At 64.4% G+C, this 56,309-nt stretch carries 51 protein-coding genes (1 of these 51 running past the window's edge); 21 read left to right on the plus strand and 30 right to left on the minus strand.

Annotated features, from left to right (window positions below; genetic code table 11):
• Positions 1-213 precede the first annotated feature (213 nt).
• Positions 214-1,770 carry an alpha-L-fucosidase gene (locus ACEQXE_RS09120; RefSeq protein WP_370178628.1) on the plus strand — a complete coding sequence of 519 codons (1,557 nt, stop codon included), beginning with the start codon at positions 214-216 and terminating at the stop codon, positions 1,768-1,770.
• 18 nt (positions 1,771-1,788) lie between these two features.
• On the opposite strand, the gene ACEQXE_RS09125 is transcribed toward ACEQXE_RS09120, so the two are convergent.
• Positions 1,789-2,481, minus strand: a complete 693-nt coding sequence (locus ACEQXE_RS09125; protein ID WP_370178629.1) for a CPBP family intramembrane glutamic endopeptidase — start codon at positions 2,479-2,481, stop codon at positions 1,789-1,791.
• A 252-nt stretch (positions 2,482-2,733) separates the two neighbouring features.
• Here ACEQXE_RS09125 and ACEQXE_RS09130 point away from each other — a divergent pair, with 252 nt between their 5' ends.
• From ACEQXE_RS09130 to ACEQXE_RS09145, 4 genes are all read left to right on the plus strand, one after another.
• Positions 2,734-3,063: a hypothetical protein gene (locus ACEQXE_RS09130; protein ID WP_370178631.1), complete on the plus strand. Its 330-nt coding sequence runs from the start codon at positions 2,734-2,736 to the stop codon at positions 3,061-3,063.
• 280 nt (positions 3,064-3,343) lie between these two features.
• A complete protein-coding gene (gene rplK / locus ACEQXE_RS09135) occupies positions 3,344-3,775 on the plus strand; it encodes a 50S ribosomal protein L11 (protein ID WP_370178633.1) in 432 nt (143 codons plus the stop codon).
• A 3-nt stretch (positions 3,776-3,778) separates the two neighbouring features.
• On the plus strand, positions 3,779-4,474 hold the full coding sequence (gene rplA / locus ACEQXE_RS09140; protein WP_370178634.1) for a 50S ribosomal protein L1: 696 nt from the start codon (positions 3,779-3,781) through the stop codon (positions 4,472-4,474).
• Positions 4,475-4,676: 202 nt separating this feature from the next.
• On the plus strand, positions 4,677-4,847 hold the full coding sequence (locus ACEQXE_RS09145; RefSeq protein WP_372520164.1) for a hypothetical protein: 171 nt from the start codon (positions 4,677-4,679) through the stop codon (positions 4,845-4,847).
• 72 nt (positions 4,848-4,919) lie between these two features.
• On the opposite strand, the gene ACEQXE_RS09150 is transcribed toward ACEQXE_RS09145, so the two are convergent.
• Genes ACEQXE_RS09150 through ACEQXE_RS09170 form a run of 5 tightly spaced genes read right to left on the minus strand, consistent with a single transcriptional unit; the run spans position 4,920 to position 11,796 of the window.
• Positions 4,920-7,511 carry a DUF2339 domain-containing protein gene (locus ACEQXE_RS09150; protein WP_370178636.1) on the minus strand — a complete coding sequence of 864 codons (2,592 nt, stop codon included), beginning with the start codon at positions 7,509-7,511 and terminating at the stop codon, positions 4,920-4,922.
• A gap of 56 nt (positions 7,512-7,567) precedes the next feature.
• The gene (locus ACEQXE_RS09155) at positions 7,568-8,482 is read right to left on the minus strand and encodes a GNAT family N-acetyltransferase (RefSeq protein ID WP_370178638.1); all 915 of its coding nucleotides are present in this window, start codon (positions 8,480-8,482) and stop codon (positions 7,568-7,570) included.
• Positions 8,482-9,459 carry a hypothetical protein gene (locus tag ACEQXE_RS09160; RefSeq protein ID WP_370178640.1) on the minus strand — a complete coding sequence of 326 codons (978 nt, stop codon included), beginning with the start codon at positions 9,457-9,459 and terminating at the stop codon, positions 8,482-8,484. The genes ACEQXE_RS09155 and ACEQXE_RS09160 overlap by 1 nt, the downstream gene beginning before the upstream one ends.
• Positions 9,460-9,509: 50 nt before the next feature.
• Positions 9,510-10,268, minus strand: coding sequence for a competence/damage-inducible protein A (locus ACEQXE_RS09165; RefSeq protein ID WP_370178642.1), 759 nt, complete (start codon positions 10,266-10,268; stop codon positions 9,510-9,512).
• A gap of 4 nt (positions 10,269-10,272) precedes the next feature.
• On the minus strand, positions 10,273-11,796 hold the full coding sequence (locus tag ACEQXE_RS09170; protein WP_370178725.1) for a flavin-containing monooxygenase: 1,524 nt from the start codon (positions 11,794-11,796) through the stop codon (positions 10,273-10,275).
• A 101-nt stretch (positions 11,797-11,897) separates the two neighbouring features.
• Between ACEQXE_RS09170 and ACEQXE_RS09175 the strand changes: the two genes are divergently transcribed.
• Entirely contained in the window at positions 11,898-13,928 is a 2,031-nt protein-coding gene (locus ACEQXE_RS09175; RefSeq protein WP_370178644.1) for a TonB-dependent receptor, read from the plus strand.
• Here the strand turns inward: ACEQXE_RS09175 and ACEQXE_RS09180 are convergent.
• The 12 genes from ACEQXE_RS09180 to tsaD all read right to left on the minus strand — a co-directional run bounded on the left by ACEQXE_RS09180 (position 13,916) and on the right by tsaD (position 25,092).
• Positions 13,916-14,440 carry a DUF421 domain-containing protein gene (locus ACEQXE_RS09180; RefSeq protein ID WP_370178646.1) on the minus strand — a complete coding sequence of 175 codons (525 nt, stop codon included), beginning with the start codon at positions 14,438-14,440 and terminating at the stop codon, positions 13,916-13,918. The genes ACEQXE_RS09175 and ACEQXE_RS09180 overlap by 13 nt on opposite strands.
• Positions 14,440-15,450, minus strand: coding sequence for a fumarylacetoacetate hydrolase family protein (locus ACEQXE_RS09185; protein ID WP_370178649.1), 1,011 nt, complete (start codon positions 15,448-15,450; stop codon positions 14,440-14,442). The genes ACEQXE_RS09180 and ACEQXE_RS09185 overlap by 1 nt, the downstream gene beginning before the upstream one ends.
• Positions 15,447-16,097: a maleylacetoacetate isomerase gene (gene maiA, locus ACEQXE_RS09190; protein WP_370178650.1), complete on the minus strand. Its 651-nt coding sequence runs from the start codon at positions 16,095-16,097 to the stop codon at positions 15,447-15,449. Before maiA ends, ACEQXE_RS09185 begins: the two co-directional genes overlap by 4 nt.
• 180 nt (positions 16,098-16,277) lie before the next feature.
• Positions 16,278-17,453, minus strand: coding sequence for an acyl-CoA dehydrogenase (locus ACEQXE_RS09195; protein ID WP_370178651.1), 1,176 nt, complete (start codon positions 17,451-17,453; stop codon positions 16,278-16,280).
• A gap of 106 nt (positions 17,454-17,559) precedes the next feature.
• Complete coding sequence (locus ACEQXE_RS09200; RefSeq protein ID WP_370178653.1) at positions 17,560-17,970, minus strand: response regulator; 411 nt, start codon at positions 17,968-17,970, stop codon at positions 17,560-17,562.
• Between the two features lie 100 nt (positions 17,971-18,070).
• The gene (locus ACEQXE_RS09205; RefSeq protein ID WP_370178654.1) at positions 18,071-18,688 is read right to left on the minus strand and encodes a hypothetical protein; all 618 of its coding nucleotides are present in this window, start codon (positions 18,686-18,688) and stop codon (positions 18,071-18,073) included.
• Between the two features lie 15 nt (positions 18,689-18,703).
• Complete coding sequence (locus ACEQXE_RS09210; RefSeq protein WP_370178656.1) at positions 18,704-18,841, minus strand: hypothetical protein; 138 nt, start codon at positions 18,839-18,841, stop codon at positions 18,704-18,706.
• A gap of 18 nt (positions 18,842-18,859) precedes the next feature.
• Positions 18,860-19,597, minus strand: a complete 738-nt coding sequence (locus tag ACEQXE_RS09215; RefSeq protein ID WP_370178657.1) for an OmpA family protein — start codon at positions 19,595-19,597, stop codon at positions 18,860-18,862.
• Positions 19,598-19,635: 38 nt separating this feature from the next.
• Positions 19,636-21,357 (minus strand): von Willebrand factor type A domain-containing protein, encoded by a 1,722-nt coding sequence (locus ACEQXE_RS09220; RefSeq protein ID WP_370178726.1) that lies wholly within the window; start codon positions 21,355-21,357, stop codon positions 19,636-19,638.
• Positions 21,358-21,458: 101 nt separating this feature from the next.
• Positions 21,459-22,919 (minus strand): lipopolysaccharide biosynthesis protein, encoded by a 1,461-nt coding sequence (locus ACEQXE_RS09225; protein WP_370178728.1) that lies wholly within the window; start codon positions 22,917-22,919, stop codon positions 21,459-21,461.
• A gap of 59 nt (positions 22,920-22,978) precedes the next feature.
• Positions 22,979-23,968: an NAD(P)H-dependent glycerol-3-phosphate dehydrogenase gene (locus ACEQXE_RS09230; protein ID WP_370178658.1), complete on the minus strand. Its 990-nt coding sequence runs from the start codon at positions 23,966-23,968 to the stop codon at positions 22,979-22,981.
• Entirely contained in the window at positions 23,968-25,092 is a 1,125-nt protein-coding gene (tsaD, locus tag ACEQXE_RS09235; protein ID WP_370178660.1) for a tRNA (adenosine(37)-N6)-threonylcarbamoyltransferase complex transferase subunit TsaD, read from the minus strand. The genes ACEQXE_RS09230 and tsaD overlap by 1 nt, the downstream gene beginning before the upstream one ends.
• 44 nt (positions 25,093-25,136) lie before the next feature.
• On the opposite strand from tsaD, the gene hemC reads away from it, so the two are divergent.
• The 3 genes from hemC to ACEQXE_RS09250 are packed head-to-tail and all read left to right on the plus strand — an operon-like array spanning position 25,137 to position 27,763.
• Positions 25,137-26,066, plus strand: a complete 930-nt coding sequence (gene hemC, locus ACEQXE_RS09240) for a hydroxymethylbilane synthase (protein ID WP_370178662.1) — start codon at positions 25,137-25,139, stop codon at positions 26,064-26,066.
• Positions 26,063-26,743 (plus strand): uroporphyrinogen-III synthase, encoded by a 681-nt coding sequence (locus ACEQXE_RS09245; RefSeq protein ID WP_370178664.1) that lies wholly within the window; start codon positions 26,063-26,065, stop codon positions 26,741-26,743. The genes hemC and ACEQXE_RS09245 overlap by 4 nt, the downstream gene beginning before the upstream one ends.
• A gap of 57 nt (positions 26,744-26,800) precedes the next feature.
• Positions 26,801-27,763 carry a hypothetical protein gene (locus tag ACEQXE_RS09250; protein ID WP_370178666.1) on the plus strand — a complete coding sequence of 321 codons (963 nt, stop codon included), beginning with the start codon at positions 26,801-26,803 and terminating at the stop codon, positions 27,761-27,763.
• A gap of 255 nt (positions 27,764-28,018) precedes the next feature.
• On the opposite strand, the gene ACEQXE_RS09255 is transcribed toward ACEQXE_RS09250, so the two are convergent.
• Complete coding sequence (locus tag ACEQXE_RS09255; protein ID WP_370178668.1) at positions 28,019-29,263, minus strand: FAD-dependent monooxygenase; 1,245 nt, start codon at positions 29,261-29,263, stop codon at positions 28,019-28,021.
• Between the two features lie 54 nt (positions 29,264-29,317).
• Here ACEQXE_RS09255 and ACEQXE_RS09260 point away from each other — a divergent pair, with 54 nt between their 5' ends.
• Positions 29,318-31,411: a protein-disulfide reductase DsbD family protein gene (locus tag ACEQXE_RS09260; protein ID WP_370178670.1), complete on the plus strand. Its 2,094-nt coding sequence runs from the start codon at positions 29,318-29,320 to the stop codon at positions 31,409-31,411.
• Here the strand turns inward: ACEQXE_RS09260 and ACEQXE_RS09265 are convergent.
• The 3 genes from ACEQXE_RS09265 to uvrB form a co-directional block, all read right to left on the minus strand.
• Positions 31,332-31,916 (minus strand): hypothetical protein, encoded by a 585-nt coding sequence (locus ACEQXE_RS09265; RefSeq protein ID WP_370178671.1) that lies wholly within the window; start codon positions 31,914-31,916, stop codon positions 31,332-31,334. The two genes, ACEQXE_RS09260 and ACEQXE_RS09265, sit on opposite strands and share 80 nt — an antisense overlap.
• Positions 31,917-31,978: 62 nt before the next feature.
• Positions 31,979-33,484 (minus strand): S10 family peptidase, encoded by a 1,506-nt coding sequence (locus tag ACEQXE_RS09270; RefSeq protein WP_370178673.1) that lies wholly within the window; start codon positions 33,482-33,484, stop codon positions 31,979-31,981.
• A gap of 50 nt (positions 33,485-33,534) precedes the next feature.
• Complete coding sequence (uvrB, locus tag ACEQXE_RS09275) at positions 33,535-35,709, minus strand: excinuclease ABC subunit UvrB (protein WP_370178675.1); 2,175 nt, start codon at positions 35,707-35,709, stop codon at positions 33,535-33,537.
• Between the two features lie 118 nt (positions 35,710-35,827).
• Between uvrB and ACEQXE_RS09280 the strand changes: the two genes are divergently transcribed.
• From ACEQXE_RS09280 to ACEQXE_RS09290, 3 genes are all read left to right on the plus strand, one after another.
• Positions 35,828-36,370, plus strand: a complete 543-nt coding sequence (locus ACEQXE_RS09280) for a DUF3617 domain-containing protein (RefSeq protein ID WP_370178677.1) — start codon at positions 35,828-35,830, stop codon at positions 36,368-36,370.
• A gap of 58 nt (positions 36,371-36,428) precedes the next feature.
• Positions 36,429-36,929 carry a DUF3617 domain-containing protein gene (locus tag ACEQXE_RS09285; protein WP_370178678.1) on the plus strand — a complete coding sequence of 167 codons (501 nt, stop codon included), beginning with the start codon at positions 36,429-36,431 and terminating at the stop codon, positions 36,927-36,929.
• Positions 36,930-37,055: 126 nt separating this feature from the next.
• A complete protein-coding gene (locus ACEQXE_RS09290; RefSeq protein WP_370178729.1) occupies positions 37,056-37,814 on the plus strand; it encodes an esterase/lipase family protein in 759 nt (252 codons plus the stop codon).
• Positions 37,815-37,827: 13 nt separating this feature from the next.
• On the opposite strand, the gene ACEQXE_RS09295 is transcribed toward ACEQXE_RS09290, so the two are convergent.
• Positions 37,828-38,523: an extensin family protein gene (locus ACEQXE_RS09295; RefSeq protein ID WP_370178679.1), complete on the minus strand. Its 696-nt coding sequence runs from the start codon at positions 38,521-38,523 to the stop codon at positions 37,828-37,830.
• Positions 38,524-38,638: 115 nt separating this feature from the next.
• Between ACEQXE_RS09295 and ACEQXE_RS09300 the strand changes: the two genes are divergently transcribed.
• Positions 38,639-39,424, plus strand: a complete 786-nt coding sequence (locus ACEQXE_RS09300; protein ID WP_370178681.1) for an SDR family NAD(P)-dependent oxidoreductase — start codon at positions 38,639-38,641, stop codon at positions 39,422-39,424.
• Positions 39,425-39,427: 3 nt separating this feature from the next.
• On the opposite strand, the gene ACEQXE_RS09305 is transcribed toward ACEQXE_RS09300, so the two are convergent.
• Together ACEQXE_RS09305 and ACEQXE_RS09310 are read right to left on the minus strand one after the other, a co-directional pair.
• Entirely contained in the window at positions 39,428-40,447 is a 1,020-nt protein-coding gene (locus tag ACEQXE_RS09305) for a DUF4424 family protein (RefSeq protein WP_372520166.1), read from the minus strand.
• Positions 40,448-40,526: 79 nt separating this feature from the next.
• The gene (locus ACEQXE_RS09310) at positions 40,527-40,922 is read right to left on the minus strand and encodes a VOC family protein (protein WP_370178685.1); all 396 of its coding nucleotides are present in this window, start codon (positions 40,920-40,922) and stop codon (positions 40,527-40,529) included.
• Positions 40,923-41,005: 83 nt separating this feature from the next.
• Here ACEQXE_RS09310 and ACEQXE_RS09315 point away from each other — a divergent pair, with 83 nt between their 5' ends.
• Complete coding sequence (locus ACEQXE_RS09315) at positions 41,006-41,323, plus strand: metalloregulator ArsR/SmtB family transcription factor (protein WP_370178686.1); 318 nt, start codon at positions 41,006-41,008, stop codon at positions 41,321-41,323.
• Positions 41,320-41,988 carry an SdpI family protein gene (locus ACEQXE_RS09320; RefSeq protein ID WP_370178687.1) on the plus strand — a complete coding sequence of 223 codons (669 nt, stop codon included), beginning with the start codon at positions 41,320-41,322 and terminating at the stop codon, positions 41,986-41,988. The genes ACEQXE_RS09315 and ACEQXE_RS09320 overlap by 4 nt, the downstream gene beginning before the upstream one ends.
• Before the next feature lie 160 nt (positions 41,989-42,148).
• Here ACEQXE_RS09320 and ACEQXE_RS09325 read toward each other — a convergent pair whose 3' ends face one another.
• The 3 genes from ACEQXE_RS09325 to ACEQXE_RS09335 all read right to left on the minus strand — a co-directional run bounded on the left by ACEQXE_RS09325 (position 42,149) and on the right by ACEQXE_RS09335 (position 45,477).
• Complete coding sequence (locus ACEQXE_RS09325; RefSeq protein ID WP_370178689.1) at positions 42,149-42,757, minus strand: phage tail protein; 609 nt, start codon at positions 42,755-42,757, stop codon at positions 42,149-42,151.
• Positions 42,758-42,989: 232 nt separating this feature from the next.
• Positions 42,990-44,468 carry a sodium/proline symporter PutP gene (gene putP, locus ACEQXE_RS09330; RefSeq protein WP_370178690.1) on the minus strand — a complete coding sequence of 493 codons (1,479 nt, stop codon included), beginning with the start codon at positions 44,466-44,468 and terminating at the stop codon, positions 42,990-42,992.
• Positions 44,469-44,544: 76 nt separating this feature from the next.
• Positions 44,545-45,477 (minus strand): hypothetical protein, encoded by a 933-nt coding sequence (locus tag ACEQXE_RS09335; RefSeq protein WP_370178692.1) that lies wholly within the window; start codon positions 45,475-45,477, stop codon positions 44,545-44,547.
• A 421-nt stretch (positions 45,478-45,898) separates the two neighbouring features.
• Here ACEQXE_RS09335 and ACEQXE_RS09340 point away from each other — a divergent pair, with 421 nt between their 5' ends.
• Positions 45,899-49,126 (plus strand): type ISP restriction/modification enzyme, encoded by a 3,228-nt coding sequence (locus ACEQXE_RS09340; protein WP_370178694.1) that lies wholly within the window; start codon positions 45,899-45,901, stop codon positions 49,124-49,126.
• 51 nt (positions 49,127-49,177) lie between these two features.
• Here ACEQXE_RS09340 and typA read toward each other — a convergent pair whose 3' ends face one another.
• Positions 49,178-50,992 carry a translational GTPase TypA gene (typA, locus tag ACEQXE_RS09345; protein WP_370178696.1) on the minus strand — a complete coding sequence of 605 codons (1,815 nt, stop codon included), beginning with the start codon at positions 50,990-50,992 and terminating at the stop codon, positions 49,178-49,180.
• A 289-nt stretch (positions 50,993-51,281) separates the two neighbouring features.
• Between typA and ACEQXE_RS09350 the strand changes: the two genes are divergently transcribed.
• Together ACEQXE_RS09350 and ACEQXE_RS09355 are read left to right on the plus strand one after the other, a co-directional pair.
• A complete protein-coding gene (locus tag ACEQXE_RS09350) occupies positions 51,282-53,855 on the plus strand; it encodes a TonB-dependent receptor (RefSeq protein WP_370178698.1) in 2,574 nt (857 codons plus the stop codon).
• A gap of 168 nt (positions 53,856-54,023) precedes the next feature.
• Positions 54,024-54,428, plus strand: coding sequence for a DUF805 domain-containing protein (locus ACEQXE_RS09355; protein ID WP_370178700.1), 405 nt, complete (start codon positions 54,024-54,026; stop codon positions 54,426-54,428).
• A gap of 43 nt (positions 54,429-54,471) precedes the next feature.
• Here ACEQXE_RS09355 and recF read toward each other — a convergent pair whose 3' ends face one another.
• Complete coding sequence (gene recF / locus ACEQXE_RS09360; RefSeq protein WP_370178702.1) at positions 54,472-55,557, minus strand: DNA replication/repair protein RecF; 1,086 nt, start codon at positions 55,555-55,557, stop codon at positions 54,472-54,474.
• 242 nt (positions 55,558-55,799) lie between these two features.
• Between recF and ACEQXE_RS09365 the strand changes: the two genes are divergently transcribed.
• Complete coding sequence (locus ACEQXE_RS09365; RefSeq protein ID WP_370178705.1) at positions 55,800-55,919, plus strand: enoyl-CoA hydratase; 120 nt, start codon at positions 55,800-55,802, stop codon at positions 55,917-55,919.
• Positions 55,920-56,097: 178 nt separating this feature from the next.
• On the plus strand, positions 56,098-56,309 hold the 5' portion of the coding sequence (locus tag ACEQXE_RS09370; protein ID WP_370178707.1) for a PspC domain-containing protein. It continues 4 nt past the right edge of the window; the window shows 212 of its 216 coding nt (coding positions 1-212); the start codon lies at positions 56,098-56,100; the stop codon falls past the right edge of the window.

The following is a 56,309-nucleotide window of genomic DNA, read 5'->3' on the forward strand; positions in this document are numbered from 1 at the left end:
CATCGACCAGCAAGGCAGGGTGCTCGCCTCCGCTTTCGAACCGCGGCAGCGGCGTGTGCGCGCCCGCCTGCATCGGCATGGCGATGCCGAGCCGCAGCACGGCCCCGAACCTCAGCAGCTGCGCCAAACGCAACCTTTCCCTCCCCGATGGTTGCGCTACCATGCCTCACGACGCGGCAAATGCAACGCCGCGCGTGCAAGGTGGAGAGGGAAATGCGGCGAAGGGACGTGCTCGGACTGGCGGCAGTGCTGGGCCTGCCCGCGCCTTTGCGTGCGAATCTGGTGGGTCCGGTTGCCGCCACGCCGGAGGGGCTGCGCGAGGCATACGAGGTGCCCGACTGGTACCGGGATGCCAAGCTGGGCCTGTGGGCGCACTGGGGCCCGCAATGCGCGCCCGAGGCGGGGGACTGGTACGGGCGGCTCCTCTATCTGCAGGACGAGAGGCAGGCGGCTATCCACCGCGATCAATACGGGCATCCCGCCGATCACGGCTTCATCGACGTGATTTCCGACTGGCGCGCGCAGGCTTGGGACCCGGACGAGATCTTCGCCGCCTACAAGGATGCGGGCGCGGGCTTCCTCGTCGCAATGGCCTGCCACCACGACAATCTCGATCTCTTTCCCACTCCTCATCACGCGTGGCATTCGGCGCGGATCGGGCCGCAGCGCGATGTGGTCGGCGGCTGGGCGGCGGCGGCGCGGCGTCTCGGCCTTCCGTTCGGGGTGAGCAACCATGCCAGCCATGCTTGGCACTGGTGGCAGACCGCCTACGGCTACGACACTACCGGTCCGCGCAAGGGCGAGCGTTACGACGCCTTTCGCCTGCGTACAGAAGATGGCGCGGGGACTGCGTGGGAAGGGCTCGACCCGCAGGTGCTCTACACCGGCCCGCGACAGGTTCCGCCCGATGGGCTCGACAGTCCTGCGGCCATGCGCGCGTGGCACGATGCGAATTCTGGCCAGTGGGTCGAGACGATACCGCCACAAGGGGTCGCCTTCGCCAGCAACTGGCTGGCGCGGCAGATGGCGCTGGTCGAGCGCTACGAGCCCGATTTCCTCTACCAGGATGGCTACAGCCTGCCCTTCGGCGACATCGGCGTTATGGCTGCTGCGCATTTCTACAATCGCGCCATCGCGCGCAGCGGCACTTTCAGCGGCGTGATGAGCGCGGGCTTTACCCGCGATCAGGGCACGATCCCCAATCTCGAACGCAAGGTGGCCGAACAGATCGAGCCCGAGCCGTGGCAAGCGGCGACCTGCATCGGCGACTGGCATTACAACCGCGCACGGTTTCTGGAAAAAAGCTACGTCCCGGCGCGCGATGTGATTTGGCAGCTGGCCGATGTGGTCTCGAAGAACGGCACGCTCCTGCTGTCGATACCGGTGCGCGGAGAGGGCACGCTCGATAGCGAGGAACGCGCGATCCTTGGCGCGCTTGGCACATGGATGGCGCGCGAGGGCGAGGCCGCGATCAGGGGCTCGCGACCGTGGCGCAGCTTCGGTGGCGAGGCTGGCGGCGGGGTCCGCTATACGCGTAAGGGGGCCACTGTGTTCGCTCTGCTACGCGCGCCGGAATCGGGTCCGCTCGTCCTGCCCGAGCTGGGCACTGGCCCGCTCGGCGGTGCCCGGGTGGAGAGCGTGGAGCGCATGGGTGGCGGCCCGGTCCCCTTCGTGCAGGGCACCGATAGCCTGCGTCTCGACCCCACAGGCTTCGATGCGGATTCAATGGTGCCGGTGCTCAGGATCGAAGGACGCGGGCTGGCGGGGTAACGCCGAGGCCTCCCGGGCTCAGCGCAGCCAGCCCAGGCTCTGGCTGTAGGCGAGGCTCAGCATGATCGTGTCGACCGCGCCGTGGGCGAGGATGCACGCCCACAGGTTGCCCCTGTTCGCGAAGCGCAACCACGCGAGAAACAGTCCGATGGAGGCTGTTACCAGCACGCCGCCCCAGCCCTGATAGAGGTGCGGTAGGCCGAACAGCGCCGCCTGGATAATTGCGGCGGGCCATTTGCGGCCGCGCATCCCGCGCAATCGCATCAGCCGGTCCAGCAGGAATCCGCGATAGAGCAGCTCCTCGCCAAGGCCTGCGGCAAACCATGCGACCAAGACAACCCACAGCATGAAGCTGATCGGGCCCTGCGTCACATATGCCAGGACCATGCTGACATCGATCGGAGGCAGGCCCAGCGCGTCGATGACCGCGGCGCCTACCGCGAAGAGCGCAATGATGACACCGGTTCCCAGCGCTGCGAGGGCTAGCGTGCGCGAGATATTCTCGGGTGGGCGCAGGCTCCATGCATGCTTGAGGCACCCGTCGCGCGACAGCCAGAACCGTGCAACCACGAGCGCTGCGACCATGCTCAGCACCACCGAGCCCAGCATGCCTGCGTTGGTTTTACCGAAGAGGAGGATCGGCGGAATGCTCGCCACGAAATACGCGAGAGCCACGGTCGCCAACTGCAGCAGGAAGCGCAGCCAGCTCAATCGACGAAGGCGGTTTCTGGCTAGGGCGCGCTGCATCATCTTGGATGTCAGCCTGAAGAAGTGGCTGCTTCAATGCAACCCGCTCGTGATGCGCCATGTCCGGGATGGGACGGAGCGAGCCCACCTAAACCGCGCCTGTGCAATCCATTCTCCAGCAGCCTAGCAATTCTACCAGTACCCTCACGAACTCCATATTCCCCTGTATTGGCCAGTGATAATGCTCGCCCGTCATTCTTGACGAGGGGGAAGCTCATGCGAGTCGATATTTTCAAGCCTTTGATAATTCTCGGTGCATTCACAATGGTCGGTTGTGGCGAGAAAGCCGTCGACACGGCCGAGGAAGAGTATCCGGCGGTCGATGACCTGGGTGTCGACGATGGATCGTCGCAGGACCTGCCGGAGCTCGAAGCGGCGAAAACGGCCAAGACCAAGGCGTCACCCAAGCGCCCCAAGGTGACCGACGAGCCCACCGATAGCGGCGGGTCGCAGGACGACTACGATGCAGCAGGCGAGTACATCACCGACGAGCCGACGGACGATGGCGGCTCGCAGGACGATTACGGCGCGGCGGGCGAGCCCTGACCGTTACCCTTGGCGGATCGGCCGGTCGGAAAGCCGATCCCCAGACGGATGGGCGTGCGTCGGTCTCCGGCGTGCGCCCATCTTGGTGATACGGAAGGGGCGCGGCGCTACCCATTGCGCGAGGCAATGCTTGCAATTGCCGCGGTTTTCGCTAAGTGCGCGCTTTCCCATTCGACAGTTCGGGAAATCCATGCGGGAGGGGCGCGTTACGCTCCCCGTCTGACCGCTTACCATGAGGCGCCGTGAAAGCGGTGCCGATAGTGAGAAAAAGGAGGCCATCATGGCCAAGAAGATCGAAGGTTACATCAACCTTCAGGTGCCCGCCGGCACCGCCAATCCCTCGCCGCCGATCGGCCCTGCGCTGGGTCAGCGCGGTGTCAACATCATGGAATTCTGCAAGGCGTTCAACGCCGCCACGCAGGACATGGAAAAGGGTGCGCCGATCCCGACCAAGATCACGGTCTATGCGGATCGCAGCTTCACCTTCGTCACGAAGTCGCCGCCCGCGAGCTTCCTCATCAAGAAGGCGATGAAGATCAAGTCGGGTTCCAAGGAGCCGGGCAAGAACATCATCGGTTCGATCAAGAAGTCGCAGCTGGCCGAAATCGCCGAAGCGAAGATGAAGGATCTGAACGCGAACGACGTCGACCAGGCGGTCAAGATCATCGCCGGTTCCGCCCGTTCGATGGGCATCGAAGTGGTGGAGGGCTAACCGATGGCTACTTTGACCAAGAAGCAGAAGACGCTGGCCGAGAAGCTGGACGCAGAAAAGCTGTACACCTTCGACGAGGCGCTCTCCACTCTGCGCGAGCATAAGGCGAAGTTCGACGAGACGGTCGAAATCGCGATGAACCTCGGCGTCGATCCGCGCCACGCAGACCAGATGGTCCGCGGCATGGTCGCGCTGCCTTCGGGCACGGGCAAGGACGTGAAGGTCGCCGTGTTCGCCAAGGGCGACAATGCCGACAAGGCGCTGGCCGCAGGTGCCGACAAGGTCGGCGCCGAAGACCTGATGGAAGACATGCAGGCCGGCAATCTCGACTATGATCGCGTGATCGCGACGCCCGACATGATGGGTGTGGTCGGTCGTCTCGGTAAGGTGCTGGGCCCCAAGGGCCTGATGCCGAACCCGAAGCTGGGCACCGTCACCCCGAACGTGGAGCAGGCCGTGAAGGACGCCAAGGGCGGACAGGTCGAATTCCGGGTCGAGAAGATGGGCATCATCCACTCGGGCATCGGCAAGCTCTCCTTCAAGGACGAAGACCTGAAGACCAACTTCAAGGCCTTCACCGACGCGATCCTGAAAGCCAAGCCGTCGGGCGCGAAGGGCAAGTTCGTCAAGAAGGTCACGCTGACCTCCTCGATGGGCCCGGGCCTGAAGATCGACCTCACGGAAGTCGAAGGCGCGTAATTTTCGCCCTGGTGTGAGTTCCTGCGGAAGCGGGAACCCCATGCCGACCGGCGATGCCAGTCTTCAAGATACCCCTGTTCTCGCAGGGGATTACGAAACGTCCAGAAGGGCCGGGGGATCGCTCCCCCGGCCCTTTTTTTCGTATTCTGGGAGAAAGGGCCTCTCCGAAACATTGGATGAGTGAAGAAAGAGGAGCCATCCAATGGGAACAGCCTATATTATCGCGGCGATCATTTTGCCTGCGCTCTTGCTCGCGACCATCATCTACGTGTGGTGGAAGAACCGGCAGGCTAGCCCCGGGGCTGTGCGCAGGGCCGATGAAGGGGCCCGAAAACTGCAAGAAGAAGATCCTGAAACCGCCCCACGCGAGTGACAGGATTAGCATCGTGCCACGGAGAACCAGTCCGGTCGGTCTCATCGACCTTTGAGATCGGGAAGTGCGCTTTTAACCGGATCGCAGCAGCCGACTGTAAATCCAGCCAATACCGATCAGGCTGAAACCCAGCGCGAGGAAGCTTGCGACGCGCAGCAACCCGTCGAGCCCGGCGGCATCGATGAGGAACACCTTCGCCACCGCCAGCAGCATCAGGACGAGCGACCCGACCCGCCAGCGTTTCTGCTTGCGCCACCAGCCCCAGCCGAGGAAGGCGAGCGCGACGACAATGCCGAGCAGCGATCGCAGCAGGTCCTCGGTCGCACCCATCGGTGCGGTAACGAGCACCGATCCGGCAAAGGCCTGACGCAAGCTGCTGAGCGCGAAAAGCAGCGCCAGTGTCATCAGCACAATGTCGCCTGCACCGCGCCCCCATCCCGGCCTCGTCCGCTCGATCTCGCGGCCTACAAGCCAGGCGGCAATCGCACCGATCACGTAAGAGGGGAGCAGCAGGTTCGCGACCGGCACGCTGCCCACCGCCTGCGCATCCCACAGCGGGTTGTGCAGCAGGAGGCCGAACCAGGCGAAATGGGCGAGGGAAACCGCGACCAGCGCTCCTCCGGCCCAGCGCGCCCATGCCAGCGAACGCCGGTTGGCAAGGGTGAGCAGGCCGTATCCTGCCCCCAGCAAAAGGCCCTGCCAGAGCGTCCGCTCGATCAGGCCGTGCGCCGCGAAATCGTCCGGCTGCAGGAGCGGGAAGAGCTGGCGGAACAGCACATGCGCGATGACGACCGCCAGTACGAGCGCGATGGCGCCGCAGACGATGCGTAGCTCGCGTCGGTCCGCCGACAGCCGCCAGCTAGCCAGCGCCGCGAGCAGGGCGACGGGCACCAGTCGATTGCCGACCGAGGCAAGCGAGGGAAGCTCAGTCGCGGGTGCGGGAATGCCTGCCAGCGACGGTGTCAATGCGGAGGACCAGATAGCGATGGTCGGCACGGCCCAGCCCGCTGCGATGAGGAGCAATGCCAGCGCGCTGTGATACCATTTCTGCAGGGTGAAAAGTGTCACAGCCGCCACCAGCGCGAGCGACCAGCCGATGGCACTATGGGGAAGCAGCGCCATGAGCGCGAGATAGACCGTCAGCGCGATGGCACCGGCGTGACCCCAGGAAAAGCGCTCTACCGATGCGGCTCTCTCGAATATCGCGGCCGCGCCGACGGCGAACCCGCCAAGCGTGACGATCCCGAGCGCGAACAGGGGCTGCAGCCCTTCGCCGGCATGAAACTGCCAGATCGCGATTGCCGCGAGCGCGGGTGGTACGAGGATGGCCTGCCAGCGGTCCTCTTCCCGAGGATCGCCGAAGCGGGCGAGCGCAATCGGCACCGCCACCGTCAACACTGCCAGCCCCGCGGCTACCAGCGTAAAGTCGCGCGACGATGCGTCGGCAATGGCCAGCAGCAGCACACCGACCGCCGCAGCAAAGCCTCCCCCACGACGGATCGCAGGCTCGCGCCAGCCCAGCACCGCCAGCACCAGCAACAGCAGCAGGAAGATGCCCCAGACCAGCAGACTGAACTGGTCGACCATCAGGAGCACGGCCAGTTGGATGCTCGCCATCGCCGCTGCGGCGGTATAGCTCCAGGAGGCCGATTGCGATCCGCGCAAAGCAATGGCGGGGATCGCGGTGCCGAGGACGACGAGGTACATGCCCGAGGCCAGGAAATCGCCGGTGTCGGCGGGGAGGGCGGAGAGCACGAATGCGCCCCATCCGAACCCGCCGAGGAGTGCCGCCAGCCCCAACCATGCGGCGCCCATTCGCTGGCCGGTATAGGCGATCCCTGCCGCCAGCAGCGCAAGGTAAAAGGTGAGCAGTGGCAGGTTGGGATTGTCGCTGGAGACCATCGCGGGTGTCGCGAAACCGCCCACGAGGCCCAGCAGCGCGGTCGGCAGGCCGAACCGGAACGCGAGGGCCAGTGCGATGGCCGTCACCAGCGCCAGCCCGCCGAACGCCACACCCGGACCGATCAGTTCGTATACCGACCCGGCGAGGTAGAACGCGGCATAAAGCGTCGCCAGCCCCGCGCCTGCCAGTGCCTGCCGCACGCGCGGATCGGCCAGCTGCGCTTCGAAGCGATGGGCAAGCTCCGCCGCGACCAGTAACAGGATGCCGAACACGAAGCTCGTCGCGACACGCACGGGCGGCGTCATCAATCCGCTCTCGATTGCCAGCCGGACAAGGAAGATGCCACCGATCGCGAGCGTGATCCCACCCGCCCAGATCGGCAGGTGACGTCCGAACAGTTCTTCGAAATCGAAGCCCTTGGCGGCAGGCTCTTCGACCTGCTCCTGCGTGGTGGCGGGCGGTGTCTGCCCGGCTATGTCCTTGGCTATCGTATCGGATAAGGTATCCTCGGATGGCGCGGGGCTATCGGTAGGCGGCGCGTCAGAAAATTCCGGCCAAGGCACATCCTGCCCTGCATCGTTTGCCTCGGGTGGCCGGGTGGTAGCTGGCGGTGTCGCCGATGCATCCGAGGGTTGGCCAATGCGCGATTCCAGCGCAGCCAGCCGGTCTTCGAGCATGGCATGAGAGGCGCCAAGCTTCCTGAACTGGGTCCACAGGGCGGCGATGACCGCGATCAGAATCAGGATCAGCAGAAAGTCCAACCGTGCGCCCCCTCCAGCAAGAGGGTGCTAGCCGGTTCGACGATGGGCGCAAAGCCTTAAGAGCGCAGCAATTTCCGGGCCGAGGCCAGCGATCCGCCGTTCCGGGTCATAGCCTTGACCTGCGCGACACCCGCATCGAAGGCGTTACGCGCGCCGAGCAGGATGCGATTCGCGAACGTCTTGCGCAGCAGCAGGAATGAACAGCACGCGATGCTGTGCGTACCGAACAGTGCCTTGTGAGTGCCTTCACCCTCGGTGAAATCGAAATAGCGAAAGCGATCTTCGGCAAACAGCAGCCGCAGCGCCTCCATCTGGAGGACGGTTCCGGGCGATAGGGAAGCATGCGCCGGGTCGTAACCCAGATGCGCATAGACCAGCGTGTCGCCACGCACCGGGAGGGCGAGATAGGCGACCGGCTCGCCCGCAAGGAACAGCACGAAGCACCGCATGTTGCCCGCCGCCGCATCCGCCAGCATCGCGGCGCGAGCCTCCTCGCTATCGGGCAGGCCCGCGTCGAGCAGCCGCGCCTGGTAGGTCCGTTGGGACAATGGCTGTGCGAGGTCGAGGAACTGCGCCACTTCGGCGCGGCTCCGGTATGCGCGCACGTCCAGCGTTCCGCCGTCTGCGCTCGCGAACTTCTTCGCCTTGCGCCTCAATGTGCTGCGCGTCTTGCCCGAAAATTGCGCGAGGTAATCCTCGAAACTGCCATCCATCGCGATGTAATGCCGGCGAAACTCTTCCTGGGCACCGGCGATATGGTTTGGAAATCGCGTCCGGATTGCCGAAGCCATCGCCAATGGTGCGGACAATACGCGCATCCCGTCGATCTCGCGGGCGAGCGGTGGAAGGGTAGGCAGCGATCCTGCCAGTGCCTCTTCGAGCGAAAACACCACTGGCTCAAGCTCGCGGTTCACGCAGAAGACCCTTCGTGCACCGACGGTAAACGCGATCGGCGTGCTCTGGCCGGGCATTAGAGCGCCCCGTAAAGCGTGTTCGAAACCGCCTGCTCTGCGTAGCGCAGGCCGACTGCGACCGGGTTCGCCGGGGACACTACCGGCATCTCTGCCCGCTGAAAGGTCCGGACCGGCGGGCTGTTGGCGAAGTCGGCGGAATGCACGCCCCGGATATCGCGCAGCGACTTGCACAGACCTTCGAACCGGCGTCGCACAACCCGGTTGATGGCCATGCTGCGTCGGTTGATCAGCTCGAAACTGTGCGAAACGAGGGTGAACGTAGGCGTCTGGTGATCGCGGGCATGGCGCAGCGCTGCGCGCATTTCCCGCAGCGACAGCGCGGTGACCTGCGCATGCCTCAGCCGCCCGCGCAGGTCACCCACGCAAGACACGGGCACTTCAACGATGCCTTCGTGGATGAGCGGTTGCGTGTCGGTCCGACGCAGGTCGAGGTCGCTGTCTCCTCCGGTGATGCCCGGCGTATGGCTGCTGTCGAAATGCAGGCCAATTTCCTTGAGCGCGCGCAGGGTATCGCGATTGGCACCGTAGTTGCCCGCGCGGAACGCGACCGGGTTCGGAGCACCGGCCGACACCAGCGTGTCGCGTGCCCATTCGAGGATGCGACATTGCTCCTCGAACGCGAAATCCTTGATGTTGCGCCCTTCCAGCCCGGCCAGCGGGCCGCCCGGAGGGGCCAGTTTGAGCCATTCGGTATGGCAATGCAACTGCACGTCCTGACCCGCCCGCAGGATCGGCGCGACGACATCCTCGATCGCGGCGACACCCCAGATGAGGGCGGGCATGGGATCGACGAAGAATACCGCGCGCTGTCCGTACCAGGCCAGCAAATCCAGCTTGTGCGTAATGCCCGCCGGGCCGCGCGGTGTGATGCACGCGATCGAACGCGCGAAGTTTTCCGCGCGATCGACCGGACACGGCCCGTTCGCCAGTGCGGAGGAGTACTCCGTATCGATAGTCAGATAGACGCTCGTCATGACGATGCGTCGCTAGCACCAGCCTGGTTAAGATGGGGTTCGACTGCCCCTTATATCCCGCCCGCGGTGGTTTCGTGACCTGCCCGGGACAGCGCCTCGCGCAAATCTCTTGCGCACGCCGCCAGCGCATCGGCGTCGGTCGATCGGATCACGAAATTCGCGCCCACCTTGCCTTCGCGAAAGAACGGATAGCTGCCGATCTGGCACTGCTCGTGCGCGCGCTCTACCTCTCGCAGGATCGAGGCGACCTCGCTTTCGGCAGCCCAGCACCCCATCGTTTCGCTCAGCAGGGGTGCGCCGCCTTCCAGCGTGCCCGTCAGCGCATCGAGCATGCCCGCCGTGATATGCGGCACGCCCGCCATCAGCATGACGTTACCGATTTTGATACCGGGTGCGCCCGACATGCGATTGGGGATCAGGTCCGCGCCTTCGGGCACGCGCGCCATGCGCAGCCGATCCTGGGTCAACCCACCGGGCTTGTCCGCATAATAGCGTTCGAGGATTGCGCGCGCCTCGGGATGTACGACCACGGGCACGCCCAGAGCGGCGGCGACAGCGTCCACCGTGATGTCGTCATGCGTCGGGCCGATCCCGCCAGTGGTGAACAGGTAATCGTTGCGTGCGCGCAGGGCATCCACCGCCTCGACGATCCTCTCCTGCACATCGGCAACCACCCGCACCTCGTCCAGACGGATGCCCTGCACCTGCAACCACGCAGCAACCTGCGCGATATTCTTGTCGTGCGTGCGACCGGACAGGATTTCGTCGCCGATGACGATGAGCCCGGCAGTCCAGATACGTTCGCTCATGCGATCAGGTTGCACTGCGTGTTGCGGTCGGCCGCGCAGGCGCAGCATCGTCGGCGGGCGCATGCGGCAGCGCCTTGAAGTGCAAAATGCCGTCGTCGATCGGATCGCTCTTCATCTGCTTGCGATCGACCCGGTAATCCTGGTTGAGGCGCCACGGGAAATTGACCGCGTTCTTCGGCATGATTGCCTTTGAACGCTGGATATAGCCGGACGAGAAATCGAAGATATCGTCCTCTTCCAGCTCGGCCTCTTCGGGTTGGGAGAGCAGCGGCACGGCTATGTCCGCGCCCTTGGCATCCATCGTGTTGAGGACATCGCAAATATAGGCCGCGTTGAGGTCCGCCCGCAGCGTCCAGCTCGCGTTGAGATAGCCGAACACCACCGCAAGGTTCGGCAGGTTCGAGAACATGCAGCCCTTGTAGTAATAGCGTTGCGCGAAATCGACCGGATCGCCATCGACCGAAATCGCGATCTTGCCGGCGATGGCCAGCTTCAGCCCGGTCGCGGTGACAATAATGTCTGCCGGGATCTCGCGATCATCCTCCAGCACGACGGCGTTCTTCGTAAAACGCGCGATGCGCCCGGTGACGACCTGTGCCTTGCCATCCTTGATCGCGTCGAACAGGTCGGCATCGGGCACCAGGCACAGGCGCTGGTCCCACGGGTCGTAGGGCGGGGTGAAGGCGGTTGCATCGTATTTGTCGCCCAGATGCCCTTGCATCTTCTTGGTCAGGAATTCCTTCACCTTCTCGGGCTTGGTCTGCGCGCGTTTGAAGCCGATATCCTGCATCACCACGTTCTTCCAGCGGGTGATCTTGTAGGCGGTACTCTCCGGCAAAACCTTGCGCAGGAAGTTGGCAAGGCCATCGCGCGCCGGTCGGCTGAACATCCAGGTCGGCGTGCGCTGGAGCATGGTGACCGAGGCCGCGCGCTGCGCCATGGCGGGCACGATGGTGACTGCCGTCGCGCCCGACCCGATCACGACCACGTTCTTCCCGTCATAGGCCAGGTCCTGGGGCCAGAACTGCGGGTGGACCACCTCGCCCGCGAATTCGCCCAGTTCGAAGCCGGGATCGTAGGGTTCGTCGTAATCGTAATAGCCCGATCCGAGGTAGAGCCAGTTCGCGGTCAGCCGCTTGCGTTCGCCCTGTGCGGTCGCGACCGTCACGATCCAGCGCGCGCTCGCACTGTCGAAATCGGCCGTCTCGACCCGCATGCCGAAACGCATGTTCTCGCGAATCCCGCGTTCGTCGACGATGCGGTTGAGGTATTCGAGGATGGAGGGGCCGTCGGCGATGCTCTTTTCGTGCCGCCAGGGTTCGAAGATGAAACCCAGCGTGTGCATGTCGCTGTCGGACCGGACGCCGGGATAGCGAAACAGATCCCACGTCCCGCCCAGGTTTTCACGCCGCTCGACAATAGCATAGCGCTTGCCCGGGCAGTGCTCTTCCAGATGGGCAGCCATCCCGATGCCGGAGATACCGGCACCCACGATCAGCACGTCGAAATCGCTGTCGTTCAAATCCATCACGTCTGCTTACTCCGTATTCATCGGCAACCTATCGCATGCCATCTCCGATGGCGAGAGGGTGGCTGACGGGGCGAACGAAGATGGTTAGGGCATAGCACGTGATTTGTACCATCCGCTTTGTGCTTTCCGTTTCGCTCCTTGCCGTACCTGTCGCAGCACAGGACACGGACCCTGTACGCGATAATGCCAAGGAGGAAGGGCCGATCCTGATCGTAACCGGGCGCGGACTGCCCGATACTCCGGCGAGCCCTGCCTACGGCACCGTGATCGTGGATCGCGAGGAGGTGCTGGCGGTTCCGTCGGGCCGGATCGAGGAGGCGCTGGGGAGTGTCGCGGGTTTCCAGGAATTCCGCCGGTCGGACAGCCGTTCCTCCAATCCCACCGCGCAGGGCGTGAGCCTGCGCGCTCTGGGTGGCAACGCAACCAGCCGGGCGCTCGTCACGCTGGACGGGGTGCCCGTTGCCGACCCCTTCTTCGGCCACATCCCCTTCACTGCGCTGCTGCCCGAGCAGGTGGGCCGAATCGCAGTGACGCGTGGTGGCGGCTCTGGCCCGTTCGGAGCGGGCGCTCTCGCGGGGACCATCGCGGTAGAGAGCCTCTCGCCCGAATTGCAGGCGCCGCTGGGCGCGAGCGTGCTGGTGAACGATCGCGGCGGGACCGAGGCGGTGGGCAGCTTCGCCGCATCGCTCGGCAGTGGATATGCGACAGGCGCTGTGCGCTGGGATCGCGGGCCGGGTTTCCATACCGCGCCCGAGAGCCAGCGCGTGCCCGCCAGCGTGCCCGCCCGGTTCGACAGCCTGTCGGGCCAGCTGCGGGTGGTCGCGCCGCTTGCCGACGATCTCGAACTGCAGGCGCGGATGCTCGCCTTCGACGATGCGCGCACGCTGCGCTTCGACGGCGCCGACTCCTCGGCCAGCGGACAGGACTACTCGGTGCGCTTGGTCGGGCGAGGGCGCTGGCAGGTGGATGCGCTCGCCTATGTGCAGGCACGCAATTTCTCCAATCTTGTCATCAGCTCCAGCCGCTTCGTCCCCGTACTGGACCAGCGCAATACGCCGTCGACCGGGCTGGGCGGCAAGATCGAGGTGCGCCCCCCGGTTGGAAAAGCGCACACGCTGCGCCTCGGTGTCGATTATCGCCGCGCGATCGGCGAATTGCAGGAAACGCCGATCAGCGCCTTCACCGGCCAGATTACCGCGCGGCGCCGCGCTGGCGGTGCCACCGGCGATCTCGGCCTGTTCGTAGAGGACGACTGGCAGGTAGGACAGCTGATCCTCACCGGCGGGTTGCGCGCCGATCGGACGGTGATTGCCGACGGCTTCTACTTCGAGCGCGATGCGAGCGGGGCGGTGGTGACCGATGATCGCTTCGCCAACCGTAGCGAATGGACGCTGACGTACCGTGCAGGGGCCCTGTTCAGGGCCACGCCGACGCTCGACCTGCGTGCTGCGGCCTATAGCGGGTTGCGGCTGCCGACCTTGAACGAACTCTACCGCCCGTTCGTGGTCTTCCCGGTGGTGACGCAGGCCAATGCGGACCTCACCAACGAGGAGCTACGCGGGGTCGAGGCCGGCATCGACTGGCGCCCGGCGGAAGGCGTGGCCCTCTCGCTCACCGCGTTCGACAATCGGCTGAAGAACGCCATCGCCAATGTCACACTCGGCGCGAACCTGCGCCAGCGGCAGAACCTGCCTGCCATTGAGACGCAGGGAATCGAGGCAGGGCTGCGCGTGGAGCGCGGCCCGATCCGGTTCGACGCCAATCTCTCCTTCTCCGATCCGCGGATCGTGGGCGAGGGGGCATCGCAGGCGCTCGATGGCAATGCCCCGCCGCAAAGCCCGCGCTGGATGGCAGCGGCGAGCATCGCCTACGCGCCGACAGACCGCACCCGGTTCGCGCTGTCGCTGCGCCATGTCGGCGACCAGTTCGAGGATGACCTGGAAACCGATGTGCTCCCCGCCTTCACCACGCTGGGCGCATATGCGCAGGTCCCGCTTGCAGGACAGCTCAATCTCGTGCTGCGGGCGGAGAACCTGTTCGATGAGCCCATCGTGACCCGCAGCGACGGCGGCGATCTGGACCTCGGCGCGCCGCGCACATTCTGGGCGGGCCTGCGCTACGGTTTCTGAGCGCCGCGCACGCCTTCCAGCACGGCATCGTCCAGTCGCTCGCCATGCAGGACCGAGATATCGCCGGTGGTCTCCAGCACCACCGCGCGAGCCTCGTCGAACGACAGCACGTTTGCCTCGCGCAGCTTGGCGACAATATCGGACCGGGCGACACGGGTGCGCTCCATCGCCTCTTCGCAGAAAACGCCGTCCTGCATCAGCAGGACCGGCTCGTTCTCAATCACATGCTCGGCCGTCTCGGAAGCCTTGCGCAGGCGCGCGATGATCCACTGCGCCATAAACAGGCCTGCGAGTGCAATCATCGCCTGCGCGAAGCCGGACCATTGCGTGGCCTGAGCGGCACCTGCCAGCAGGCTGCCCGTGGCGACCGTCATCACGAAATCGAACGCGGTCATCTTGGAGAAGCTGCGCAGGCCGACAACGCGGACCAGCAGCAGGATCCACAGCAGCGCCGCGACGGTCAGGATGCCGCCGCGGATCAGGATGTCGAGCCAGGTTTCGTCGACGAACATCAGGCCTGGACAACCTTCTGCTCGATCGCGCCAAAGATCGAGTGATGGTGTTCATCTTCCATCCAGATCTTCACCGTGTCGCCCGGATGCATGAAGCGGGTCTTCGCTTCGCCCGATGCGATGGTCTCGATCATGCGGATCTCGGCAATGCACGAATAGCCCGCGCCGCCTTCGCTCACCGGCTTGCCAGGATCGCCTTCCGGCCCCTGGTTAGAGATCGTGCCCGAACCGATGATGCAGCCCGCGCCCAGGTTGCGCGTCTTGGCCGCATGGGCGACCAGATCGGCAAGGCTGAAGGTTGCATCCTTGCCCACGTCTGCGCGACCAAAGGGTTCGCCGTTGTAGTCGACCATCAGCGGACGCTGGATCACGCTGTCCTTCCACGCATCGCCCAGCTCGTCGGGCGTGACGCACACGGGGCTGAAGGCGGTGGCAGGCTTGGACTGGAAGAAGCCGAAGCCCTTGGCGAGCTCGCCCGGGATCAGCCCGCGCAGCGACACGTCGTTGACCAGCATCAGCAGCTTGATGTGATCGGCAGCCTCTTCCGAGGATACGCCCATTGGCACGTCGTCAGTGATGCAGGCGATCTCGCCTTCCATGTCGCAGCCCCAGCTCGTGTCCTTGAGTGGGATATCGGCGCGCGGAGGGAGGAAGTCGTCGCTGCCCCCCTGATACATCAGCGGATCGTGATAGAAGCTCTCTGGCACCTCGGCGCCGCGTGCCTTCCTCACCAGTTCGACGTGGTTGATGTAGGCCGACCCGTCGGCCCACTGGTATGCGCGCGGCAGCGGCGAATGCGCCTCCCGCTCGTGGAACCGCTCGCACGGCACGGCCTCATGCTCGACATCGGTGTAAAGCGCCTGCAGCTTGGGCGCGATGTTGGCCCAGTCGTCGAGCGCGGCCTGCAGGGTCGGCGCGATATTGTCCGCCGCGCAGTAGCGGGTGATGTCTTTCGAGACGACGACCAGCTTCCCGTCGCGCGTTCCATCGTTGAGCGTGGCGAGTTTCATTGGGTTTTCTCTCCTTCGGGGGTGTCGTTCTGATTATCGGGGTGCGCCCGTTGCACTTCATCCAATGCGAGGCAGGCGGCTTCGATCCGGGTTGTGTGCGGGGCATCGGAGAAGTCGTAGCCGAAGCGGCGGGCGTTGTAGATCTGCGGCATCAGCACGACTTCGAAGAAACCGGGCGCATCGAACAGGAAGTCGCCGGTGTTCAACTGCGCGAGGCGCTGCTCGACCGGCACGAGCGTGCGCGCGAGCCAGTGGCGGTACCATGTTTCCACGCCAACCTGGTCCTGCCCGTATTCGCTCTTCAGGTACTTGAGCACGGGCAGGTTCAATGGCGCGTGCAACTCGGTTGCAATGGCATAGGCGAGTTCGCGCGCGAGATACCGCTGGTCGAGGTCCTGCGGCAGCAGAGGATTGTCGGGGTAGGCCTCGTCCAGCCACTCGATGATCGCCATCGACTGCACGCGGTCTTTTCCGTCCGCCTCCAGCATCGGCACTGTGGCGAAGGGATTGCGGCTGGTAAACGCCTCGCCCTTCTGCTGGCTCTCGAGCAGGTTGACCGGGCAATTCTCGTATTCAAGGCCCTTCAACTCCAGCGCGAGGCGCAGGCGATAGCTCGTCGAACTGCGGTAATAGCCGTAGAGTTTCATGCGATCCTCCCCTCGATAGCGGCGCGGCCTGACACACGTGACACAGTGTCTAAAGGCGAAAAACCGGGCCCGTGTTCCGCGCTTTCAAGAGTGGAGGTCCGGGCGGGCGAGGCGGGGTGCATTCCCCGCCTCTCGCACTGTTTGCCCATGTAGGACAGCGCTACCTTCAAGGCGCGCCCGTCAAAACGCCGCAATGCCCGTAATCGCCCGGCCCAGTATCAGCGCGTGGACATCATGCGTGCCCTCGTAAGTGTTGACCGTCTCCAGGTTCACCATGTGGCGGATCACCTGATATTCCTCGCTGATCCCGTTGCCGCCGTGCATGTCGCGCGCGACGCGGGCGATGTTCAAGGCCTTGCCGACATTATTGCGCTTGACCACGCTGACCATGTCGGGCGCCCAGTTGCCCTCGTCCATCAGGCGGCCGACGCGTAAGCTTGCCTGCAGGCCCAGCGCGATCTCGGTCAGCATGTCGGCCAGCTTCAGCTGGTAGAGCTGCTTGGAAGCGAGCGGGACGCCGAACTGCTGCCGGTCGAGCCCGTATTGCCGCGCGGCGGCCATGCAGAATTCCGCCGCGCCCATCGCGCCCCACGAAATGCCGTAGCGCGCACGGTTGAGGCAGGAAAACGGACCCTTGAGGCCCTGCACTTCGGGGAACATGGCCGAAGCGGGCACGCGCACCTCGTCCATCACGATCATGCCCGTGGTGCTGGCGCGCAGCGAAAGCTTGCCCTCGATCTTGGGGGCCGAAAGCCCTGCCATGCCCTTTTCCAGCACGAAGCCGCGAATGCCGCCGCCATGCTCTTCGCTCTTGGCCCAGACGACGAAGACGTCGGCGAAGGGTGAATTGGAGATCCAAGTCTTGCTGCCCGAGATGACGTAATCGTCACCGTCTTTCTTCGCGACCGTCTTCATGCCTGCTGGGTCCGATCCCGCATCGGGTTCGGTCAGGCCGAAGCAGACGATCAGCTCTCCGCTGGCAAGGCCCGGGAGGTACTTCTGCCGTTGCTCTTCGGTACCGAAGGCATGGATAGGGTACATGACGAGGCTGGACTGAACGCTCGCCATCGAACGATAGCCGCTATCGACCCGCTCGATCTCGCGCGCGATCAGGCCATAGGCGACGTAGCCCGCGCCCGCGCCGCCATATTCCTCGGGGATAGTCGCGCCCAGCAGGCCTGCCTGCCCCATCAGGGGGAAGAGCTCGGGTGCGCTCGCTTCTTCACGGAATGCATCGATCACGCGTGGCTGCAATTCGGACTGCGCGAATGCGTGCGCGGTGTCGCGGATCATCCGCTCGTCCTCGGTCAACTGGTCGTCGAGGCGGAACGGATCGGTATGGTCGAAGGGGATCATGGGGGGGTGGGGCTCGCTTGTCTGTTCTGCGAGAAGGCCCATGGCAAATGCAGGCCCGCCACGGCAAGCCCTGCCGTGCCTCAGGCGGTCCGTCGGTAAACGCGAATCAGGCGGGTTCGATATCGCGCTCTGCAGGGGCCTGCGCGAGAATCTCGGCATCTTCGGGATGCAGCGTCAGGTGCACCTGCGTGATGATGTCCCCCGGCGGGCACGGTTTGGAAAGCGCCAGCGTGTTCGGGAAACGGTCCGACACTTCGTCCAGCGGCAGGTGGCCCGAATGGAAGATGACGGGCACATCCTCTGCGATCAGCTTTTCGGCGAAGGGATACACGACCGTGTCGTGCAGCCGGATGTCGAGGATAGCGAGATCGGGCTTGCGCTTCTGGAAGGCGAGCATTGCGGAATTGAGATCGCCGTGTGGCCCTTCGATCAGGTACCCGGCCTCCCGCATGGTGTCGCACAGGTCTAGGCCGACGATAGGCTCGTCTTCCGCGATGAGAATGATCGGCTGTTCCATGCGTTCTCCCACTGCGACCGCGAATTGAACCGAACGACCAAATGTCATGATCGTTCCAAAACTGTCACATTGGCAAGAACTTTCTTGCGCCGTTCGTTCCCTAGAGCTTGCCGAAACGTGCTTCGTATGCGGCGGTATCGCCGCCGCTGAGCAGTTTCGCCTGCTCGACCCAGTCGTCACGCCGGATGCGGCCCTTGAACCGGCCAAGCTGCGCATCGATGCGGTCGATATCGGCATCGCTCCATCCCGCAATCTGCGCGAAGGACGTGATGCCCATTTCGTGCAGTTGCGCGACAAGCTTGGGGCCGACGCCCTTGAGGCGGGTCAGGTCGTCGCCATCGCCGGTCGCGGGCGCTTTGGCCTTTGCGGGCTTTTTCGTCTCAGCAACTGCGGCACTCGTAGCTACACCCGTCGCCGCGCCAGCGCCTGCCATGCCGGTGCTGACAGGCGGCACCGCCGGGGCGACCTTGGCTGCAGCGGGCTTGGCGACTTCCGGTGCAGGTTCGGGGTCGGCAGGAGGCGCCGCCGCATCCTTCGCGGCGGCTGGCGGCGCATCGATCAGCGCCTGGTTGCGTTTGGCGCCAGCATCGCCCTCGTCGACTTTGTCGCGCGTGACCTTGGTCTTGCGCGAGCCTGACATCAGGAACCAGGCAACCACAAAGCCGACCAGCACGGCCAGCAGGATCAGCAGCCAGTTGGCTTCGATCAGTTCAATCATCCAGGTTACGCCTCTCTATCGTTTTCTTTCTCCCGCATTAACGCGAAAGTCCGGGCCACGCAAAGTCCAAACCACGTGCGCCAGCGCGCCCAGCCCGAGGCCGAGCGCATATCCGGCGAGCGCCAGCACAATCAGTTCGATGGAATAGGCCATTGGTCCTCGCGCTCCGCCTTACCGTGCCGCCGGCGTATCGATGGGAGTGGGGCGGGTCTTTTCAGTGGCGACTACGCGGAACTCGATGCGGCGATTGGCCGGGTCCGCCGGGTCCAGCCCGCGCACCGGGCGCGACGAGCCATAGCCGGTTGCGCGCAGGTTCTGCGCCGGGATGCCCCGGTCGACCAGTTCGCGCCGCACCATCTGCGCGCGGTCCTGCGAAAGTGCGAGATTGACCTGCGGAGAACCCGAGGTGTCCGTGTGCCCGGAAATCGCGACGATCGCCCCCACGCATGGGCGCATGGCCGCGGCGAGTTCGTCGAGCACTTCCTCGCTGCCGGGAATAAAGTCTGCCGACGATTCCTCGAACCGGATCGTGCGCCCCGCCATCACGGTCAGCAGGTCGTTCTCGCACCTGAGCAGTTCGATATTGGTGTCGGAACCCGCGAGCATCGTCCCATCGGTCCAGTGGACACCGCCCATACCGGGAATATCGGCGATGGCCTGCGCGATGCGCACACGCTCAAGCTCGCTCAGGTCGCGCCGAGGGGTCAGCATCGGGTGGCGGGTGGGCCAGCCGCGCGCATTGACGAACCGCACGTCCACAGCGGGGTCGCTGCCCTGTTCGGGAAGTGCCCTCACCTGCGCGGCGAGGCGGTTAGTGAATCCGGTTGCGGTCTGGCTCGCGACGAACAGCGCCATCGCACATACCAGCAGTGCGCCTGCAAAAACTGAAAGGGCGGGGCGATTGCTCACCCCGCCCCGATAACCAGAGCCAAGCGGTTAGAAAACCCTCAGGGCTGGTCCAGTCCCTCGGCAACGCCCACCAGCTTGATGAATTCCTGCCGGTAGAAGTCGCTCTGCTGCCCTGCGAGGCTGCGGACCGCCGTGTATGGGAAATCGTCGAGCAGGGTGTCTCCACGCAGTTTCTGCGCGAACGCCGCCACTGCCGTAGCGAAGGCGAAGTCCCCCTGCGGCACGGGCGCATTGGCGAGACGGCTGGCGGGCAGGACCTGTTCGATCAGGGTCGAGGTGTCGCTATCGGGCTGCTTGTAGCGCAGTTTGACATAGGCCGCTTCGCTCGCCTGCCCGGAAGCCGCCTGCGGGATGCGATCCTGATAGCGGCGGCCGGGGATCCACCCATCCTGACCTGCGGGCACGACCTCGTAGATCGCGGTCACCTGGTGGCCCGATCCGATATCGCCCGCATCGACCGCGTCGTTGTTGAAGTCCTCTTCACGCAGGATGCGGTTCTCGTACCCGATCAGGCGGTACTGGCTGACCACCGCCGGGTTGAACTCGACCTGCACTTTTACGTCCTTGGCGATGGTGAACAAGGTCGCGCCCAGCTGTTCGCCCAGCACCTTGCGCGCCTCGATCGCGCTGTCGATATAGCCGTAATTGCCGTTACCGCGGTCCGCGATCTGCTCCATCAGCGCTTCGTTGATATTGCCGCGCCCGAAGCCGAGCACGGTCATGCTGATGCCGTTCTTGCGCTTGTTCTCGACATATTCGAGCAGCGCGTCGTTGTCCGACAGGCCGACGTTGAAATCGCCATCGGTCGCCAGGATCACGCGGTTGATGCCATCGACCTTGCTGGCTTCCGCCACGCGATAGGCCAGTTCGAGGCCCGCACCACCGGCGGTCGACCCGCCAGCCTGCAGATCGTCGAGCGCGGCCATGATCTCACGCGAATCGCTGGTCGGTTCGAGCACGAGGCCCGCCGCACCCGCATAGACCACGATGGACACGCGATCCTTCGGCGTCAGCCGGTTGACCAGCGTCTTCATCGCAGTCTGCACCAGCGGCAGCTTGTCGCGCGAACTCATCGAGCCCGATACGTCGAGCAGGAAGACGAGGTTGGCCGCGGGCCGTTCTTCCTTGGGCGCGTCGTATCCGGCAAGTCCGATCCGCACGAGTCGCGTCTGCGCATTCCACGGGGTCTGCGCGACATCCATGTTGACTGTGAAGGGCGCGGCATCGGCGCTGGTCGGGCGCGCATAGTCGTAGCGGAAGTAGTTGACGAATTCCTCGGTCCGCACGGCGGACTCACGCGGCAGCTCCCCGTCGGTAAGCATGCGGCGCGCATTGGAATAGGAGCCTGTGTCGACATCGACCGAGAAGGTGGAGACAGGCTTTTCGAGCGTCACCGCAACTTCGGACACCTCCTTGCCGTCATACCGCTCCCGGTCGGGCTGTGTCGGCACAACGATCGAAGGCACATAGCGCAGGTCGGGCGAGGTGGACTGCTGTGGTTCGCCTTCCGGCACGGACTCCGCCAATCCTTGGACGTTGAGCGCTACCCCCGTCTGCGAGCTCGAAAAATCGTATACTCTAGCTGACGGCGATGGTGGCGGAGGCGGAGGAGGAGGCGGTGGCGGCGGTGGCGGTGGCGGAGGGGTGTTGCGATCCTGGCTAACCTTGCCGCCAGTCAGAACAATCTCGTCGCTCTGGTCGGTCGTCGCACATCCGGCGAGCCCGACGCTGACAATCGCTACGACTGCAATATTCTTCATCCCCATCGCACCAGTACTCCCCTTGGTTTATCTTTGGGTGACGGGCTCAAGGCTCTCGCCCGGCCCGTGAACGACCTCTGAATGCTCCGGTCGCCAGCCGGTCATGTCTCTTCCTGCGTGATGTTGCGGCGGAACAGCACGCGGTCTTCCGGGCCGAAGCCGAAGAACCAGATGATCGTTCCGTAAGTCGCCAGGATTGCCGGGATCCCGACAATCAGTTCCAGCCATTCGGGCAGCTGCGTGGCGCCCCAGCCCACTGCCGCTGCAGGGATCGCCGCCAGCACCAGTGCCCAGCGGAAATTGTTGACCGTTTCGCCAAGGATGCGGCCCAGCATGATGCTCTTGGTGATGCTTGCGCCTGCCAGCGCCAACGCCAGCGCGACTGCAGCGGCGGGCATGCGCCAGAATTCGGGGAGATCATAGGCGTCGATGGCGACCATGAGGCCGATGGTCAGCACCGCCTGGAACAGGATCGTGATCAGCGACACGATCAGGTTGCGCATGCGCGCAATGTAGATGAGCGCGCTTTCCGAGACGACCGCCAGCGCGGCGACCACTTCGGCCACCAGCAGGATCGAGAGCGCGCCGGTGCCGCTGACGAAGTCCGGCCCCAGCAGGCCCATCACCGCCTCGCCGGGAAGCGCGAGGGCGAGCGCGACGCCTGCCTGCATCGCGACGATCCAGAAGCCGACCTGGCACACCTGCTTGGCGATGGCCGAGCGGTCGCCCACTTTCAGCGCGGCGGTGATGACCGGGCCCAGGATCGGGTCGAAACTGGTCTTCAGCTTCTGCGGCAGCGTGGCGACCTGTTGCACCGCGTAATAGACGCCGACCTGCGCGGGCGTGGCGAATTGCGCGAGGATGGCAAGGTCGAGCTTGCGCGTGCCCCACTCGATGGCGTCGGCTCCGGCCAGCGGCAGGTTGCGCATGGCCAGCCGGAAAACGCGCACCGGGTGCGGGGTCCATTCGTGGGGCATGCCGTAGTGCCGTATCGCGGGCATGATGGCGGCGAAAGAAGCGGCGACGATCGATATCACGTAGGCAATCTCGAGCCCGCTGTCGGGCACCACGAAGAACAGCGCGCCCGTGGCAATCGAGAGTACCCACGGTTCCACCACTGCGCGGCTGCGCACGGTCGCGCCGATATCGTAGCGATAGGCGCAGGCGGCCAGCGCGACCTCGGTCAGCGCGTAAGGCAGGATGGTCAGCACCAGCAGCCACGACAGGTCGCCATTGGCGCCGTTGGGGAACATCGGCTGCGGAAAGGCCACGAACAACGCCGTGAAGGCGAGCGAGGTTATGATGCTGAGCACTATGGCATCGGCCACGATGTGCGAGGGCGGGCGCTCGTCATCCTCGCTCAATTGCTGCGCGAGCCCGCGTTTCTGGCCCAGCACCGCGACCTGGCTGGCCAGTTCGACCACCACCAGCGCAGCAGCGAAGCGGCCCAGCATGTCGTCCCCGTAAAGCCGCCCGGCAATGAACAGGAACGGGATGCGCGCGGCCAGCCGGATCAGGAAGCCGAAGAAATTGGTCCGCCCGCCGCGGGCAAGCGCAGCCATGTCTGCGCTCGGGCCTGTGCCGCTCGTGGCGCGGCCCGCTTGCTCGGGAGCGGGATCGCTCAAGCAGGGCGGCTTTCGGCAGTGAGCGGGCGTGTCAGCAGGTCGGTCACCACACCTTGCGCCTCCGCTCCGTCGAGAAGCGCGACGACTGCGTCGACGATCGGCATGTCGATACCTTTTTTACGCGCGAGGCGGGCCAGCACGGGCGCGGTGTGCGCGCCTTCGGCCACGGTGTGGCGGTTGGCCATCAGGTCACTCGCGCTCTGCCCTTCACCAATGGCCTTGCCGAGCGAGAAATTGCGGCTGGAAGTGGACGAGCAGGTGAGCACGAGGTCGCCCAGCCCGCACAGGCCGGTCAGCGTCTCGCGCTGGGCCCCTAGCGACTCTCCGAAGCGGACCATCTCGGCAAAGCCGCGCGCGATCAGGGCGTTGCGCGCGTTCTGGCCCAGTGCCAGCCCGTCGACCACGCCGCAGGCAATTGCGAGCACGTTCTTCACCGCGCCGCCGATCTCCGCCCCGATCAGGTCGTCGCTGTAATAGGGACGGAAGGTCGGGCGCGCGATGACGGGAGAGAGCCGTTCCCACTGCGCCTTGCCGCCTTCGCAGGCGAGCGTGACCGCTGCGGGCAGCCCGGCGGCGACTTCGTGTGCAAAGGTCGGGCCGGACAGCGCGGCGAGTGTCGCCTTGGGGCAAGCGTCATGCGCAACGTCGCTCATGATGGCTCCGGTCGATTGCTCGATCCCCTTGGCGCAAATCACGAGGTCCCCGGAAAAGCCCGGCAGTTCCGCCAGAACGGCGCGCAGGTGCTGGGCCGGTGCCACCGCGAGGATCACGTCCACATCCGCTACATCGGCGAGGTTGCCGGTCGCGCGGATCGAGGGGGAGAGCGGCGAATCGGGCAGGAAAGACGTGTTGCGGTGGTTGGTGTTGATGTCCTCCACCACTTCGGGCTCGCGCGCCCACAGCAGCACGTCTCGGTCATCCGAAGCGAGCATCTGCGCCAGCGCGGTGCCCCATGCGCCGCCGCCGAGGACTGCTACTTCTGCCATCAAGCCTTCACTCCTGCCCCGCGTGCGGGCTCGGCATCCGGGTCCAGCGGCCAGCGGGGGCGCGCCTTGAAGTCGAGTGGATCGTTCTGGCCCAGCCTTTCGCAGCCCGCCCATGCGATCATCGCCGCATTGTCCGTGCACAATCCGGGGGGCGGCGCGACGAAGCGCATATCGTGCTGCTCTGCCAGTGCCTCCAGCGCGGCGCGCACGCTTGCATTTGCGGCGACCCCGCCCGCGACGACCAGCGCGGGGGCATGGCCACCGCTGTCGATGGCGCGCTCCAGCCGGTCGACCAGGCAATCCACCGCCGCCTGCTGGAAGCTCGCGGCGATGTCTGCGTCGGAATAGGCGCGCGAACCCTCACGGTCCGTTCGTCCTGAGCTTGTCGAAGGGCGGGCGTCGCGCTGCGTTCGCGGTTCGACAGGCTCACCACGAACGGATTTTTCTTGCGCTTCCTTCGCGCGAAGGACCGCGCTCTTGAGCCCCGCGAAGCTGAAATGCGGTTCCTTCCCGCCGACCAGCGGGCGCGGCAGCGGAACGGCCTTGGGGTCGCCTTCGCGCGCCAGCTTCTCCACCGCAGGCCCGCCGGGGAAGCCGAGGCCGAGGATCTTGGCGGTCTTGTAGAAGGCTTCGCCCACCGCATCGTCGATCGTGGTGGCGAGCCGCCGGTACTGCCCCACATCTTCGCACCGCAGGATCTGGCAGTGCCCGCCCGAGACGAGCAGCAGCAGGTAGGGAAATTCGAGCGCTTCATCGACCAGCCGGGGGCTGAGCGCATGGCCTTCCAGATGGTTCACCGCGATCAGCGGAACGTCGCTGGCCATGGCGAGCGCCTTGGCGCTAACCAGCCCGACCATCACGCCGCCGATCAGCCCCGGCCCGGCGGTCGCGGCGATGGCGGAAAGATCGGCCAGCTCCATCTCCGCCTCCTCCATCACCTCCGCGATCATCGGCGCGATCCGCTCCGCATGGGCGCGCGCGGCGATCTCTGGCACGACGCCGCCATAGGGGCGATGCGCCTCGTCCTGCGAAGCGATACGTTGCGCGATGATCCTGCGGTCGGTGCCCACCATGGCCACCGCCGTTTCGTCGCAACTGGATTCGATCCCGAGTACCACCGGCATGGTCCTTTCCCTTAAAGCAGCGCGGGGCTAGGGCAAGCCAAGCAATGCCGAACACCCCCCTTATCAGACTGGGCACCCGCCGCTCCCAGCTCGCCATGGCGCAGGCGCACGAGGCGCGCGCGCGGCTGTGCGCGGCGCACGGGTGGGACGAGAGCGCGGTCGAGCTGGTGCCGGTGGTGGCCGATGGCGACAAGGTGCAGGACCGCGCATTGGCGGAGCTTGGCGGCAAGGCACTGTGGACACGCGGGCTCGACCAGTGGCTGGCCGAGGGGAAGATCGACGCGGCGGTCCATTCGCTGAAAGATGTCGAGACGATCCGGCCGGAGGGAATCGCGCTTGCTGCGATTCTCCCTCGGGCCGACCGGCGCGACGTGCTGCTGGGCGCGTCTTCCATCGCGTCGATCCCGCGTGGCGCAAGGCTGGGCACCAGCGCCCCGCGCCGCGCCGCGCAGATGAAGAACCTGCGCCCCGATATCGAGACCGTGCTGTTTCGCGGCAATGTCGCCACCCGCATGGCCAAGCTGCAGGCGGGCGAGGCGGATGTGACGCTGCTCGCCGCCGCCGGGCTGGAGCGGCTGGGCGAGGAAGGTGTCGGTACGCCGCTGGAACTCGACGACTTCCTGCCCGCCCCATCTCAGGGAGCCATCGGGATCGAATGCCGCGCCGATGATACGTCCACTCGCGATCGGATCGCCGCAATCGATCACGCACCGACCCGTGCCGAGGTGAGCGTGGAGCGCGGCGTGCTCGAGGCGCTGGGCGGATCGTGCCACAGCCCGGTGGGGATGCTGGCGCAGGCGGAGGGGGACGGGATCGCTCTGACAGTTGCGCTGTTCAGTGCCGATGGTGCCGAACGCGTGGACGGGTCATGCGCGCTTGCCGCCGAGGATGGACACGCGATCCGCGCCTTCGCCAAAGACCTGCTGGCGCGCGCTACCCCGGGGATCGCGGTGTTGTTTGCAGGCGAGCAGTGACCGCGCCGGTCTTCGTCATCCGCCCCGAACCGGGCCTTTCGGCCACGATCAAGCGCGGACAGGCGATGGGGCTGGATTTGGTCGCGATGCCGCTGAGCGAGGCCGAACAGGTCGAGTGGCAGATGCCGCCGGCCACCTTTGACGGCATCCTGCTCGGCAGTGCAAACGGATTACGCCATGCCGGGGCGAAGCGCGCGAAACTCGCGGGGCTGCCCGTCTACGCCGTGGGCGAGGCAACGGCCGCCGCAGCGCGCGACATGGGCTTCGACATTGCCTTGACCGGCGCCGGAGCCTTGCAGGCCGTCCTGGACTCGCTTCCGGCAAGCCGCCCGATCTCGCTCCTGCGTCTTGCGGGAGAAGAGCGCGTGCCCATCAATGCACCGGCCCATGTCACTATCGAAACAGTGACGACCTACCGCATGGCGCACCATGCGCTGACTGCCTCACAGATCGCGCAACTGGGATCGGGCGGTATCGTCCTGCTGCATTCGGCGGCCTCCGCTGCGCATTTCGATAAAGAGGTCTTGCGCACCGGGATCGACCGGAACGTGCTGGCGCTCGCGGCGCTCAGCCCACGCATTGCGGGAAGTGTTTCAGATGGCTGGAAAAGCGTGGGCGTGGCGGCTACGCCCGACGACCCGGCCCTGCTTTCCCTGGCCCTGGATATGTGGCATTAACCATTCACCGCTAAGCTCCGGCGCGGGATCACGGAGCGACACGGAACTGGATTTGTAATGGAATTTGACGAAGCCCGGCAGGATCGCATGCGCACGTCGCGTGCCTGGCTGGGCATTGCCTTGGTCATCGTATTGCTGGTTGCCGCGGGGGCGCTGTTCCTCGCCTGGCGGCCGGGTATCTACGAGAGCACCCTGGCCGCTCTGACCGAAGGCGATACCGAAAACAGCGAGCCTATGGCCCGCGCCGGCGCAACGCCGAAGCCGACCGAAAAGAACGCCGCGGCAGGCCAGAACCCTGCCCGCGCTGCGCAGGCAACGACTCCGCAGGCAACCACATCCGAAACCGAAGCGAACACTGCAAGGGTCGAGGCTGTGGCGCAGCAGCAGGGCGGCCTCGAGCAGCGCCTTGCCGCCGCCGAACAGCGGCTCGCCCGGCTGGATTTGCAGGCAGAGGCCGCCGCGGGGAATGCCGCGCGTGCGGAGGGCCTGCTGATTTCCTTCGCCACGCGCCGTTCGATCGAGCGCGGGGCTGAGCTTGGCTATCTGGCGGACCAGCTGCGCCTGCGGTTCGGCGATGCACTGCCCAATGCGGTACGCACGCTGGTGCAGATGTCGCGCGATCCGGTCACCATCGACCAGCTGCTCGCGCGGCTGGAAGGGCTGGAGCCCGCCCTGCGCGCTTCGCCCGAGGAACCGAGCCTCCAACGCCTGCGGCGCGAGCTTTCCAACCTGTTCGTGGTCCGTCGTCAGACGGCCCCGTCCCCGCAACCGCAACGGCGGATCGAACGGGCGCGCATGTTCCTCGAAACGGGGCGCTATGAGGCCGCGATCGAGGAAGTGCAGAACATGCCGGGTGCCGATGCTGCCGACCAGTGGGTGGCCGACGTGCGCCGCTACGCTGCGGCACAGCGCGCGCTCGACCTGATCGAAACCGCTGCCGTCCTCGAGCCGCGCCGCCTGCGCGATGGTTCGGGCGAACGGATCGACCAGCCGAGCCCGGTGACGAGGCCTGCGGAGTAAGCGTTCCCTTCGCTAGTTCTGTGCATGTATCACGCGTGAGACGGTGTTTCACGCAAAGACGCGAAGAGGGTTCGCGAAGTAGCGAAGCTGCGAATCTTCTTTGCCTGACGTGCTACTTGCGAAGTGTGAAGTGTGAAGTGGAGAATGCGGCTGGCGCCGCAGGCACACCCTCTTGGCGTCTTCGCGTGAGAATATTTCCGGTTACCGCTGGCGGTGATGGCGTAACAGGATGGCGAGAGAAATCTGCGCCGGTACCTAGCCCCGCATCAGTTCGGGCACATCGCCGCTGACGCCGCGTGCCTCGTCCATGAACCAGCGCTTCAAAGGCTCGAGGCGCTGCACGCCCGCCATCCCGAACCGGCGAATGGCGGAGGCGCCGGGCCCGGATATGCCGAACAGCCGCGTGAGCCCGTCGGTCGCGAGCGAGACCATGAAGGCATCGAGCCCGCGCCAGCTTTCATAGCGCCCCAGCATTTCCGCATCGCCCGGATCGAGGCCGAGGCGTTTCGCTTCCGCGATCACTTCGACCAGTGCGCCCGCATCGCGCAGGCCCAGGTTCAGCCCCTGGCCCGCGATCGGGTGGATGCCGTGGGCTGCGTCACCCACCAGCGCGAGCCGGTGGTCGACCACCTTCGCGGTATGGTGGAACCCGAGCGGGTAGGATGAACGCGGACCGTTGGCTTGCAGGTCGCCGAACATGCGGCCCATCCGCTTTTCGACTTCGTGAATGAAGGCGCGGTCGCCCATCGCCAGCACGCCTTCGGCATCGCTTTCGTCCACCGTCCATACCAGCGCGCTGCGGTGGCGACCCTGTTCGTCGTCGAGCATGGGGAGCAGCGCGAAAGGCCCTTCGGGATAGAAGATTTCCCACGCGACATTGTCGTGCGGCTTGGAATGCACCAGCCCGGCGATGATCGCGCGGTGGTTGTACTGCCAGTTGGCGATCTTGAGGCCCGCCTCCTCGCGCGTGGGAGAGCGGCGCCCTTCGGCGGCGACCATCAGCCGGGCTTCCAGCACCGTCCCATCGGCGAGCGTGGCGGAAACCTTGTGGTTGCCGCGCGTGCGCTGGGTCACTTCGACACCGGCGTGCCACGCGATCAGCGGCTCTGCCCTGGCGGCTTCGAACAGGGTCAGGCGCAACTGCCGGTTGGCGAACATCCGGCCGAGCGAGCCATCGCCCTCGTCCGGCTGGAAGTCGATCCGCCCGGGCTTGAGCTGGTCGGTGACCGCGATCTTGGCAATCGGGCAGCCGTGCGGTTCGAGCGTGTCGGCCAGCCCGATATTGGTGAACAGGTTCCAGCTGGCTGTCGAGATGGCAGACGCGCGCCCGTCGAACCCTTCGGCAGTCAGGCTTGCCGGATCGGCGCGGTCCACCACATGGCTGGTGATGCCTTTCCTTGCCACCGCCAGCGCCAGCGTCATGCCGACCAGCCCGCCACCCAGGATCAGCAGGTCGCGCGGTTCGGCGATGGCAGGCTTGCTGGCTGGCTTTCTGGGCATCGCGGACATTTCCATAGCTTGTTTCGACCGGGCCACAGCCCTAGGCCGCTCGCGATGACCCGCGCAAGCCCGCCCTTGATCCGCCAGCTGCTTGCCGTGCTGCTTGCACTGCTGCTGGCGCCGTTCGCGGTGCATGCGCAAGAGACCAGTATCGACGCGAAACTGGTGGTGGAGGGCCCGGTGCAGCCGGGCACAGAGACGCGCATTGCGATCCGCTTCACGCCCGTGTCCGACGAATGGCACGGCTACTGGTCCAACCCGGGCGATGCGGGCAAGGGCATGGAGATCGAATGGGACCTGCCCGAGGGAGTCTCTGTCGGCACGTTCCGCTATCCTCCGCCCGAAACGCTTGTGCAGCAGGCGGGCCGGCGCAGCCTGATGAACCACATCTTCGAAGGCGAATATGCGGTGGTCGCGCCGCTGCGCGTGGCCCCGGATGCGCAGATCGATGGCCCCTTCATCCTGCGCGGCACCGCGAGGTATCTCGCGTGTACGGACAGGATCTGCGTGCCGCAGACCGCGCAGCTGAGCGCGGTGGACGCCATTGGCCCGGAAGAGGCAAATGCCCGCTTCGCACAATACCAGAGCGCGCTTGCCGCACCGCTCGACCGGCCTGCCCGCTTCGCATTGGCGGGGGACACACTCCGCCTCGCGATCCCGCTGCCCGCCACGCTGAACCTCGGTGCGCCGCATGTGTTTATCGAGAATCGCGAGCTGGTCGATTACGCCGCGACCCAGACCTTCGCGCGTGATGGAGACATGCTGCTCGTGCAGATTCCCTTGTCCGGGGTGGAGCAGCCACCAAAGACGGTCTCGGGCATCCTGCGGCTGGGCGACGGCACGGGGCTGGCGTTCGACGCACGCGAAGGGAATGTCGCGACCGGTGGTGAGCCGATCCGTACGGGAGGCAACCTGCCGCCCTGGTGGGTGCTGATCGGCGCCGCACTGCTGGGCGGGCTGATGCTCAACATCATGCCCTGCGTGTTCCCGATCCTGTCGCTGAAAGCGCTCTCGCTGGCGAAGGCAGGCGGCGACGAGGATGCCGCGCGCAAGGATGCGCTGGCCTATACTGCGGGCGTGGTGCTGGCCTGCGTGGCACTCGGCGCGGCGCTACTGGCCCTGCGTGCGAGCGGCGAGGCGGTCGGCTGGGCATTCCAGTTGCAGAACCCGGCCATAGTAGTGGCGCTGTTCCTGCTCGCGTCGGCGCTGACCGCGAACTTCCTCGGGGCGTTCGAGATTCCGGGTTTCGCGATAGCGGGCGGCGGCGGAAGCCAGCGCGGCAGCTTCGCGACCGGACTGCTCGCCGCCTTCGTCGCGACCCCTTGCACCGGGCCATTCATGGCGGCGGCGCTGGGAGCGGCGCTGGTGCTGCCGGTGGTGCAGGCACTGGCGCTGTTCGCAGCGCTAGGGCTGGGGCTGGCGTTGCCGTTCCTGCTGCTGGGTTTCGTGCCCGCGCTACGCAAACGCCTGCCCAGGCCGGGCAAGTGGATGGAGGCCTTCCGCCGCTGGATGGCGCTGCCGATGGGGCTCACCGCGCTCGCGCTCGCGTGGTTGCTCTGGCGGATGGGTGGCACAATGTTCCTGTTGTCGTGCATGCTCATGGCCGGAAGCGCGACCCTCGTGCTGATCTGCGCCTGGAGCCAGCGCTTGCGCAACCACCCCTATCGAACCGTCCTGATGATCGGGCAGGGGCTGGCGATCGTCTCAATGCTTCTGGTTGCACCCCAAATTCTGGAGCGGAGCGAACATGGGATCGAGGCATCAATACTCGATACCCGCCCCTTCAGCGAGAGCGCCTTGGCCGAGGCACGCGCCACCGACCGCCCCGTGTTTGTCTATTTCACCGCCGACTGGTGCGTCACCTGCAAGGTTAACGAAAGCGTCGCCATCGAAACGCAGGCGACCGCCGATGCTTTCGATGAAGCCGATGTGGTCGTCCTACGCGGCGACTGGACGCGGCCCGACCCGGCGATCACTGCCTTCCTGACGCAGCAGGGGGTGGCGGGCGTCCCGCTCTACCTGTGGTATGCGCCCGGTGCCCGGGCACCGCAGCAATTGCCGCAGGTTCTCAGCCCCCGTTCGCTGGCTGACCTTGCGGATCGCGATCCTTCGAATGTGATCGTATTGCCGCCCGGCAGCTCTCGATAAGGTCGCGCGGGCGCTCGCTCGCATTCAACGCCAGCGTACCCGCACCGGGGATCGTCAGCTCGACCCCGCGCTGGCCGGTCAGCACGTCGAGCTTCTCGGAGGAAAGCGGCGCGGTCCCCTCCCACAGGAACGCGCGCCCGTTATTCGTCGCTTCGACAGGGAAGCGTTCGCGGTGGCCGTTGCCGATGATCGCCATCAGCGCCTGTGCGCCCTCGTCCGCACGCGCGAACCGCGTGATCCTGAGGCGCGGCGCCTCGCCATCCATCTCGCATGCAATCGCGGCGAGCGGGTGCTGGCCGGGCTGGCCATAGATCAGCCGCAGCGGCGTCTTGCTGGGCGCCCATACCGCGCCTTCCGCATCGGGCGAGGCAATCGGCTCGCTGGCGAAGCGCGCGGTGTCGGGCACTTCGGCCCGCGCATCGTAGCGGTCGGCGGCGGGGGGCTGGCAGGCGCAAACCAGGGCCCCGAATGTCAGGGGAGCGGCCACGGGCAGGAGACGGTGCATCGCGCGTTTCCTATGCATCCCGCACCTGCCCCGCAAGCCATCGCACCATCGGCGTCACCCGTTCACCGATTGCGGATAAAGGCGCGAATATCGGCGGAAAGCTTCGCCCGGTCCTCGTCGCGAATATACATCATGTGGCCCGCGTCGTAATAATGGAACTCGAGGCGATCCTGCGGGATGCCCACGCGATTGAGCGAATATTCCGCGCCGAAGAACGGGGTTGCGAAATCGTACCACCCCTGCGCGTTGAACACGCGCAGCTGCGAGTTCTGCCGCATGGCCTGCCCGATATATTGCGCGACATTCAGGTAGGCGCCGCGCCCGCGGCCCGAAAGGCCCCAGTTCCAGTGCGCACCCGGTTCGCCGCCGATGGACTGGTACTCGCGATCCGTTTCGTAGCCCAGGCTCTCGCGCGTCCAGCTGTTGATCGCGGCGGTATAGCCCGCATCGATGCCGTAGAAGCTCGGGTCGTTATCCGGGTACTCGCCCGCGTTATCGTAGTCCTTGCCAGTGTAACGGCTGTCGAGCCGGCCGACCGTCAGGCCGCGATCGCGCAGCAATTCCTTGTAGAACCGCTGGTCGGTCACGCGCAGCTCGGCTTCGTCGAGGTAGCTTTCGGACAGGCCGGTGAGGCGCGAAAGCTCTGCCCGCACCGCAGCGCGTTCGGCAGCAGGCAGGTCCTGCCCTTTCAGCAGCGCGGTCGCATAGGGCCCGATGGCGAAGCGGCGGGCCTCCTCGGCAATCGCCTCCACCGAAGGCGCCTGCGCCTTGCCGTGGTAATAGGCGGCGGTCGCCATGTTGGGCAGCGCCATCACGTAAGCCATCTCGTTGCCCGGCGTCGGCTCGCGCGCGGCGAAATCGAGGATGGTCGACACAAGGATCAGGCCATTGAGCGCGACATCGTTGTAGGTGCCGCCTTCCAGCTCGCGCACCACCATCGCCGTGCGCGTGGTGCCGTAGCTTTCCCCGCCCAGGTATTTGGGGCTGTTCCAGCGGCCATTATCGTTGATCCAGCGCCGTATGACCTTGGCCACCGCGCTCGCATCCTCGCGCAACCCGTAATATTTCTTCGGGTCGGTGTCTTTGGTCAGGTAGCTGAAGCCCGTGCCCGGCGGGTCGATGAAGACGAGGTCGGCGACGTCCAGCAGGCTGTCGGGATTGTCGAGGATGGGGTAAGGCGGTGCCCCGTCGTCGCGCGCGTCGGAAGGGATTGCCACTCGCTTGGGCCCCCATGCGCCCATCTGCAGCCAGACCGACCCCGAACCCGGCCCGCCGTTATAAATGAAAAAGACCGGGCGCGATGTGTCGCGCGGCGATTTGACGTAGCTGGTGGTGACGATGACCGCTTCGGGCTTGCCGTCATCGTCTTCCAGGATCGTCTCCGCAATGGTCGCGGTGTAATTGACCCGCTGCCCGCCGAAGGTACCGGAAAGGTCACGGGTGCGGACCTGCGGGGTGATGCTGGCGGCACTCGCTTCGCTGGCAGCAGGCTTGCCCTGCGCGAGGGCTGGCGTGGCGAGGGGCAGGCTCGCAAGCGCGATAGCTGCGGCGTAGAGGAATTTGCTCATGCGTGCGCTATGGCAAAGCTGAGCAAGCGCGGCAATCGGGTGAGGATTGCCTAGCGCATCTTCTTCTGCGTCCTCCCATATCGCAATTTCCGCGTACCCGGCTTGCCCTCATTGCTCCGGCCAACCCTGGGCGCCTTGTGCTCGCCCTCCGGCAAACCAAGCTCGTCGTTTTCCAGCGAACGGATTTCGTCGCGCAGGCGGCCTGCCTCTTCGAACTCCAGGTTCGCGGCGGCTTCGCGCATCTTCTTTTCGAGATCCTCGATATAGGCGCGCAGGTTGTGGCCGACCAACGGCGCAGCTTCGTCCTCGGGTGCGCCATCTTCGCCCTTGGTGGTGTGGGCGGTGATGTCCGCAATGGCGCGGCGGATCGTGGTGGGGGTGATCCCGTGTTGCTCGTTGTACTCGCGCTGCTTCTCGCGCCGCCGTTCGGTTTCGGCCATCGCGCGTTCCATCGATCCGGTGATGCGGTCGGCGTAGAGGATCACCCGGCCATCGACGTTGCGCGCCGCGCGGCCGATGGTCTGGATGAGCGAGGTTTCGGAGCGCAGGAAGCCCTCCTTGTCCGCGTCGAGAATGCACACCAGCCCGCATTCGGGAATGTCGAGCCCTTCGCGCAGCAGGTTGATCCCCACCAGCACGTCGTACACGCCCAGCCGCAGGTCGCGGATCAGCTCGATACGTTCGAGCGTCTCGACATCGGAGTGCATGTAGCGGACCTTCACGCCCGCCTCGTGCATGAACTCGGTCAGGTCTTCGGCCATCCGCTTGGTCAGCGTGGTGACGAGCGTGCGGTAGCCCTTGGCGGCGGTCGCCTTGCACTCCTCGATACAGTCCTGAACCTGATCCTCGACCGGGCGGATTTCGACCGGCGGGTCGATCAGCCCGGTAGGGCGGATCACCTGTTCGGCGAAGACGCCGCCGGTCTGTTCCAGTTCCCATCCGCCGGGCGTGGCGGAGACGGCGAAGGTCTGCGGGCGCATCGCGTCCCATTCGTTGAAGCGTAGCGGGCGGTTGTCGATACAGCTGGGCAGGCGGAAACCGTATTCGGCGAGCGTGATCTTGCGGCGGTGGTCCCCGCGCGCCATCGCGCCGATCTGCGGCACGGTCTGGTGGGATTCGTCGACGAAGAGTAACGCGTTTTCGGGGAGGTACTCGAACAGGGTCGGCGGTGGTTCGCCGGGGAGGCGCCCGGTGAGGAAGCGCGAATAGTTCTCAATCCCGTTGCAGCTGCCGGTCGCGGCGATCATCTCGAGGTCGAAATTGGTGCGTTGCTCTAGCCGCTGGTGTTCGAGCAGCTTGCCTTCCGCCTCCAGCTCCTTGAGCCTTTCGGCCAGCTCGAACTTGATGGCCTCGGTCGCCTGTTTCATCGTCGGGCCGGGCGTGACGTAGTGCGAGTTGGCGTAGACCCGCACCTTGTCGAGCTTCGTGCCCGGCTTGCCGGTCAACGGGTCGAACTCGACGATCTCCTCGATCTCGTCCCCGAAGAACGAAATCCGCCAGGCGGTGTCTTCGAGGTGGCTGGGGAAGAGTTCGAGGTTGTCGCCGCGCACGCGGAAATTGCCGCGCGCGAAAGCATGGTCGTTGCGCTTGTATTGCAGCGCGACCAGCTTGCGGATCAGCTCGCGCTGGTCGACGCTTTCGCCGGTCTTGATGTCGAAGATCATCGCCGAATAGGTCTCGACCGAGCCGATCCCGTATAGGCACGATACGCTCGCGACGATGATGACATCGTCGCGTTCGAGCAGCGCGCGCGTGGCCGAGTGGCGCATCCGGTCGATCGCCTCGTTCACCGAGCTTTCCTTCTCGATGTAGGTGTCGCTGCGCGGCACGTAGGCCTCGGGCTGGTAATAGTCGTAGTAGCTGACGAAATACTCGACCGCGTTGTTGGGAAAGAAGCTCTTGAACTCGCCATAAAGCTGCGCGGCGAGGATCTTGTTGGGCGCAAGGATCAGCGCGGGCCGCTGCAGTTCCTCGATCACCTTGGCCATGGTGAAGGTCTTGCCGGAGCCGGTGACGCCCAGCAGCACCTGTGTCTTCTCGCCACCCTCCGCCTCGCGCACCAGTTCCTCGATCGCGGTCGGCTGGTCGCCTGCGGGTTCGTAGTCGCTGACCAGTTCGAACCGCTTGCCGGGCATCGATTTTTCGGGGCGGGCGGGCTTGTGCGGGGTGAACTCCCCGGTGGTGTCGGGCTCTTCCAGCCCGCGACGGATGATCAATTCGGCCATGTCGTCCATATTGGCGCACACGCGGTTCGCCGCAATGGCGGTTGTGAGGATACGGGATGCCCGGTAGGCTCGCTCGCAACGGGGGTCGCGCTCGATAGTTCGATTTGGGAGAGAATACATGCGCACGATCATTGCAGCTTCAGCCTGCCTCGCACTGCTTGCCGCCTGTTCGGATGGCGGCGCCGATACCGATGGCGACGGCGAGATCACGCAGGAAGAAATGGTCGCGGAAGCCGCCTCGGGCGGGGACGTGAAGTTGCGCCCGGGCCAGTGGGAGCACACGGTCGAGTTCACCGAACTCGATATGCCCGGCGTGCCCGCGAACATGCAGGACATGGTCAAACAGCAGATGGGCAGCGGCATCACCACCACGACCTGCATGACCGAGGAAGAGGCCAATCGCCCCAATGCCGATTTCTTCGGCGGCGAAGGGAACGACGATTGCACCTACGAGGAATTCGACCGCAGCGGGAACAAGATGACGCTGCGGATGACCTGCGATGCGGGCCAGGGCGGCACGGCGAAAGTCGCGATGGATGGCGAATTCGCTGCGGATAGCTTCACCCTCACAATGGACAACAAGGTCACGGGCACGCAGGCGGGCGATGTGACCATGAAGGGCACGGTAACCGGCAAGCGGATTGGCGACTGCCCGGCCTAGGGCCTCCGATCTGCGGGGCCTGCCGTGCCAATCGCAATACAAGGGTGAATCTGGAATAATGCGAATTGCACTGGTGGGCAGCCTCGCCCTGTCCCTGTCTCTCGGCCTGGGGGGCTGCAGCCCTCCTGGCGGCGAGATGGGGAACGATCCCGATGGCGCGATAGAGGGCGATATCCGGCAGCAGCCGGGCCTCTATCGCGACCAGATCACGCTTGGCGGCATGGAAGGCGATCAGGCCGGCGGCCAATATGCCGACGATGTCAAATGCCTGAGCGAAGAAGACGTGCGCGATGGCCATCGTGCGATGTTGTTGGAAATCCAGGGTGGCGACGCGTGCCGGTTCGAGAAATACGAGCTGGACGGGTCGTCGCTGGATGCCGTGATGGCGTGCCGGGCGAATTCGTCCCAGCCCCAAACAACGGCAACCATCACCGGCACGGTTACCTCCACAGGCAGCGACCTGCGCATGACGGTTGCAGGTTTTGGCGATGGCTCCGAAGGGGTGGACATGCGGGTGAAGAGCGAGCGTATCGGCGAGTGCGAAGAGGGCGACGAATAGTCCCGGAGTCCTTCAGGCCGAGACCCTGAACGGGTTTTTCAGGAAACACTAAGACGATTCCGGCATTATGGAAGTGTGCTAGGCATCGTCAAAACACCGCAGGCCGCGACGCCAGAAGGGACCGGCATCTACGGATTCACCGCACTCGCAGACAGCGAGTGGGCGCGGCGTATCGAGCTGGCGAGCGAACCCGATCCCGATGGCGCTCGCGGGCCGGGCCTCTGGTACCTATTTGCCGAACTGGGATACATGCTGGAGCCTGTGCGGCGGCTCTACCGCTCACTTTTCAAACCCTTCACCATGACCACGGCGGCACACCCGCGGATGGTCATGATGCTGCCCGGCTTCGGCACCAACCCCATCCGCATGCGCTATTTTGCGCGGCGGCTGGAAGATGCCGGCCACACCGTGAAGCGCTGGGGCTGCGGCTATAACTGGGGATTTTCGGAAGACCTGTTCGAACAGCTGGAACAGCGGCTGCTCGATCTCAACGCACGTGCGGGAGAGCCGGTGGTGCTGGTCGGCTGGAGCCTTGGCGGGCTGTACGCCCGCGAGCTGGCCAAGCGCCAGCCCGATGCCGTGGCCAAGGTCATATCGATGGGATCGCCCTTTTCGGGCTCGCTTCGCGCCAACAATGTCTGGCGCGTGTACCAGGCCATCGCCGGTCACCGGATCGCGGACATAGAGCTCGCGGGGCAACTTTCACGCAAGCCTCCGGTCGAGACGGTGGCCCTGTGGAGCCCGTGCGACGGGGCGATCAGCCCGCGTTGTGCAGCCGGGTATCCGGGCGAGCGCGATCGGGCGGTTGCGCTGCGGTGCAGCCATATGGGCTTTTCCTATTCTCCCGAGGCGATCCGCGCGGTTGCGCGCGAGCTCGACGAATAGGGCAGCGGCGCGCCTAGCGGCAGAACGATCCTCCGCCGATCTCCAGATGCAGGTGGTTGGCGTGCGCTGCGTTATATTCGGGGCCCAGCACCGTCCCGAAACGCTTGCAGGCGCTGCGGCTGACCACGCGCAGGAACTCGCGCTCCGCCCCCGTTCCGTTGTTCCAGTCGTCGAGTACGGAAACGCGCCGCCCGTCCTCCAGCACGAAGGCCGCGATATCGATGGCCTCCGCGCGCGCATGGGCGGATCGCCGGGAGCTGCCTGCGACGTTGCGGCAGGCGTAGCTGCCCATGGTCTCGACCCGGGCGAGCGGGCTGCCGAGGTACTGCCGCGCGGCACGGTCCACACCGAACCGCACCCAGCCGGCAAAGGTGTTGGCAGTCTCGCAGGTGACAGGGCCGAGATTGGCAATGCCAAAACGGCCTGCATCTCCCTGCAGCCCGGTCAGCGAGACGGAATTGATCTGCGTGCAGCCGGGCCCATCCACGCGATTGGGCAGCGGGGAATAGCTTGCCCCTGCCGCGCTGAGTTTTGCCAGGCACTGCTGGTCCGCAAGGGTCGGCATCACCGCACCACCGCGATCAATGGTCGGCGGGGTGGGGCGCACCGGGCCGACGCGACTGCCCCCGTCGCTACCGGGCAGGAACTGGCAGCCCGATAGCGCAAGGGCGAAAAATGTGGCCGCGAAAAGGTTCGATCCGCGCATCATGGCCAATCCTATCGCGGATGGCTGCTGAATGCTTCCCTAAGCACATGCGATTTCCCACGCGGAAACATTGTGCGCTGCCGCATGTTGGTCCTGCGACACCAGCGAAAGGGCACATATGCAACGCTTCACCGACCGTACCATCATCGTCACCGGCTCCTCCAGCGGGATCGGCGAAGGGATAGCCCGCCGCTTTGCGCGCGAAGGTGCCAACGTCGTCCTCAACAGCCGGAGCCGCGACGATCTGGCCAGGGTGGCTGGCGACCTGGACGAAGACCGTACGCTGGTGGTCGACGGTGACGTTTCGAGTGCGGCCTTCGCGAAGGAGATCGTGACCAAAGCCGTCGAGCGGTTCGGCGGGCTCGACGTGCTGTGCAACAATGCCGGTGTCGGCGCCTTCGGGATGCTTGCGGACGCGAGCGACGAGGATATCGACAGCGTGATCGACATCAACGTGAAGGGCGTCCTCTACCTGTGTCGCGAAGCCATCCCGCACCTTGCAAACAGCAAGGCCCCGGGCGGTGGCAGCATCGTCAACACCTCCAGCGTATCGGGTACCGGGGGCGACTGGCTGCTGCCGATCTACGACGCCAGCAAGGGCGCGGTGACCAACCTGACGCGCGCGCTGGCATTACAGCTTGGCGGGCAGGGAATCCGCGTGAATGCGGTCTGCCCCTCGCTCACCCGGTCCGACATGACCGACGGCATCATGGACAACGAGGCGTTGATGGAGGCCTTCATGCGCCGCATCCCGCTCGGCCGCCCGGGCGAGCCGGAGGATATCGCTGGCGTGGTTGCCTTCCTCGCCAGCGAGGATGCACGCTTCGTTACCGGAGCCAATATCCCGGTCGATGGCGGGGTCAGCGCGTCGAACGGCCAGCCCAACTTCATGGCCTATCAATAGGCGTCAGTCGGGATAGGTCTCGAACTTCACGATCAGGATATCGAGGTCGCGGGTCGGTTCGAAATTCGTTTTGACGACTTCGAAACGTGTCGGACCGATCTTCTTTACGCCGTTCATGCAAAAGCTGACGAGATTGTCGGTCGATCCCTTGTCGACCACCAACCGGAACCGCTCGATCGGACCGTTCCAGTTGGCGCCCGACGACAGCACGTAACCGAGCCAGGTCTCCATCATGTAGACTTGCGTGTTCTCGTCACCGGATGCGTTCGCGAGACGACGGTCGACCCCGGCGAGGAAGTAGTCGTCCACGCAGTAGCGCTCCTGATAATCGCTCAAACTGCTATCGGGCCCAATGTTGCGGTATTGCGGATAGAGCGCGCCACCGACGCTGCCCCCCAGCATCGGCGTGTATTCGTGGCTTACGCGGATCTTAGAACGGGGCGGGAAGACCTGTTCGCGCACGAAGTAGGTCACACCCTCCCATGTCGGGACCACGCTGCCTTCGAACTGCGGGTCGCTGCTCGTGGCGAGTCCATTGCCGATCGCGTCGTCGAGCCGCGCCTGCGAAATGTTTGCGAAGGGATTGCCCTGTTCCGAAGCGGTCCAGTAGACCGGGAAGCCATTGGCAATCACTTCTTCGGTCACGTCCCGGTCGCCGATCATGGCGCGATCATATTGCAACAGGCGTACGGGTTGCCCGTCTACCCGCGTCGCGAAACCGAAGCCCGACCAGTCCTGGCTTTCCTCGTAATAGGCGTAATGCGTATCGAGCATGCCGCGCGGCTGGCCGGGCATCGGGAATGCGATGGTTGTGGTGATGGAGCGGTCCGTCGGGTTCTCGAACACGTAGTCGACCGTCACCTTCTCTTGCGAAAGGAACAGGTCTTCGCTCAGCAGGCGCAGGTCGGTAGAGGGTTTGAGGGTGATCCCGCCGATCGAGATTTCGGCTTCCGAATCATTGGCCGTTATCGGGCTCGCCAGCAGGAATCCCGCAGCGGCAATCAGTGCGAAGCGGCGCGTCAATCGAGCGAGCATAGTGGCAAGTCCCCCATCCCAATGCTTGCGACCCGAAAGATAGCATAGCACGGAATTGCGCAACGGGTCAGGGGGATTGGCGTGGTGCCACGTCTTCGGGGGTTTGCACCTGCTCCCACAATTCGATCTTCACCCCGTTGGGGTCCAGCAGCCAGGCGAACTTGCCGTAGCCTTCGTCGACATGGCCGAGGATCTCGATGCCTTTGGATTTCAGCTGGTCTACCATGCCGTCGCAATCATCGACCCGCAGGTTGATCATGAACGCGCCGGTGCCCGGCTTGATATATTCATCGTCCGGGAAGTGGCTGATCAGCGAATAGGCGCGCGCGTGCGGTTCCTCGGCCCATGCAAGCTGCGGGCCGTATTCGCCGGACAGGCCCAGCGTATCCTCGTACCATTTGCGCGTCGCGGCCGGATCGCCGGCGACATGGAATATTCCGCCAAGCCCTGTGATCTTTGCCATCGTCTATTCTCCCCGCAGCGACCCAGGTGAACAGCATAGAGCGAAGATTGACAAACTTCATTTAGGGATTTAGCTAAATAGCAATGAACAAGGTTTTCGACGCATTGGCCCATCCCATCCGGCGCGAGGTGCTCGAACTGCTCAAGGGCGGCGAGATGACTGCTGGCGAGCTGGCCGACCGGTTTCCGGTGTCCAAGCCGACCATGTCCGGTCATTTCGCCAAGCTGAAAGAGGCGGGCCTGATCTACGGCGAGAACCGCCGGGGATCGGTGATTTATGCACTCAACATGTCGACGCTGGAAGAGGCGCTGCACGGGTTCATGGATCGAGTGGGTCTGGGCGCGGACAACCCGTCGCATACGCGAGCGAGCCGGACAGCCAGGGGAGTAGGGATCGAATGAAAGTAGGACTGCCGCTGATCGTCACGATCCTGGTCGCAGCGCTGATGGCCGGGTTCGCATTGTGGGCCTCCAGCCTCGCGCCAGCAGGAATGGAGCTGCCGACGCACTGGAATGCTGCCGGTGAAGTCGACGACACCATGCCTGCGCTGCAGGCGCTGCTGTTCCCGGCAGGGCTTGCGCTGTTCGTGGGTCTGCTCTTTGCAATCATTCCCGCGCTCGAACCGTTGCAAGACAGGCTGGAGGGTTCGGCACCCCTGCTTCGTGCCGCATGGGTAGGGACAATCGGGCTCATGGTCGCCATGCAGGCGATTATCGCGGCGCCGATTTTCGGTTTCGAACCGGGAGTCGGCGCGATCCTCGCGCTGGTCGGCCTGCTGCTGATCGTGCTCGGCAACATGATGCCCAAATCGCGCCCGGGGTTCTTCGTCGGTATTCGAACGCCCTGGACGATCACCGATGCGGATAACTGGGTTGCGACTCACCGGTTAGGCGGCAAGCTGTTCATGGCAGCGGGTGTCGCGATTTGCCTTGTCGGACTGGTCGACATGCCCGGTAACGTCCGAATGGGCGTCACGCTCGGCTCGGTCATCGCAGCCTCTGTCATCGCTATCGGCTATAGCTGGTGGTTCTGGCAGCGCAAAAGCCAGTCGGGCAGTGGCGCCTGACATATGGCCCGCAAAAGCAGCTAGGCAGATTATCTGCCTGCTCGGACCAGTGGCGATAGAGAATGCGGCGCCCGGTCCTGCAAGTTTTCTCCGGCCGGATCGATGAAGCGGGGCAGCAACCGCTCGCTGCTGCCCCACTCGTACGATCAGACTCGCCGCACTAGCTGCGCGGCGGAAAGATGCCCTGAATGGCGATGCAGGTCGTCATTGCGAGGTAGGGCTGCATGTTGTTCACCGGCTGGCTGCCACCCGTGTTGCCTACCACGATCGCGCTCGAGCCCATGTTCGTGTCGGCGGAGCCCGTCGAATAGACATTCGATCCTGCGGGGAAATCCGACATCAGCGCATTGGACGGGTTATCCGTATCGCCCGGCGCATTGTGGGCGCGCAATGTCGCCTGGTGGTTATGCGAGGGGAGTTGGCTGACGGTCAGCGTGTTGGTCTCGGACCCGCCCCGCTGTCCCCAGCGATAATCGTGCAGGCCCGGACCATGGCCCGTACCGATCATCGTCCGACCGCGCAGGTCGGGAAGGGCGAATGTCGTCCGGCCATCCCCGCCATAGGTCGTGCCGAGCAGGGAGAAGAGCGCGGTATATTGCGAAATCGGAAGGATCTGCCCGCTGGTCGACATCCAGCCACGCGGACAGAAGTTGAAGCCGAACTGCTGGATCTGACCGAGGTAAGGTTCCTGCGCGGCGGCAGGCGTGCTGACGCCGAAGGATAGGCCAACCATTGCAGATAACGCGAGCGCGGTTGCTTTGATTTTCATGATTTTCTCCCTGTTTGCCCCTAAAAGGCGCCAACTCCTTAACAGGCGCGTGCGAATTTGGCTATCGAGAGAGAAGCCGGGAGATATCGCCTAGACGTTGTATTCGCTCGTCTTTCTAAATTAGGTCCAATTCGAAATTTCTATGGAGGTTTTTCGGAAGGACCAGGAAGCTCGGCCCGCATTGGGCCAGCTTTCTCGTCATCGGCGTGAACCGCGATCTAACGCATTGCTGCTATTCGACGATATACTCGCTGAGGTTTTCAGGCCTTGTCACGAGGCTGGCAAGCACGATCGCAATGGTTGCGGCGATGAAGCCGGGGATGATCTCGTACACGCCCGGGCCGCCCATGAATTCCGCGTTCCAGCCCTGCGCAATCCAGAAGCCGACCGTGCCCGCGCCAACCACCAGCCCGGCCAGCGCGCCGGTGCCGGTCATTCGCGGCCAGGTCAGCGACAGCAGGATCAGCGGCCCGAAGGCGGCACCGAAGCCAGCCCATGCATTGGACACGAGGCCCAGCACTTCGCTCTCCGGATCGCTCGCGACCCAGATCGCTGCCAGTGCCACCAGCAGCACGCTGACGCGGCCCACATTCACCGCCTCGCGCTCGCTCGCATCGCGGCGCAGGAAGAGGCGGTAGAAGTCTTCGGTCAGCGAACTGGAGGAAACCAGCAGCTGCGAGGAAATCGTGCTCATGATCGCAGCCAGCAGCGCGGCGAGCAGGAAGCCCGTCACCAGCGGGTGGAACAGCAGGTCGGCCAGCACGATGAAGATCGTTTCCGGGTCTTCGACGGCGATCCCGTTGCGCTCCACATAGGCGCGGCCGGCGAGCCCGACACCGAGCGAGCCGAGCAGGCACACGAACATCCAGCCAAGCCCGATATTGCGCGCGGTCGATACCTCTTCCACGCTACGCACCGCCATGAAGCGCACGATGATGTGCGGCTGCCCGAAATAGCCGAGCCCCCATGTTACCGCGCTCAGGAAGCCGACGAAGGTCAGCCCCTGCGTCAGGCTCAGGAAGCCGAGCTGGATATCGGTCAGGCTGTCGCCCGCGCTCCCCCCGGGGCCGAACATCACCACCAGCGGCATGATGACCAGCGCCAGCAGCATGATGACGCCCTGCACGAAATCGGTCAGGCTGACCGCAAGGAACCCGCCGATCATCGTATAGGCGAGCACCACGCCCGCAGTGATCCAGATGCCGAGCATGTAGTCGCTCATCCCCACTGCAGGCAGCAGCGCGGGGAAGGCGGTTTCGAACAGCTTGCCTCCGCCGACCAGCCCTGCGGCCGAATAGACCATGAAGAACACCACGATCACGATTGCCGAGACAACCCGCAGCGCGACCGCCTGGCTGGGGAAGCGGTTGGCCATGAATTCCGGGATCGTCAGCGCATTGCCCAGCTTTTCGGTCTGTTCGCGCAGGCGGGGTGCGACCACGCTCCAGTTGACGACCGCGCCCACGAACAGGCCGATCCCGATCCACGCCTCGACCAGACCTGCGGCATAGAGCGCGCCGGGCAGGCCCAGCAGCAGCCAGCCCGACATGTCCGATGCGCCCGCCGAAAGCGCCGCGACACCCGGCGACAAGCCGCGTCCGGCGAGCAGGTAGCCTTCGGAAGTGTCGGTGGATTTCTTCCAGGCAAAAAGCCCAATCGCCAGCATGAGGACGAAATAGGCGGCGAGCGAAATGAGGACCCCTGTCTGCATGGGCGAGGTGCCTAACAACTCATATACGGTTTGACCACCGGTGTGCCCGATTGCCCCAGCCGGGGATCGTCACGGCTCAGCCCTTGTCGTCCCATTCGACATCCACGCGCGCCCGCCCGCCGGAGCCTTCGCCCTTGGTGCCGTCTTTCGATCCTTCGACCGTGACAGTGTGCCCGTTGGCCGGCCCGCCGATCTGCGAGCCGATCCGCGTCAGCTCCTTGACCTTCTTGAGCAGCTCCGCCGCCTCGCGCTGATTGTCCTCGTACATCTTCTCCAGCCGTTCGAGGTCTTCCTTGTCCTTCTTGGCCTTGTCCTGCGCTTCCTTGGCTTCCTTGGCGGCCTTCTTCTCGTTCGCTTCCTTGGTCTTGTAGGCCTTGACCAGTTCATCGAACCGTTCGTGATTGGCGCGCAGCTCCTCGATCTCCTGTTGCTCCTTGTCGGAGAACGGGCCGGCTAGGTGGCTGGCATTGCACAACCGGTCGAGCAACTCGGTCCGCGCTTCCTTGGCCAGTTGCTGCGCCCCGGTCAGCGCGTTGCCGCTGGCGACATGCTGCGCCACTTCGCGCGAGAGGCGGTCGCGCGCACCCAGCAGCGCATGGGCGCTCTGCTTGAAGCCGCCCTTTTCCTTGTCGTTCAGGTCGCGCCGCCGCTCCACCAGGCGGATTTCCCGGTCGATCCGGTCGCGCAGCATACGCACATCCTCGTCCCGCTCGGCAACGTCGCCGCCCGAACTGCCCAGCAGCCAGCCCACGAACGCGCCGCTGAGGATGAAGAACACGAACGCGACCAGCAGGCGCGTGCTGCCCAGCGGCCAGTAATCGGCCCAGGTCTTTTCCGCCGGATAGCCGTAGTCGTAGGAATAGGCATAGTCGTAACCATATGAGTTGCCGACATTTTCCGCGAACCACGTGGCGAGCCAAGGCGCGGTGAGTATCGCGATCATCACGCTGGCCACCGCAAGGAACGCGCCGATCATGGCGTATGCTGCGGCGGATGTATCTCTGTTCATCGCAGGCGAATCCCCACTCTTCGCTGACCCGTTAACCATATTGTCAGCGCGGGCGAGATTTGGGAAGCGCGGGGAATTGCCCCCCATGGATTTGGGTGGGCGGTGTGTCGAATTGGCGTGCGGGGCCGGAGCGCGTCCAGCAAAAGTGGGCACCGGTTTTGCGGTTCGGACGCGCGACCGAGAATGACTCCTGACACACCTGACACAGTGTCTAAGTGACGAAACCGGATCGATCAGAAGGGCGGGTTTGATCGAGCGTATCGATCACCGCTCGGAGGAGCGGGGCTGGGCGGGCGGACGGTGCAAAAGAGCAGTGCGCGAGGCGCGAGGGTTCTTGTAGCGCGGCGCGGGGGAGTAGGAAAATCCACGGGTTGTCCAGTGACTCCGCTGCGCTAAGACCAACGGGCAGGAGGGGCAACGCATGGATATTGCCGGGTATCTCGAACAGGTCAGGACAAAGTTTGCTTCGGGACATGCAACTGAGCACAGCTATCGAGCCCCGCTCGAAACGCTGTTCCAGTCAATCGACCCCGATATCGAGGTCATCAACGAGCCCAAGCGGTCCGAAGGCGGGATGCCCGACTTCCTGTTCCAGCGGAACGGGGTCGCGTTCGGCTGGGCCGAGGCGAAAGATATCGACAAGGATGTCATCAAGCTGAAGGGCTACAGCGTCGAGCAGCGCAAGCGCTACGAAAACGCCTACCCGAACCTGCTCTACACCAACGGCGTAGATTTCGAGTTCATCCGCAACAAGGAAGTCGTCCACCATACTTCCATCGCGGATTTCATGGGCGACCTCGGCGGTCTGCAACCGCTTCCAGACAAGTTCGGTGAACTGGAGCGTCAGCTCAAGCTCTTTGCCGAGCAGAAGCCGATCAGCATTCGTAGCGCGCAGAAGCTGGCGGAGATGATGGCGGGCAAGGCGGCGATCATCAAGGACGAGGTCGGGATTGCGCTGGCCGAGGATGCAGAGTTCCGCAGCGGCCTCGGGCGGCAGTACAATACCTTCAAGGATAACCTGCTGCCCAACCTGACGCCGGGTGAGTTCGCGGACATCTACGCCGAGACGATCACCTACGGCATGTTCGCCGCGCGCCTGCATGATGACACGCTGGATACGTTCAGCAGGCAGGAGGCGCTGGAGAAACTACCCAAGTCGAACCCCTTCCTGCGCGGGCTATTCCAGTACGTCGCGGGATACGACATTCCCGACCGTCTGAAATATGTCGTCGATGACCTGTCAGAGGTTTTGCGGGCGAGCGACCCGCATTCGTTGTTCGCCGATTTCGGCCATTTCACCGCCCGCAACGATCCCTTCATCCATTTCTACGAGACGTTCCTCGCCGCCTACAATCCGAAGAAACGCAAGGCGCGCGGCGTCTGGTACACGCCCGAGCCGGTGGTCGACTTCATCGTCCGCGCGGTCGACGACGTGCTGAAAACCGAGTTCGGCATTGCCGACGGGCTGGCCGATACCGGCAAGGTGACGGTGGACTGGGACACCGGGCAGACGGACAAAAAAGGCAAGCCCGTGACGATCCGCAAGGATGTGCACCGGGTCCAGATACTCGACCCGGCGACGGGTACGGGCACCTTCCTCGCCAAGACGGTGCAGACCATTGCAGACCGGGTGAAGGCGCGCGCGCCGGGCAAGTGGAGTTCCTACGTCGAGGAAGACCTGCTGCCGCGCCTGCACGGCTTCGAGCTGCTGATGGCAAGCTATGCCATGTGCCACATGAAGCTGGACATGCAGCTGACCGAGAGCGGCTATGTGCCCTCGCGCAACCCGCCGCGCCTCTCCGTCTGGCTGACCAACGCGCTCGAGCCGGCCGAACGCGAGGTGAAGGATCTGTTCTTCCAGCAACTGGCCGACGAAGCGCGTGGTGCGAGCGAGGTAAAGCGCCAGACGCCGATCATGTGCGTGATCGGGAATCCACCGTATTCGATTAGCTCTTCAAACCAGAGTGATTGGATCACCTCCATCACGAATGAGTACAAAGCGGGTCTCGACGAGCAGAACGTTCAGGCACTTTCAGATGACTATATAAAATTCCTGCGCTTGGCTCAGCACGTTGTCCAAAAGAATGGGGCTGGAATTGTCGGCTTTATCACGAATAACGCCTACATTGACGGCTTGATACACAGTCGAATGCGTGATTCTCTGGTCAAAACCTTCGATAAGATTTTCATTCTGGATTTACATGGCAGCACCAAAAGGCGCGAGAAGTCTCCGGACGGATCTCCCGACAAGAACGTATTTGATATTCAGCAAGGCGTATCAATCGCAATTTTCGTGCGAACGGTCGGCGGGCCGAACTGTGAAGTCTTCCATCGTGATATTTTCGGTTCCCGGGCATCAAAGAACGACGCGCTCTTTAGCTCCGCAGTCCGAGATGCTGAATTTCACTCTATTATACCTGAGAGCCCCGCTTTCTATCTTGTTCCGAAAGATTTCAGCGCAATGGATCAGTACTCTACCGGCTTTTCGGCCGTTGATCTATTTGGCGAGCGAGCAACAGGCACGAAATTCAGGAAAGACCCTCTTCTCATTAGCGAAAATTTCTCGCCAAATGAGGTCATTGCGGTCATCGAAGCGATGGTGAGCAAATCAGCATCAGAAATCACATCGCACTGGAAATTCAACGAGACTAAGGACTGGAAAGTAGAAGAGCAACGGGCAAATTTTGAGAAAGCAGAGAGACGAGATGTACGGCCAGTCACTTATCGACCCTTTGATACGCACTACGCCTATTACCCAATAAATCGGATTCACAAGATCATTCCGCGTGGTGATTCTCGTCGAGGATTAATGCGCCATCTCATCGACAACTCGAATTTCGCGTTGGTAATTGGCCGACAAGGTCAAGTTACTGGTAGCGAAGCATGGAACCTCTGCTACTCAAGCGAGGAGATAGTCGACCAGAACGTATTCTATCGAGGGGGTGGCTTAACCGCACCGCTCTACCTCTACCCTGACGAAACCGCTGATCAAGCCGACGCGCTTGCTCCCACCGAGCGCACGCTGAACCTCGAACCCAAGCTCTACGCCAAAATCTGCAAGGCCGCCGGGATCGACCCTTCGGACACGGCCGGACCCGAGGACGATTTCCGCGCGGCCACCGGCGATGCGCGCCCGTCCGAGGTCAAGGTGTTCGACTATATCTACGGCGTGCTGCATTCGCCCGAGTATCGCGAAACCTTCGCCGAATTCCTCAAGATCGACTTTCCGCGCATTCCCTACCCTGCCAGCCCCGAAGTCTTCAAACACGTCAGCGAGAAGGGCGAGGCGCTACGCCGCCTGCATCTCATGGAGCCCGCGGCCATCGGTGAAGCGGTCTATCCCTTCATGGGCGATGCCGAAGATGGCGAGGAGGACAGCGTTGTCGCGGCCGGTCATCCGAAGCTGAAGGACGGGCGGGTCTACATCAACAAGTCGCAATATTTCGATGGCGTCCCGCAGCTCGCGTGGGATTTCTACATTGGCGGCTACCAGCCCGCGCAGAAATGGCTCAAGGACCGCAAGGGCCGTGCGCTCTCCTACGCGGATATCGGCCACTACCAGAGCATCGTCAAAATCCTGGTAGAAACCGACCAAATCATGCGCGAGATCGAATTGCCCTTGGATGTGGTGGTGGAGGCCTCGGCCTAAGGCGCTCCGCCCGCCCGCGATCCCAGCTTTCGCTGGGATGACGGCAACTGCTTACGCCTCCATCTTCCGCTTGGCTTTCTTGCGCTCGTGCGGGTCGAGGATCGCCTTGCGCAGGCGGATGTTCTGGGGCGTCACCTCCACCATCTCGTCATCGTCGATATAGGCGATCGCCTGTTCCAGCGTCATCACGCGCGGGGGGGTGAGGCGGATCGCGTCGTCCTTGCCGGTCGAGCGAAAGTTGGTCAGCTGCTTGGACTTCATCGGGTTGACTTCCAGATCGTCGGGCTTGGCGTTCTCGCCAATGATCATGCCCTCGTAGATCTTCGCGCCGCCGCCGATGAACAGCTCGCCGCGCTCTTCCAAAGCGTTGAGCGCATAGGGCACGGCCTCGCCCGGCACCATCGAGATCAGCACGCCGTTCTGGCGACCTTCGATGGGGCCCTTGTACACATCGTACTTCTCGAACAACCGGTTCATGATGCCCGTACCGCGCGTGTCGGACAGGAACTCGCCGTGGTAGCCGATCAACCCGCGGCTGGGGGCGGAGAAGGTGATGCGCGTCTTGCCCTGGCCCGACGGGCGCATCTCGGTCAGCTCGGCCTTGCGGCGCTGCATCTTCTCGACAACGGTGCCCGAATGCTCGTCATCCACGTCGATGACGACGGTTTCATAGGGCTCCTGCCGCTGTCCGCCTTCTTCGCGGAAGAGCACGCGCGGGCGCGAGATGCCCAGCTCGAAGCCTTCGCGGCGCATGGTCTCGATCAGCACGCCCAGCTGCAGTTCGCCGCGCCCGGCAACCTCGAAGCTGTCCTTGTCGTCGCTCTCCGTGATGCGGATGGCGACGTTGGTTTCCGCCTCTCGGTACAGGCGATCGCGGATCATGCGGCTGGTCACCTTGCTGCCTTCGCGCCCGGCCAGCGGGCTGTCGTTGACGGCAAAGCGCATCGCCAGCGTGGGCGGGTCGATCGGCTGCGCGGCGATGGGTTCCTTCACCTGCGGATCGGCAATGGTGTTGGCGACGGTTGCCTTTTCGAGGCCTGCCAGCGCGATGATGTCGCCCGCCTGAGCGCTTTCCACCGGCACGCGCTCGAGCCCGTCGAAGCTCATCAGCTTGGTCGCGCGGCCCGCCTCGACGACATTGCCGTCCGCGTCGATCGCGTGGATCGGATCGTTGATGTTGATCCTGCCCGACTGGACCCGGCCGGTCAGCACGCGGCCCATGAAATTGTCCCGGTCGAGCAGGGTGGCGAGGAAGCTGAACGGGGCCTGCGTATCGAGGCCCGGCGGCGGCACGTGATCGACGATCAGCTTGAACAGCGGCTCCAGGTCGCCCGAGCGCGCGGTTTCGTCGTCGCTGGCATATCCGTCGCGGCCCGAGGCCCACAGGCTGGGGAAATCGAGCTGCTCGTCATTCGCATCGAGGCTGGCGAACAGGTCGAACACCTCGTCCAGCACTTCCTGCGGGCGCGCATCGGACCGGTCGATCTTGTTGACCACCACGATGGGCTTGAGCCCCAGCCCCAGCGCCTTGCCGGTGACGAACTTGGTCTGCGGCATCGGGCCTTCCGCGCTGTCGACCAGCAAGATGACACCGTCGACCATGCTCAGGATACGCTCCACCTCTGCGCCGAAGTCCGCGTGGCCCGGCGTGTCGACGATGTTGATGCGCGTGCCGTTCCATTCGACGCTGGTGCACTTGGCGAGGATGGTGATCCCGCGTTCTTTCTCCAGGTCGTTCGAATCCATCGCGCGTTCTTCCACGCGCTGGTTTTCCCGGAAGGTGCCGGACTGGCGGAAGAGCTGGTCGACCAGTGTGGTCTTGCCATGGTCGACGTGGGCGATGATCGCGATATTGCGTAGGGACACGGGAAATCTGCTTTCGGGGAAAGGGGGTGGTTACGTCACGGGACGTTGCGGTTGGCGCCTTAGCGGTGCGCCTGCTGCATCGCAACACGTCACGAACTCTGGGCGATCTGTTTCATTACGCTACGGCATGCGTCGGGGCATGCATTCGAATGTGCTGTTTTGGCAACAGATCGACCCGCGGGCTGCGGATTCCGCACGTTTCGCAGTTGAGCGGAGGCCCGCGCGCGTTTATTGACGCCACGTTAAGCGCAAATTCTGCGCACGGGATTGTACAGAGAGGAAGCATCTGATGGCTACTAAGTTCCCCGGCGTTGCCGGTTTTTCGCGCACCGCGCTGTTTGTCGGCGTCGCCGCACTCGCTCTGCCCGCCGTCGCCCACGCGCAGGATGCCGATGCGACAGCCGATGATCTCGCAGCCGAACTGAACGACAGCAACACGCTCGTCGTTACCGCGACCAAGCGCGAACAGACGCTGCAGGAAACGCCGGTTTCGGTCAGCGTGACCAGCGGCGAAACGCTGGAGCAGGCGCAGATCCGCGACGTGCTGGACCTGCAGACGGTCACCCCGTCGCTGCGCGTCAGCCAGCTGCAGAACTCCTCGTCCTCCACCTTCATCATCCGCGGCTTCGGCAACGGCGACAACAACTTCGGGATCGAGCCTTCGGTCGGCGTCTTCATCGACGGCGTGTTCCGCTCGCGCTCGGCATCCTCGCTCAACGACCTTGCCAACGTGCAGCGCATCGAAGTGCTCAATGGCCCGCAGTCGACGCTGTTCGGCAAGAACGCGTCGGCCGGTGTGATCTCGGTCGTCACGCGTGAGCCGCAGTACCAGTTTGGCGGCCAGGTCGAAGCGACTTACGGCAACTACAACGCCTTCACCCTGAAGGGCGACATTACCGGCCCGATCTCCAACAACGTCGCCTTCTCGCTCGACGGTAGCTACAACCGCCGCGACGGTTACGGCACGATCGTGAACCTGGGCGAAGACGTTTCCAACCGCAATCGCTGGAGCGCACGCGGCCAGCTGCTGTTCGAACCGACCCCTGAACTGACCATCCGTGCGATCGGTGACTATTCGCAGATCGACGAAGTGTGCTGCGTGGTCAGCACGCTGGTGGCCGGCCCCACGGCCGCTGCGGTCTTCGGTGTCGGCGGTGCGCTGAGCACCGATTTCTTCAGCTACGACACCTATTTGAACCAGGAGCCGATCAACAAGGTCGACAACTATGGCGGCTCGGTGCAGGTCGAGTGGGACAATGGCCCGATCGGCATCACCTCGATCACTGCCTATCGTGAGCTGAAGAACCTCATCGATCAGGACGTCGACTTCACCAGCGCCGATATCGTGAGCGAACTGCGCGACCAGCAGGTCGGCACGTTCACCCAGGAATTCCGCATCGCGTCCGACTTTGACGGACCCTTCAACTTCCTGCTGGGCGGCTTCTACTTCGATGAGTCGGTGACGCAGGACAGCGCGCTGACCACCGGTGCGGATTCGCGCAACTTCTTCACCCTGCTGGCCCGCGCGGCGACCGGCGACCCGACCTTCACCTTCAACACGGTGGAAGCCGGGCTCGGCATCCCGCAGAACAGCATCTTCTCGCAGGGCCCGCTGACCTCCGAAACCTATTCGATGGACAACCAGGCGTGGTCGGTCTTCGGTACGGTCGATCTCGAGCCGGTCGAAAACCTCGTCCTGACCGCCGGCTTCAACTACACCGACGACCGCAAGGACTTCGCATTGAGCGGCCAGGCCTTCGATGAGCTGGCCAACATCAACGTGGTCGATGCATTCATCACGCTGGCAACCGCCGGTGCGGTGACGAACCGTGCACAGTTCCAGGCGCTTCCGGGTGCGGTGCAGGCAGGCCTGCTCGCCACCGCGACCAACCCGGCGGCGAACCCCTTCCTTGGGCTCACGCCGTTCCAGTTCCAGCCGCCGTTCCTGACCATTCCGAACGCGGTCGAGGATGGCATGACGAATGACGACGATTTCAGCTACCTGCTGCGCGCATCGTACAATTTCGACGATCGCGTGAACGTCTATTTCAGCTATGCCACCGGCTTCAAGGCGAGCTCGGTCAACCTGTCGCGTGACTCGCGTCCGGTGTTCGGCGATTACATCCCCGGGCCGGTCAATTCGAGCTTCGCAGCACCGTCTTCGCCGATCACCGATGCCGGTGTGAATGTGGTCAACCTCACCACCGGGTCGCGCTTTGCCGGGCCGGAAGAAGCAGAAGTTTACGAACTGGGCCTGAAGGCGGACTTCCCCGGCCTGAACTTCAATATCGCGCTGTTCGACCAGACGATCGAAGGGTTCCAGAGCTTCACCTTCACCGGCACGGGCTTCCAGCTCGCCAATGCCGGCCAGCAGTCGGTCCGCGGTTTCGAGTTCAGCTCGACCGTCGTGCCCGATCCTTCGCTGGTCTTCACCTTTGCCACCACCTACCTCGATGCGGTCTATGACAGCTTCGTGGGCAGCCCGGTGGGCGATCTCTCGGGTCAGCGCCCCGGCGGTACGCCCGAGTGGAACATTGCCACCTCGCTCACCCACACGCTGGACTTCGGCAACACCGGCAACCGTCTGATCACCCGCGTGGATTACAGCCACGAGAGCAACACGAAGATCAACAACGGCCTGCCGACCTTCGGGGCGAACAACTTCCGCCGCGAAGTGAACCTGGTGAACGCGTCCGCCACCTTCGCGCTCGACATGGGGCTGGAACTGGGCGTGTTTGGGCGTAACCTGCTCAACGAACAGTACATCCTGACCGTGTTCGACGGTGTTGCGCAGTCTGGCACCGTTTCGGGTTACCCGAGCGGCCCGCGCACCTACGGCGCGATGGCACGCTTCAAGTTCTGATCTTCGGGACTTTTCGGGAAATCGGGGAAGGGGGCCTTCGCGGGCCCCCTTTTTTGTCTGAGTAAGGTGCGAAACGGCTTGCGATAGGCGCACTGCTATGCGCAAATCCGCAGGGCTGCTGTGCGTATCGGAATCGACCGAAAGGCGCGCGTCCAAGGGGGGAATCAGATGCAATGGATGTTCTTGCCGCTGAAGCGGTACGCCGACTTCGAAGGCCGCTCCCGCCGGCTCGAGTACTGGATGTTCCAGCTCGGTCAGTGGATTTTGTTTATCGCTATGGCGCTCGTGATCGGTGCGGTGGATGCGGCAGGCGATCCTCTCGAACGCGGAGGGATCAGCGATCTTCTGACGATCCCACTCGTGATCGTGTGGTTAGCTCTCTTGATACCCAACCTCGCCGTAACGGTGCGGCGCCTGCACGATCAGGACAAATCGGGCTGGTGGATCCTCCTCAATCTCATTCCTTTGGGTGGGCTGGTGCTGCTGGTCTTCATGTTCCTCGATGGTACTCCAGGAGAGAACCAATTCGGGCCCAGCCCCAAGGAAGAGGTGACCGCGCAAACCTTCGAATAGGTGACCTTCCCTGCCCCTTCGCCTCGGTGCGAGGGGGCGGGCGTCACCCGCGCTGCAAGGTACCCCCTGCGACATCCCACAAGGCTGCGTGGGGCAGGATCGCCTCGAACGGCGCGCGCTCCGTCCCCGTCATCCACACCTGCTCGCCATTCGCGGCGAGCCGATCGAACAGCGCTACGCGCCGATCCGGGTCGAGATGCGCGGCAACCTCGTCCAGTAGCAGGATCCCCGCACGGTCCTTTGCGGCCAGCGTGCCATGCGCGAGCATGATGGCGATCAGCATGGCTTTCTGCTCCCCGGTCGAAGCCTGCGCGGCGGGCACCCGCTTGTCGGCCAGGGTCACCGCAAGCTCAGTCCGGTGCGGGCCGGTCAGCGTGCGCCCGGCGCGGCGATCCTGCGGGCGGCCATCGCACAGCGCCGCTGCCAGAGCCTCGCGCTCCTCGGGCCCAACGGGCTCCAGCGCCAGCGCGGGCCTGGGGAAGTGCGCATCGTCGGCGGCGAGGAGGGCTGCGTTGAGCTGATCGACCAGCGTCCTGCGGTTCGCCGCGATCTGCGCGCCATGTTCCGCAAGCTGGGCCTCCAGCGCATCGAGCCAGCGCGGATCGGGTGCGACCTCGTCCGACAGCAGCCGGTTGCGGTCGCGCAAAGCGGCCTCGTATCGGTTGGAGAGCGTGGCATGCTGCGGAGCGATCGCCAGCACCAGCCGGTCGACAAACCGGCGGCGGGCCCCGGCGCTATCCATGAACAGCCCGTCCATCGAGGGCGTGAGCCAGCGGACAGAGAGCCATTCGGCCAGCGCCAGCGCGCTCGCATCCGCGCGGTTGATCCGCACCCGGCGGCGGGTGGGCTGTGCGGGGTCGATCATGGTGCCCAGCTGGATGGGCTCGCCGCCATCCTGTGGCGAAAGGCGCGCACCCACCGAGAACCCGCCCGCGCCCGCTCCGCGCGCCATCTCGGGCAGCTTGGCCCGGCGCAGTCCGCGCCCGGGTGCGAGCAGCGACAGCGCCTCCAGCACGTTCGTCTTGCCCGCACCATTGGCGCCGACCAACAGGTTGAAGCGCGCGGTCCCTTCCAGCTCGGTCGCCGGATGGTTGCGAAAATCGTGAAGGGAAATGCGGTCGAGTGCCACGTGCGAAGGCCTTTCCAAGGCGCCTAGCGCGTGCGGCGATGGCAGGCCAGCCCGGCTGTGCAAATCGGCCATTCCAACATGTGGTGAAAAATCCCAAGCTTTCGGATTGGTGAACAAGATCTGTCGCAACCAGTAAGGCAGAAAGCGCAGAAATCCCCCATTTCCTCAAACTGGCACGCCTCCTGCAATGCTGTGGATGTCCGGCGGGAGGGCCCACCGGCACCAACATGAGGAGACTTAAAATGACTGCTACCGATATCCGCACCCGCCTGTTCGGCGCCGTTTTCGCGCTGGGCGTTTCGGCCATCTTCTTCGCCACCGCCATCGTGCCGGCGAGCCCCAATGGCCTGATGATCGCCTGAACCGCGATCGCCTGATCCAATCCTTCAATTCACACCGACACATTCATCCAGAGGAGATTTTTGAAATGCCGTCCTTCGTCCGCAACATGCTCGCCGGTGCCGGAGCGCTCGCCTTCACCGGCCTCGCCTTCGCCTTCGCGATCGTCCCCGTGATGGTCGACAGCGCCGGGATGGTCGCATGAGCCAGATCGACGACAACACCCGCGGTTCGCTGCCCGAACGCCGCTTCCGCCTCGACCGTCAGCGCGCCGTCATGGGCGGCGTGTGCGCGGGCATGGCCAACTATTTCGGTTGGGATGTCGCGCTGGTCCGCATCGCATGGGTCCTCGCGACGATCTTCTTCTTCGGATCGCTGCTGATCGTGTACCCGATCATATGGGCGATCGCCGA

Origin of the sequence: Alteriqipengyuania sp. (assembly GCF_964222115.1) — a bacterium.
Lineage (GTDB): Bacteria > Pseudomonadota > Alphaproteobacteria > Sphingomonadales > Sphingomonadaceae > Alteriqipengyuania.

Excerpts from the sequence above, each read along its gene's own strand:
- ACEQXE_RS09120 (WP_370178628.1), top strand. The coding sequence starts at position 214 with ATGCGGCGAAGGGACGTGCTCGGACTGGCGGCAGTGCTGGGCCTGCCC.
- ACEQXE_RS09130 (WP_370178631.1), top strand. The coding sequence starts at position 2,734 with ATGCGAGTCGATATTTTCAAGCCTTTGATAATTCTCGGTGCATTCACA.
- rplK (WP_370178633.1), top strand. The coding sequence starts at position 3,344 with ATGGCCAAGAAGATCGAAGGTTACATCAACCTTCAGGTGCCCGCCGGC.
- rplA (WP_370178634.1), top strand. The coding sequence starts at position 3,779 with ATGGCTACTTTGACCAAGAAGCAGAAGACGCTGGCCGAGAAGCTGGAC.
- ACEQXE_RS09145 (WP_372520164.1), top strand. The coding sequence starts at position 4,677 with ATGGGAACAGCCTATATTATCGCGGCGATCATTTTGCCTGCGCTCTTG.
- ACEQXE_RS09155 (WP_370178638.1), bottom strand. The coding sequence starts at position 8,482 with ATGCCCGGCCAGAGCACGCCGATCGCGTTTACCGTCGGTGCACGAAGG.
- ACEQXE_RS09160 (WP_370178640.1), bottom strand. The coding sequence starts at position 9,459 with ATGACGAGCGTCTATCTGACTATCGATACGGAGTACTCCTCCGCACTG.
- ACEQXE_RS09165 (WP_370178642.1), bottom strand. The coding sequence starts at position 10,268 with ATGAGCGAACGTATCTGGACTGCCGGGCTCATCGTCATCGGCGACGAA.
- ACEQXE_RS09170 (WP_370178725.1), bottom strand. The coding sequence starts at position 11,796 with ATGGATTTGAACGACAGCGATTTCGACGTGCTGATCGTGGGTGCCGGT.
- ACEQXE_RS09180 (WP_370178646.1), bottom strand. The coding sequence starts at position 14,440 with ATGTTCGTCGACGAAACCTGGCTCGACATCCTGATCCGCGGCGGCATC.
- ACEQXE_RS09185 (WP_370178649.1), bottom strand. The coding sequence starts at position 15,450 with ATGAAACTCGCCACGCTCAACGATGGAACGCGCGACGGGAAGCTGGTC.
- maiA (WP_370178650.1), bottom strand. The coding sequence starts at position 16,097 with ATGAAACTCTACGGCTATTACCGCAGTTCGACGAGCTATCGCCTGCGC.
- ACEQXE_RS09195 (WP_370178651.1), bottom strand. The coding sequence starts at position 17,453 with ATGATCCCCTTCGACCATACCGATCCGTTCCGCCTCGACGACCAGTTG.
- ACEQXE_RS09200 (WP_370178653.1), bottom strand. The coding sequence starts at position 17,970 with ATGGAACAGCCGATCATTCTCATCGCGGAAGACGAGCCTATCGTCGGC.
- ACEQXE_RS09205 (WP_370178654.1), bottom strand. The coding sequence starts at position 18,688 with ATGATTGAACTGATCGAAGCCAACTGGCTGCTGATCCTGCTGGCCGTG.
- ACEQXE_RS09210 (WP_370178656.1), bottom strand. The coding sequence starts at position 18,841 with ATGGCCTATTCCATCGAACTGATTGTGCTGGCGCTCGCCGGATATGCG.
- ACEQXE_RS09220 (WP_370178726.1), bottom strand. The coding sequence starts at position 21,357 with ATGAAGAATATTGCAGTCGTAGCGATTGTCAGCGTCGGGCTCGCCGGA.
- ACEQXE_RS09225 (WP_370178728.1), bottom strand. The coding sequence starts at position 22,919 with ATGGCTGCGCTTGCCCGCGGCGGGCGGACCAATTTCTTCGGCTTCCTG.
- ACEQXE_RS09230 (WP_370178658.1), bottom strand. The coding sequence starts at position 23,968 with ATGGCAGAAGTAGCAGTCCTCGGCGGCGGCGCATGGGGCACCGCGCTG.
- tsaD (WP_370178660.1), bottom strand. The coding sequence starts at position 25,092 with ATGCCGGTGGTACTCGGGATCGAATCCAGTTGCGACGAAACGGCGGTG.
- hemC (WP_370178662.1), top strand. The coding sequence starts at position 25,137 with ATGCCGAACACCCCCCTTATCAGACTGGGCACCCGCCGCTCCCAGCTC.
- ACEQXE_RS09250 (WP_370178666.1), top strand. The coding sequence starts at position 26,801 with ATGGAATTTGACGAAGCCCGGCAGGATCGCATGCGCACGTCGCGTGCC.
- ACEQXE_RS09255 (WP_370178668.1), bottom strand. The coding sequence starts at position 29,263 with ATGCCCAGAAAGCCAGCCAGCAAGCCTGCCATCGCCGAACCGCGCGAC.
- ACEQXE_RS09260 (WP_370178670.1), top strand. The coding sequence starts at position 29,318 with ATGACCCGCGCAAGCCCGCCCTTGATCCGCCAGCTGCTTGCCGTGCTG.
- ACEQXE_RS09265 (WP_370178671.1), bottom strand. The coding sequence starts at position 31,916 with ATGCACCGTCTCCTGCCCGTGGCCGCTCCCCTGACATTCGGGGCCCTG.
- ACEQXE_RS09270 (WP_370178673.1), bottom strand. The coding sequence starts at position 33,484 with ATGAGCAAATTCCTCTACGCCGCAGCTATCGCGCTTGCGAGCCTGCCC.
- uvrB (WP_370178675.1), bottom strand. The coding sequence starts at position 35,709 with ATGGCCGAATTGATCATCCGTCGCGGGCTGGAAGAGCCCGACACCACC.
- ACEQXE_RS09280 (WP_370178677.1), top strand. The coding sequence starts at position 35,828 with ATGCGCACGATCATTGCAGCTTCAGCCTGCCTCGCACTGCTTGCCGCC.
- ACEQXE_RS09285 (WP_370178678.1), top strand. The coding sequence starts at position 36,429 with ATGCGAATTGCACTGGTGGGCAGCCTCGCCCTGTCCCTGTCTCTCGGC.
- ACEQXE_RS09295 (WP_370178679.1), bottom strand. The coding sequence starts at position 38,523 with ATGATGCGCGGATCGAACCTTTTCGCGGCCACATTTTTCGCCCTTGCG.
- ACEQXE_RS09300 (WP_370178681.1), top strand. The coding sequence starts at position 38,639 with ATGCAACGCTTCACCGACCGTACCATCATCGTCACCGGCTCCTCCAGC.
- ACEQXE_RS09310 (WP_370178685.1), bottom strand. The coding sequence starts at position 40,922 with ATGGCAAAGATCACAGGGCTTGGCGGAATATTCCATGTCGCCGGCGAT.
- ACEQXE_RS09315 (WP_370178686.1), top strand. The coding sequence starts at position 41,006 with ATGAACAAGGTTTTCGACGCATTGGCCCATCCCATCCGGCGCGAGGTG.
- ACEQXE_RS09320 (WP_370178687.1), top strand. The coding sequence starts at position 41,320 with ATGAAAGTAGGACTGCCGCTGATCGTCACGATCCTGGTCGCAGCGCTG.
- ACEQXE_RS09325 (WP_370178689.1), bottom strand. The coding sequence starts at position 42,757 with ATGAAAATCAAAGCAACCGCGCTCGCGTTATCTGCAATGGTTGGCCTA.
- putP (WP_370178690.1), bottom strand. The coding sequence starts at position 44,468 with ATGCAGACAGGGGTCCTCATTTCGCTCGCCGCCTATTTCGTCCTCATG.
- ACEQXE_RS09335 (WP_370178692.1), bottom strand. The coding sequence starts at position 45,477 with ATGAACAGAGATACATCCGCCGCAGCATACGCCATGATCGGCGCGTTC.
- ACEQXE_RS09340 (WP_370178694.1), top strand. The coding sequence starts at position 45,899 with ATGGATATTGCCGGGTATCTCGAACAGGTCAGGACAAAGTTTGCTTCG.
- ACEQXE_RS09350 (WP_370178698.1), top strand. The coding sequence starts at position 51,282 with ATGGCTACTAAGTTCCCCGGCGTTGCCGGTTTTTCGCGCACCGCGCTG.
- ACEQXE_RS09355 (WP_370178700.1), top strand. The coding sequence starts at position 54,024 with ATGCAATGGATGTTCTTGCCGCTGAAGCGGTACGCCGACTTCGAAGGC.
- ACEQXE_RS09365 (WP_370178705.1), top strand. The coding sequence starts at position 55,800 with ATGACTGCTACCGATATCCGCACCCGCCTGTTCGGCGCCGTTTTCGCG.